Genomic DNA, 54,843 nt, shown 5'->3' on the forward strand with positions numbered 1-54,843 from the left:
GCCCCGTAGGCGTTCTTGGCCGCGCGGGCGGTGCGGCGCTCGCGCAGGCGGGCCTGCTTGTCGGCCCGGGCCGGGCCGTCCGGATCGAGCGAGCACTTGAAGGTGACCAGCGGATGCAGCACCGCGACGGTGCGGACGAGCCCGGCCGCCTCCAGGTCGCCGACGACGGAGGCCGCCGGCTTGTAGGCCGGCGCCGCCTCCTCCCAGAGCAGCCGCTCGTCGCCGCAGACGACCACGCCGCCGAACGGGTTGCGGGCCAGGTCCTCCCGGCGCAGGCGGCCCTTGAGCTTGGCCTTCGCCTCGTGCCGCCCGAGCTTGCGCCCGGCGCCGTGGGCGAGCGACCAGAGCGCGTCGGCCCGGTCGGGGGCCGGCTCGACGAGGACGCTCACGTCGCCCCGCGAGCCCGGCACGACCACGGGCCCGCGATCGGCCGGGGCCGCGCCCTTGCGGTGGAGGTGGCAGCGGCAGCCGCCCGCCTCCACCGGCGTGACGCCGTTGTGGCAGAGATCGAGCAGGCATCGCCCCTCGGCCCCCAGCGCCGTGAGCGCCCGGTGGGCGACGAGGTCGCGGTTGGCCCGGGCCCAGGCCACGGCCGCGTCGTGGGCGGCGAGGTAGGCGTCGCCCTCCGGCGTGTCGGCCCGGAGCGGGGAGGCTCCGTGCCGCTCGGTGTGGGCGCGCAGGATCGATTCGCCCAATCCCCGGCTGCCGGTATGGACCAGCAGGGCGAGGCGGGCCGGTCGAGCCCGATCCGCGCCGCCGCGCCGGGATCGCGGATCTCGGCGACCGCCTGCACCTCCAGGAAGTGGTTGCCGTGCCCGACCGTGCCGAGGGAGGCGTCGTAGGCCGTCGGAGACACGCCGCGCTCGCGGAGCCAGCCGGCGACGTCGCCGTCCCACGGCGCGTCGAGCCCGTCGAGCCGCGCCGCAATCCGCTCCGGATCGGCCCGGCGCAAGGACAGGTCGGTCTGCCACAGGGCCATGCCGCAGCCGATATCGGAGCCGACCAGGACCGGCCGGATCAGGCCCTCCGACAGGAAGGCCGCCCCGACCGGGCCGTTCTTGCCGGGGTGGAGGTCCGGCATGCCGACGGTCTCGCGCATGCCGGGGAGTGCGCCGGTCTTCGTCGAGCTGGCGCAGGGCCTCGCCCTCGATCCAGGTCGAGGCGGAGGCAACCACGCGAACGCCGGGGGCGCGCGTGGCGATCATCGAATTGCCCATGAGGGAATGTGAATTCCGGGGTCGCCGGAGCGACCTGAAGACGAGCTTCAGCGAGCGGACAGGCCGCCTCGCCGCGTCAGAACGCCGGTCCGCCGCACGCGCAGCTTTCCTTGCGTCTTTGCCCCGTCAGAGGACGGGGCGGGCATGGATCGATTCCATGGCTCGCCCTCCTGCCGGGTCCAATCCCGGTCCACGTTGCGCAACTACCGCAACGGAAGCAGTCTGGCAATCCGTGAGTCGAGTGCCTTCAATAGCCCCGCCCCGCATCGACCGTGTCCGGCGGCGTCCTTCCCTGCCGCACCGCTTCGGCCGCGGCGAGCAGGGTGCGGGCGACGGCCTGAGGGCTCGCCTCGCAGGCCTCGTGCGGGGTGATGCGGATCGCCGGGTGGTCCCAGAACGGGTGCTCGGGCGGCAACGGCTCGGCGGCGAACACGTCGAGAGCCGCACCCGCGAGGTGGCCGGAATCGAGCGCCGCCAGAAGGTCGGCCTCGACCAGATGCTCGCCGCGGCCGACCTGGATCAGGGTGCCGCCGGGCTTGAGGCGCGAGAGGAGCGCGGCGTCGAGGATGCCGCGCGTCTCCGGCGTCAGCGGCAGCAGGTTCACCAGGACCTCGCTCGCGCCGAGCATGGCGGCCAGCCCGTCCGTCCCGTGATGGTGGGTGACCCCGGGATCGGCCGGTTGCGGCGTGCGGCTCCAGGCCCGCACCGGAAAGCCGAGGGTGGCGAGGTCGGCCGCGACCCGCCGTCCGATCTTTCCGTAGCCGAGGAGGCCGACCGGCACCGCGCTCGCGTCCCGTGGGTAGAGGCGCCGCCAGACCCGGTCGCGCTGGTTCTCGGCGTAAGCGGCGAAGCGGCGCTGGTGGCCGATGACGTGCCAGAGCACGAAGCCCGACATCGCCCGCGCCTGGTCGGGATCGACCACCCGCACCACCGGCAGGCCGGGCGGGCGCCCGGGGCAGGCGAGCAGGTTGTCGACGCCCGCCGCGATCGAGCACAGGGCCGCGAGGTTGGGATAGCGCGCCAGCGCGTCGGCGGGCGGGCGCCAGCCCAGCGCCAGGCGCACCCGCTCCGGGTTCTCCGCCGGATGGTCGAGGATCTCGACCCGGTCGGCGATCTGGCTGAGCGCCGCGCCGAACAATCCGCGCAGGTCGGTGGTGCTGCTCAGGAGCACGCAGGGAAGGCGGTCCATCGTCGGGGCCTGTATCCTCGATGCGGAAAGTCGATCCGGCACTTGGATCAATCATCTGCGGTGTCATCCCGGGGCTCGCCAAAGGCGAGAGCCTGTGATCCATGACCGCTGACGAGGCAACACTAAGCTGAACGCGGTCCGCGTTCTTCTCCAAAGTCGGCGTTTATGGATCCCGGGTTCCGCTGCGCGGCCCCGGGATGACGATGGAGGGGGTCAGACCCGTCGCGGTCTCGCAGCAGCCCTTCACGCCGCCTGCCGCAGCCGGCCCGGCACCGCGTCGAGAAGCGCGCGGGTATAGGGATGCTCGGGGTTGGCGAAGAGCGCGCTCGCGGTCTTGAGCTCGACGATCTCGCCCTGGCGCATCACCGCGATCCGGTCGCAGATCTGCGCCGCCACCCTGAGATCATGGGTGATGAACAGCATCGACAGGCCGAGGCGGGCTTTCAGGTCTTCCAGCAGCGCCAGCACCTGCGCCTGGACCGAGACGTCGAGGGCCGAGACCGCCTCGTCGGCCACCAGCACCTCGGGTTCGAGGGCGAGCGCCCGGGCGATGCCGATGCGCTGGCGCTGGCCTCCGGAGAATTCGTGGGGAAACCGCTCCAGCGCCTTCTCGTCGAGGCCGACGAGCGAGAGGAGGCGGCGCGCCCGCTCCATCGCTTCCGCTGGCGCCACCCCGTGCGCCACCGGCCCGTCGGCGATGATCTTACCCACGCTGCGGCGCGGGTTGAGCGAGGCGAAGGGGTCCTGGAACACCATCTGAATCCGGCTGCGGGCCTGGCGCAGGGCCTCGCCCTCGAGCCCGGTCAGGTCGGTCTCGCCGAGGCGCACGCGTCCGGCATCGGGCTCGATCAGCCGCATGACCAGGCGGGCGACCGAGGATTTGCCCGAGCCCGATTCCCCGACGAGGCCGAGCGTCTCGCCGCGATGGAGCGTGAAGGCGACGTCCCGGGCCGCCGCCGTGCGCCGCGGCGCCCGCCACAGCCCGCCGCCGGTGACGTAGGTCTTCTGCAGGCCCACCACCTCGACCGCCTTCGGGCCCGAGAGGGGAGGGCGGGTCGGCGGGTCCATGGTCGGCACGGCGGCGAGCAGGGTGCGGGTATAGGCCGCCTGGGGCCGGCCGAGCACGGCGCTCGCCGGGCCTTCCTCCACCACGCGCCCGTGGCGGAGCACCAGCACACGGTCGGCGATCTCCGCCACCACGCCGAAATCGTGGGTGATGAACAGGACCGCCATGTTGCGGCGGCGCTGGAGGTCGCGGATCAGCTTCAGGATCTGGGCCTGGGTCGTGACGTCGAGGGCGGTCGTCGGCTCGTCGGCCACCAGCACGGCCGGTTCCAGCGCCAGCGCCATCGCGATCATCGCCCGCTGGCGCTGCCCGCCCGAGAGCTGGTGCGGGTAGGAGCGGACGATCTGCTCGGGGTTGGGCAGCCCGACCTCGCCGGCCAGCGCCACCGCGCGGGCGCGGCGCTCCTTGGGGGTCAGCTGGCCATGGGCCTCGAACATCTCGGCCATCTGGTCGCCGATCCGCATCAGCGGGTTGAGCGCCGTCATCGGCTCCTGGAAGATCATCGCGATCCGCCGGCCGCGGGTGTCGCGCCAGCCCGCCTCGTCCTGGCCTAACAGGTCGGTGTCGCCGAGGCGGATGCTGCCCGAGACCGGCCGCACCGCCTTCGGCAGCAGGCCCATCAGCGCGTGGGCGCACATCGACTTGCCGGAGCCCGACTCGCCGACGAGGCACAGGATCTCGCCGGCCACGAGATCGAAGGACACGCCGTCGACGGCGTTCGCCCGGTCGCCGCCCTCCGGCAGGGCGAGGCTCAAGGAGCGGACCGCGACGGCGGCCCGCTTCGTGTCGGCATCCATCTCAGCGCTCCCGGGACAGGCGCGGGTTGAGGGCGTCGTTCAGCCCCTCGCCGATCAGGTTGAGGGCCAGCACGGTGAACAGGATGAGGAGGCCCGGGAAGGCGGTGATCCACCAGGCCTGCCGGATCACCGTGCGGCCGGCCCCGACCATGTAGCCCCAGGACATCCGGTTCGGATCGCCGAGGCCGAGGAAGGAGAGGGAGGATTCGAGCAGGATCGCGGTGGCGACCATCAGCGAGGCCAGGACCACGATCGGCGACAGGGTGTTGGGGAGAACCTCCCGGCGCAGGATGGTGAAGGTGGTCTGCCCCGTCACGATCGCCGCCTGGACGTATTCGCGCGAGCGCAAGGAGAGCACCTCGCCCCGCACCAGCCGGGTCACCGGCGGCCAGCTCACCAGCGCGATGGCGAGGATCATCGAGGAGAGCGAGGGCTGCAGGATCGCCACCAGCACGATGGCGAGCGCGAAGCTCGGCACGGTCTGAAACAGCTCGGTGAAGCGCATCAGGGCATCGTCGACCCGGCCGCCGAGATAGCCGGCGAGCGCGCCGAGCGGCACGCCGATCAGGAGGGCGGCGAGCGTCGAGACCAGGCCGACGATGAGCGACACCCCGGCCCCGTGCATCAGCCCGGCGGCGATGTCGCGCCCGAGCGCGTCGGTGCCGAGCGGCACCCGCTCCAGGGTGAAGGGCGGCACGAAGGGTCTTTGCACCATGCGCCAGGGCGAGGTCGGGTAGAGGATCGGGGCGAGCAGGGCCGCGGCGACGACGCAGGTGAGGATCACCAGCCCGATCACCGCGCCCGGATGGCGCAGGAAGGCGGCGAGCGGGCCGCGGCGGCGCGACCGGACGGGGGCGGCCAGGGGCACGGCGTTGTCCATCACGCCACCTCGATGCGGGGATCGACCGCGCGGTAGACCACGTCGGTGACGAGGTTGAAGACCAGCACCATCGCGGAGGAGACCACGAAGACGCCGAGCAGGAGATTGTAGTCGCGCTGGAGCAGGGCCTCGTACATCAGGCGCCCGATCCCCGGCCAGGCGAACACCGTCTCGGTGAGCACCGCGCCGCCGACCAGGGTGCCGGCCTGGAGGCCGGCCAGCGTCACCACCGGCAGGAGGGCGTTGCGCAGGATGTGCCGGCGCTGGATCACCCGTTCCGTCAGGCCCTTGGCCCGCGCCGTCTTCACGAAGTCGAGCCGCGAGACTTCGAGCATCGAGGAGCGGGTCATCCGCACGTAGACCGCCATGAAGAACAGCCCGAGGGTCATGGCCGGAAGCACCAGGTGGCGGGCGATGTCGAGGGCGCGGGCGAGCCCGGTATGGCCCGCCCCCACGGTCTCGAAGCCGAAGCTCGGCAGCCATTCGAGCCGGACCGAGAACAGCAGGATCGCCATCAGCGAGACCCAGAACAGGGGCGTGGCGTAGAACAAAAGGGCGAGGCCGGTGATCGCCGTATCGGCCGGCGTCCCGGCCCGGCGCGCCGCCAGCGAGCCGAGCAGCACGCCGAGCGAGAGCGAGATCGCGAAGGCGCTGCCGGTGAGGAGCAACGTCGCCGGCAGCCGCTCGCCGATCAGCGTCGCCACCGGCATCTGCTGGCGCACCGAATAGCCGAGATCGAGCCCGGCGATGCTGCGAAGATACGCGGCGAGCTGGCTCGGCAGCGGCTGGTCGAGGGCGAACTTTTCTCGGAGCTGGGCGATGAAGGCCTCGTCGCCCGCCCCCGCCTCGCCGGCCATCACCAGGGCCGGGTCGCCGGGGGCGAGGCGGATCAGGAAGAAGTTCAGGACCACGATGGCGAGGAGCACCACGATGCCCTTCGCGATCCGCCGCGCGACGAAGCCCAGCATGCCGTCAGCCCTCAGCGCTCGATCCAGGCATCGCGGAAGCCGTCATTGACCCCGATGCCGGTGGTGACGAGGTCGTGGACCTTGCAGCGGGTGATGGTGGGGAATTGCAGTTCCAGCAGCCAGGCCACCGGCGCGTCCTCGACCAGCGTCCTCTGCACCGCCTCGTAGATCGGCCGGCGCTTGTCGTCGCCCACCGCCGACGCGCCTTGCGCGAAGGCCTCGTCGACGCTCGGGTTGGAATAGCCCTCGACGTTGTTGAACGGCGAGCCCTTGGCGATCTGCGACGAGACGTAGTTGCGCCCGACCCCCAAGGCGGGGTCGCCGTATTGGTAGAGGTAGGTGAAGGCGATGTCGTAGTCCCACTCGGAGGTCTTCTGGTTCCAGCCGGCGACGTCGGTCGCCACCAGCTCGACCTTGATGCCGACATCCTCGAGATTCTGCTTCACGGCCTCGGCCCAGCGCTGCCAGGTCTCGCCGTAAGGCAGCGGCAGGAGGCGCACGGTCTCGCCCTTGTAGCCGGATTCCTTCAGCAGCGCCTTGGCCTTGGCCGGATCGTAGGAATACTTCCCGGCCTTCGGGTCGTGGTAGCGCACCGTGGAGGAGAACGGGCCCGTGGCCGGCTTGCCCAGCCCGTTCCAGACCACGTCGCGGGCGAAATCCCGGTCGAGCGCGTAGGAGACCGCCTGGCGGAAGGCCTTGTTGGCCATCGGGCCCTTGCGGTTGTTGAGCCAGAGCCAGGAATGCGGGCTGAAGAACTCCCAGCCCTTGGTGGTCGAGCAGGCGCCCTTGAGCGCCGAGAGGCGCTGCACGTCGAAATTCTCGACGGAGCCGCCGGGCAGGATGTCGACCTTGCCGGTCTCGAACGCCACCGCCCGGGCGGCGGCGTCCGGGATCACGTGCCAGTAGATCTCGTCGAGATAGGGTTTTCCGGCGATGTGGTAGTTCGGGTTCTTCACCAGCCGGATGTAGGAGCCCTTCTTCCACTCCTTGAACATATAGGGGCCGGTGCCGATCGGCGTGTTGTTGGCCGGGTTGGTCTTGTAGTCGGTGCCGGCATAGATGTGCTTCGGGATCATCGGCAGCGAGCCGACCTCGAAGATGCCGAGGAACGGCCCGAACGGCTCGGAGAGCGTGAACACCACGGTGTAGGGATCCGGCGCCGTCACGCTCGCCACCCGGGCGAGGTTGCCGCGGGCACGGGCATGGGTCTGGCGCAGCAGCTCGACCGAGAAGACCGCGTCCTCGGCGGTGAACGGCTTGCCGTCGTGCCAGGTGGCGTTCTTCACGAGCTTGAAGGTGTAGGTCTTGCCGTCGTCGCTCATGCTCCAGCTCTCGGCGAGGCCGGGCAGGGCTTTGAGGGCGGAATCGTAGCGCAGCAGGCCCTCGTAGATATTGCCGGCCACCATCTGGGTCGGGCCGTTCTGCACCATCGCCAGCATCAGGCCGGGCGGCTCCGGCTGGATCACCGCATTGGCGGTGCCGCCGGGCTTCGGTGACTGGGCCAGGGCCGTGCCGGCCAGCGCCAGGGAGAGCACGGTGCCGGCCATGAGCGTCTTGAGCATCTTGTGTCCCTCTTGGTCCCCGTCGCGGCGTTGAAGATGCGCGCTCTTCCCCTCTCCCGAGTGGGAGAGGGGTCGGGGGATCGAAGATCCCGCGTGAGGGTGGCTCGGTTTGCGCAATGACCCTGAACCGTCGAGCTGCGCAGCTCACCGCTTGGCGGTTTATTCGGCGCCCGAGCCACCCTGCGCGATCTTCGATCGCCCCTCCCCCTCTCCCACACCTTGCAGCGATACCGGGCAAGCCCGGCATCGCCTGGAGAGGGAATCCCGCGCGCTACTCGGCAGCGGGCGTCTGTCGTCGCGCTACTCTTTGTAATCCGGGTCGCTGCGCTCCAGCATGCGCTTGAAGGCAGCCCACTCGGTGTCGGGCACCGCGCCCGCCTCCATCTTGTCGTAGAACGAGGCGTATTGGCCGGCGGTCTTCGCGGCCACCGCCACTGACGGGCGGATCAGCGGGGCGCCTGCGGCTTGCAGCGCGAGCTGCGCCCGGCACGAGCGCTCCAGGTTGTGCATCAGCTTGAACGCTTCCGCCACCGACCGGCCGCAGGTCAGCATGCCGTGGTTGCGCAGCACCATCACCGGCTTGTCGCCGAGATCGGCCACCAGGCGCTGGCGCTCGTCGAGGTCGAGGGCGATGCCCTCATAGTCGTGGTAGGCGAGGCGGCCGGCGAATTGCATCGACCACTGGTTGAGCGGCAGCAGCCCCTCTTCCTGGCAGGAGACGGCGACGCCCGCCACCGTGTGGGTGTGGAGCACGCAGGAAGCGTCCTCCCGGGCGGCGTGGACCGCGCTGTGGATGGTGAAGCCCGCCGGGTTGATGCCGAGCCCGCAGGGATCGTCGAGCACCCGCCCATCGAGGTCGACGGTGACGAGGTTGCCGGCCTTCACCTCCTCGAAGCGCAACCCGTAGGGATTGATCAGGAAGCGGTGCTCCGGCCCCGGCAGGCGGGCCGAGATGTGAGTGTAGATGCTGTCGTCGAGGCCGAGGCGGTGGATCAGCCGATACGCCGCCGCCAGGTCGACGCGGACGCGCTGCACGCTCTCCTCGGCGGACGAATGAGCAGATGATGCCATCGGACCTCCTCGCGGGCAGTGTCGGCCCGAGCCGAATATGCCGCACATCTTCGCGTGAGCAGGCCGTCCCGCGAAGACAACTCTCCGCCGGCAGCCGATCCAGGGCCGGATGTTCGGATCATCATCCGGTGCCAGGGTAGACTGGCCCGACCCGGCCCGGCGATCAAGCTGAAAGTGTCGACAATCGACGCCTAAGCATTGCACACTGCGACCACGGAGGTGCGATGCGCGCGATATCCCCACCCGTCGGATTGCCGGTGCTGGCCGAGAGCGATCTCGTGCGCCAGGTCGCGCGCCGGCTCACCGACGCGATCGTGCAGGGGCGGCTGCCTCCCGGCGCCAAGGTGGCGGAGGCGGCCGTTGCCCGCGAGCTCGGCATCAGCCGGGCGCCGGTGCGGGAGGCGGCGCGGCTCCTCGAGAGCCAGGGCCTGCTCAAGGCCTCGCCGCGGCGCGGCTTCTTCGTGCGCGAGCTCTCGGCCAAGGACGTGGACGAGCTCTACGACCTGCGCCTCTGCGTCGAGCGCCACGCCGCGGTCGAGGCGGCACGCCGCCTGACGCCGGCGATGCGGGAGGGCTTGCGCCGCCAGCTCGACGTGATGCGGGAGCTGGCCCGGCGCGACGACCCGGCGATGATCGTCGAGGCCGATTACCAGTTCCATCGGCTGATCTGCGAAGCCGCCGGCAATGCCCGCCTGCTGCGCCTGTTCGACGGGCTGGCCTCGGAATTGCGGATCGTGATCGGGCTGATCGGCCGGCTCTACGACGATTCGCAAGAGATCGCCCGCACCCACGAGCCGGTGCTCGCCGCCATCGAGGCCGGCCACCCGGAGCGGATCGTCGCCCATGTCGACCACCATATCGGCGTCGCCCGCCGGGAGGTCGTCCGACTGGTGCAGAGCCTCACCCTCACCCCCTGACGTCGGAGTTCCCATGAAGGCCGTCCATTCCGAGGACCATCGCAGCCACGATCCGAAGTTCTTCCTGGTGCGCGGCCAGGTGAAGCCCGCCGCCGACCAGCCGGAGCGGGCCGACCGTCTGCTCGCCGGCCTCAAGGCCGGGAACCACGCGGTGGTGGCGCCGCAAGCCCACGGTGCCGGCGCCCGGGCCCGCGTGCACAGCCCCGATTACCTCGCCTTCCTGGCCGAAGCCTGGGAGGCCTGGGAGGCCCTGCCCGACCACGGGCCCGAGATGATCGCCAACATCCACCCGGTGCGCGAGGCGGCCACCTACCCGACCCATATCGTCGGGCGGCTCGGCTGGCATACCGTGGACACCGCCTGCCCGATCGGCCCGGGCACCTATGCGGCAGCCTCCGCCGCGACCGACGTCGCGGCGAGCGCGGCGCAACTCGTCCTCGACGGCGAGGACGCGGCCTATGCGCTCTGCCGCCCGCCCGGCCACCACGCCTATCGCGACCGGGCCGGGGGCCATTGCTACTTCAACAACAGCGCGGTCGCGGCCGCCCACTTGCGCCAGAGGCATGCGCGCGTGGCGGTGCTCGACGTTGACGTGCATCACGGCAACGGCACGCAGGGGATCTTCTACCGCGACCCGTCCGTCCTCACCGTCTCGCTCCACGCCGACCCGCGCGGCTTCTACCCCTTCGTCTGGGGCTATGCCCACGAGCGCGGGGAAGGGGAGGGGATCGGCGCCAACCTGAACCTGCCGCTGCCGCTCGGCACCGGCGACGACGATTACCTGGCGGTGCTGGAGGGCGTGGCCACCCGCACGGTTCGGGCCTTCGCCCCGACCGCCCTGGTGGTGGCCCTCGGCCTCGACGCCTCGGAGCACGATCCGCTCGCCGGCCTCGCCATCACCACGGACGGCTTCCGCCGCATCGGCGCGGCCTTGGCCCGCCTGAATCTCCCGACCGTGCTGGTGCAGGAGGGCGGGTACCTCTCGGACCTGCTGGGCGAGAACCTGACGGCCGTCCTCGCCGGCTTCGAATCCGCCCGCTAGGAGGGGGTTTCCGATGGCCTTCGCCTGCACGATTCCCGCGGTCCCGACCGTCCAGGTCGACGACGACACGGTCCGCATCACCCGCTGGGATTTCCCGCCCGGCGCCGTCACCGGCTGGCACGAGCACGGCTGGCCCTATTTCGTGGTGATGATCACCGAAGGCACCCTGCGCATCCACGACGGCACGAATGTCACCGAGGTGCCGCTCGCCCACGGCCAGTCCTATCGCCGCCCGGCCGGCATCCGCCACGACGTCCAGAACGGTTCCGACCACCCGATCGCCTTCGTGGAAATCGAGGTGAAGCGGCCGGAGGGGCTGGCGGGCTGACCCGCAAAAGGAAGCGGCCGGAGCGTGAGCCCCGGCCGCCAATCTTAACGAAGGCTCTGCGTGCCGATCAGCGCAGGAGCTGCAGGATGCCCTGCTGGGCCTGGTTGGCGAGCGACAGGGCCGAGATCGCCAGCGAGTTGCGGGTCGACAGGGCCTGCGAGTTCGCCGCTTCCTCGTTCAGGTCGGCGCTGGTCAGGTCGGCGGCGCCGCTGCCCAGGATGTTGATCAGGTTCTTCGAGAAGTCCTGGCGGTTCTGGACCACAGTCAGGTTCGCACCGAAGGTCGACGACTGGGCCCGCAGCTGGCTGGTCGCCGTGGTGATGCTGCTGAGCGCGGCGTTGATCTCGTCGTCCGTCTGGAAGCCGCCGGTCACCTTGCTGAGGCCGAGACCATCCGCATCGAGGTCGGCACCGGTGACGTCGATGCTGGACGAGCCCGTCTCGTTGAAGGTGATGTGGAGGGTGTTCTCCTTCGGGTCGCTCGTGTTGCGGTAGATCAGGTTGATGCCGTTGAAGCTGGTGTCCTTGGCCTGCTGGGTGATCTGGCTCAAGAGCTCGTTGAACTGCTTCGCCAGAGTCTGGCGGGTGGTGTTCGTCGAGCCGGTGGCGTCCTTGCCGGTCGAGCTGATCGCCACCGCGGTGTTGGTCGCCGTGCCGTTGACGGTCGAGGTCTGCGCACCGAAGCCGATGTTGACGTTGTTGCCGGGCGTCGTTCCCTGGGCGGGCGTCACGGTGATCTGCTGTGACGCCCCGATCTTCGTCGAGCTGAGCACCAGCTTGTTGTTGGCGTCCAGGCTGGCCGTGACGTTGCCGGCCAAGCCCGTATCCGCCGCGATCTGAGCGTTGATCGCATCCACGATGTTGGCCCTGGTGGCGGTGGCAGCGGTACCGCCGACAGCTGCAATCTGAGTCGCATCCACCGCGATCGTCTTGGCTGGACCAGAGCCGAGCTGGATCGTGAACGACGCGTTGGCGGGGGCCGTGAAAGAGGTGCTGGCGGCGAGGGCGGTCGAGCCGGTGATGATCGCCTTCGCCGAGCCGTCCGTGGCATCGGAGCCGACGGAGGACAGGCCGGTGGCCGCCGTGCCGGTGCCGGCCGTGGAGACACCGCCGGCCGCGCCCGTCGTCGCGCCGAACCCGACATCGACCTGCGTGCTGCCCGAGGGCGGGGCCGCGATGTTCACGATCACGGCGCTGCCGGGACCCACATCCTGCGACGTGAATTCGACCTTGCCGCCGTTGATGGCAGCCGTCACCGCCGAACCTGCAGCCTTCAGCTGCACATTGTAGGCGTCGGCCAGGTCGGCGCTGCTCGGAGCAGTACCGACGGCGGTGCCGTCAGACTTGAGGCTGGTCGAAGTAACTGCCAGCGAAGTCGTCGTGAATCCATCGCTGACAGAGAGGAACGAACCTGCAGTGGCAGTGAAGGCCAGCGTAGGCACGTTGTTTGCCGCCGTGAACTTCGCGCCGGTCGCAGTGCCTGCCTTTCCGAAGCCGAGATCGAGCGTGGAGCTGGCCGACCCTGCCACGGAGAGCTGCTGGGTTGCGCCCGTGCTGGTCGTGGTGAAGCTAAGACGACCGTCGCTGCCGACCGAGGCGGCGACCTTGCCCTTCAGCGCGGACGAGTTGGAGATCTGGCTGTTGATCGCCGTGACCAGCTGGGACGCAGAGATCTTTGTTGCATCCGCGCCGTTGTTGCCCAGGGTTGCGCCGTCGAGACGGATGGTGGTCTTGGTCTTGCCGCCGTCGAGCGAGATGTCCAGAGAGCCGTCCTTGCCGAGGGTCGAGAAGTCCTGCGTGCCGTCCGTGGTTCCAGCGAGAGTCCCGTAGCTCTTGCTGCTGCTCACGGCGGCGGCGGTGGCGGGGAGACCATTGGAGGTGGTGCCCTTGTCCGAGAGCGCCTGGTTCGCAGCCGACTTGGCGGAGTCGACGAGCTTCTGGATCGAGGTGATACCCTGGCTGGCCGCCTTGATGGCTTGGACGCCGTTCGACAGACCGTCGAGCAGGTTGCCGAGGTCGCCCGCGCGCGAGGTCAGGTTCTGCGCGGTGAAGAAGTTGATCGGGTTGTCGAGGGCCGAGTTGACCTTCTTGCCGGTCGACAGGCGGGTCTGCGTCGTGGAGAGCAGGCTGGCCGTGTCCTGGAGCGACAGGAGGTTCTGCCGGGTCGCGGCCGACAGGGTGATGCTGGACGACATGGGGACGATCCTTATTGATCGGCGAGAGCCATCTTTTTGATGACGCCCCAGCTTGGCTCGGCGAGCGTTGCGCACATCTTAATGTGATCCGGAGTGCTGGGCGGCTTCGTGCCGTATGGTTAATCTCTCATGAAAGCGCGGGGCGGGGGGATGATTGCCGGCGCAGACGATGAAAGCTTAAGGAACCGAGCATAGGCCTTTCTCCCATGACCGTGGGCCCGCGGGTGAAGGCGGACATCGCGATCGATGAGGCGAGCGGCGGACGATCCGCACCACCCGAAAGCCCCCGAAGACTCGCTCCCGAGACCCGCCATGCCCCTGCGCATCAACCTCAAGCCGAACGAACGCCTGATCATCAACGGCGCGGCGATCCGCAACGGCGACCGCGCCACCAGCCTCCTGATCGAGAACACGTGCCGGTTCCTGCGCGAGAGCGAGATCATCACCGAGAGCGAGGCCGACACCGCCTGCAAGCAGCTCTGCGTGACGCTCCAGCTGATCTACCTCGCCGACCATCCGCAGGAGGCCGACGACCTCCTGGTGCGCCAGTCGAACGCGCTCCTCCAGGCGATGCCGACCAGCGCGCCCTACCTCGTGGCGATCCAGGACGAGCTTGCCGCCAAGCAGTACCACCGCGCCCTGAAGGTCGGCCGCGAGCTCGTCGCCTACGAGCGCGCCCTGCTCAAGCGTCCCGAGGCCCCGGCCGACGCGACGTCACCCTCCTGACAACGCTTCGCAACGTATCCGCCCCGGCCCGGCCGCAATGGGCGGCGATGACGCGGGCATGAGCGACCGCATCGGCATCGACTGGAGCACACCCGCGCAGCTCGTCGTCTGGCCGGGCGACGAGACCGGCGAGCGCCCGACCGTGACGCTCCGCGAGGCGGTGGCGGAGGCGGGCCGGATCGCGACCGGGGTGGTCTGGATCGTGCTCGCCGACGGGCGCATCCTGCGGCCGGGCCAGATCGCCGAACTGCGGGCGGCGCTGCCGCCGGGCTGACCGCGCCGGGCCGACGGCCAGCGACGGATCGCCTCCCAACCTCTTCCAGCACCCGCGCGTTGCCCCGTTCTGACAACCGGAGGGGTGATGCTGATCTTCGAATGGATCGCGGGCGTGCTCGTCGTCGCGGTCCTGCTCGCCGCGGTGGCGCGTCGCCTCGGGGCGCCGTTCCCGGCCTTCCTCGCCATCGGCGGGGTGGTGCTCGCCTTCGTGCCGCAGGTGCCGCGTGTCGACCTCGATCCGGACCTGGCGCTGGCCCTGTTCCTCGCCCCGGTCCTGCTCGACGCCGCCTACGACACCAGCCTGCGCGACCTCAAGCGCAACTGGCTGCCGGTCGCGGGCCTCGTCGTCGGCGCGGTCGGCGTGACCACGGCGGCGGTCGCCCTGGTGGCGCGCTGGCTCGTGCCCGACATGCCGCTCGCCGCCTGCATCGTGCTCGGCGCCATCGTGGCGCCGCCGGACGCGGTGGCGGCGCTCTCGGTGCTGGCCCATGTCCGGCTGCCCCACCGCCTCGTCACCATCCTCAAGGGCGAGAGCCTGTTCAACGACGCCTCGTCCCTGCTGATCTACCGCCTCGCGCTGGGGGCGGTGGCGACGGGATCGTTCTCGGCCGCCGAGGTCGCCCCGACCTTCCTGATCGGCGTCGTCGGCGGGCTCGTCGCCGGGCCGGTCCTGGCCTGGCTCTATGTCCGGCTGATGCGCCGGGTCACCGATCCGCCGAGCGCCGTGGTGCTGCAATTCGTCGCCACCTTCGGCCTCTGGCTCGCCGCCGAGCGGGTCGAGGTCTCGGGCGTGCTCACGGTGGTGAGCTTCGGCCTCACCGTGTCGCGGCTCTCGCCCCAGACCATGCCGGCCCACCTGCGCGTCACCTCCAACACCGTCTGGGAGACGGCGGTGTTCGTGCTCAACGTGCTCGCCTTCGTGCTGATCGGCCTGCAGATCGGCCCGATCCTCGAAGGCCTGAGCCCGGCCGAGCGCAGCCACACCGCGGTCGTCGCCGCGGCGGTGTTCGGCACCACGATCCTGGTGCGGCTCGCCTGGGTGCTCGGCGCCCGGGCGGTCGCCCGGCTCTGGCACCGCCTCGCCGGGCCGATCGGGCCCGCGCCGATCGGGCTGCGCTCCGGCACGACGGTGGCGTGGTGCGGCATGCGCGGCGTCGTCACCATCGCGCTGGCGCTGGCGCTTCCCGGCGATTTCCCGCACCGCGACCTCGTGGTGCTGACGGCGTTCTGCGTCGTGCTCGGCACCCTGGTGATCCAGGGCCTCTCCTTGCGCCCGCTGCTGGCCTGGTTCTCCCTGGGCGACGACGATCCGGTCGGGATCGAGGTCGGCCGGGCCCGGGCCGCGGCCTACCGGGCGGCCCGCGACAGCCTGGCCGAGGAGCGCTCGCCCCATGCCGAGGCCCTGCGGCGGGAATTCGATGCGGGCATCCGCGAGGCCGAGGCCCATGACGAGGGCCTCGCCCCGGCGAGCCTGCCCGCCGACGCCCTGCGGAGGCGCGCCGTCGAGGCCGCTCGCGCCACCATCCTGTCCTTGCGCGAGCGCGACGAGATCGGCGACGACGCCTACCTGCGCCTCGAGGAGGAGCTGGACTGGGCCGAGCTCAGCGCCACGCCGCGGGAGGAGGTGGTGCCGTGATGGTCCCGGCGCGGTGCCGGGCCGCGCCGGATGCACGGCAAAAACGATGGTCAGACCCGAACGGTTGATTGTATCCCGTGCGGGCTTGAGACGAAAAACCTGCGCCTGGGCGAGCGACGTCCCGCGCGGGAACGAAGACACGCACGAGCGAGACGCCATGCACGCCACCCGAATGCCCTCGTCCCGGCCGCCATCCTGGATGTCGCGGTTCTTCACGAGCGGGCCCGTCACCTGCATCGAGGACCTGCGGGTGCTCGCCGAGCGGCGGGTGCCGCGGATGTTCTACGACTACGCCGATTCCGGCTCGTACACCGAGGGCACCTACCGGGCGAACGAGGACGATTTCTCGCAGATCAAGCTGCGCCAGCGGGTCGCCGTCGACATGACGAACCGCACGCTCGCCAGCACCATGGTGGGCCTGCCGGTGAGCATGCCGGTGGCGCTCGCGCCGACCGGCCTGACCGGCATGCAGCACGCCGACGGCGAGATCCTGGCGGCCCGCGCCGCCGCGAAGGCCGGCGTGCCCTTCACCCTCTCGACCATGAGCATCTGCTCGATCGAGGACGTGGCCGAGAACACCGACGCGCCGTTCTGGTTCCAGCTCTACGTGATGCGCGACCGGGACTTCATCGACCGGCTGATCGACCGCGCCAAGGCGGCGCAATGCTCGGCGCTCGTGCTCACCCTCGACCTCCAGATCCTGGGCCAGCGCCACAAGGACGTGAAGAACGGCCTCTCGACCCCGCCCCGGATGACGATTCCCAACATCATCAACCTGGCGACGAAGCCGCGCTGGTGCCTCAACATGCTGCGCACGCAGCGGCGCACCTTCCGCAACATCGTCGGGCACGCGCAAGGGGTCGGCGATCTGCGCTCGCTCTCCTCCTGGACCGCCGAGCAGTTCGACCCCCGCCTCAACTGGGACGACGTCAAGCGCATCCGCGACCGCTGGGGCGGCAAGCTCATCCTGAAGGGCATCCTCGACCCCGAGGACGCGGAACTGGCCGCGCAGAGCGGCGCCGAGGCCCTGATCGTCTCCAATCACGGCGGCCGTCAGCTCGACGGCGCGATCTCGTCGATCGCGGCGCTCCCGTCCATCGTCGAGACGGTGGGCGACCGGATCGAGGTCTTGATGGATGGCGGCATCCGCTCGGGGCAGGACGTCATCAAGGCGCTCGCGCTCGGCGCCCACGGCGTCTTCATCGGCCGCGCCTTCCTGTACGGGCTCGGGGCCGGCGGCGAGGCGGGCGTGACCCAGTGCCTGGACATCATCCGCAAGGAGCTCGACGTCACGATGGCGATGTGCGGCCTGCGCGACGTGCGCCAGGTCGACGAGCGGATCCTGGCCGGCAAGCCGGCCCTGGCCAATCGGCCGTTCTGACGGCAGGCGCCGCCCGGCCTGGAGGCCGGGCGGCGCGCGATCCCTTACATGCGGTGCATGCGGCGGTGCATCATGTGATGACGATGCATCATGTGCCGCCGGTGCATCATGTGGCGGCGATGCATCATGTGCCGGTGCATCCGGTGATGGCGCATCATCCGGCGCTCGCCGCGGGTCATCTGCACGGTCTCCACCATGGGAGCCGCCTGGATGCCGGCCGGGCTCGCCGGGGCAGCGGAGGCCGCGCCGATGCCGAAGGTGAGGCAACCGAGAACGGCCGCCGCCGCGAGGCCCAGAGTCGTCTTCTTCATCGTTGGTGTCTCCTCTGCGCGACCCCCGCCCGGTGGCGGAGGCCGGCCCGCCGGAGCGGCGGGCTCCCCGCTCAAGCGCGGGACACGGGAAAGATTCATCCAACGGCGAAGGTTCCGGCAGAAGGATCGTTTTTCGCAGGCGCGATGCTTAAAAATATGTGGCCGTCCCCGTATCCCGGCAGCCCGCCGCGCGTTCCCCTTGCATCGACGGCGAGGGGGGACGCGTCACGTCATGCAAGAGGGCATCCGGATCCAGGCCGCCGCTGACGGCACCTTCACGCTCTACAGCGATTCCCGGGTGATCCTGCGCGGCCTTACCCGCGAACGCGCCTACCGCCTCGCCGGCCGGCTCGGCGAGTTCGTGCGGTACTGAGCCGCCCCCTCAATCCAGCGCCACGACCCTGCGCGCGACGGTGACGCCCGGAAGGATGACCTCGTCCGGCGACCGTTCGCAGGTATTCGGGTCGCCATAGGCCGAGGCCAGCGGCAGCCAGCCGAGGAAGAAGCCTGCTCCGCCGCAGATCGTCGCCCCGCCGTCCCCGCCGCGAAGCGTGTTGGGCGCTGCCGTGACTTCCTGGAGATACGGGTTCTCGGCGATCCGCAGGCCGAAGGCGTTGGGCCGGCGATGCGCATCGAAATCCGGCAGGGGATCGATCGGGTAGGCCTCGCCCGGGACCTCGTCGCCCCACCGGAACAGCGTGCCGGTCCCGCCCGCGCACAGGTATTCCCACTCGTCGGGAGTGGGCAGGCGCCAGCCGTCGTGCCCGAGGCGGTGCAGGAGGTCGTCCTGGTCCAGTTCCTCGGCGCGTTCCGCGCGGATCGTGCCGTCCGGACCGAACGCCACCCGCACGGTCCCCGGCCCGAATCCGAACTCGACGACCTGCTCGTCGCGGCGGGAGGCCACGATGGCACGCACCTCCGGATCGTCGCCATCGACCGGAACCCAGCCGACTTCCCAGGCGGTCGTCTCCACGAGGAGCGCAGGCAGCACCACGTCGCGCGGCGGCGCGAGCACCTCCGCGAGATGCTCGGCGAGCGGCGGCAGGCCCCATTCCGCCGCGCAATCCTCCCAGGCGGCGGCCGTCCTCGGCGTCGGCTGCCAGCCGGCACCGCCCGCGAAGCCGAGGCGCGCCGTCCCGCCCGGTACCAGGACGAACCGGCGGTCAGGTGCCTCCGAGCGGTAGGTCGCGACCTCGTGCGCCTGCCCGCCGAGATCGAAGCGCTCGAGACCCGCATAGGCGAGCCCGTCCGGCAGGCGGGGCAGCAGCGCCCGGGCGCACGTCTCCCGTTCGGCCGGCTGCGCCCGGTCCCATTCCGCGAGTACGCGATGGATCATGTCCCGTTCCCCCCTGCGGCGGGCGCACAGGGCCATGGACCTCACGCATGCGCAACGAATCCAGGGTTGCGGCCTGCGCCGCTCAACCCCGCACGGTCTCGGCCACCGCCAGCAGCTCCGCTGCCCGATGCGCGCAGGTGTGCCGCGCCCGGATCGTCCTCGAGCCCTGCTCCGCCAGGGAGGAGCGCAGACCCGGATCCTGCGCGAGGTCGCGCAGGTGGCGCTCCATCGCCGCCCCGTCCGGCGCTACCAGGAAGTCGCGCCCCGGGGTGAACAGGCCCTCGCTGTCGCGCCAGGGCGCCGAGACCAGGGGGATGCCGCAGGCGAGGGCCTCGAAGACCCGGATCGTCGGGATCCCGGGCAGGGCCTCGACGTAGAAGCGCCGCGGCACGTGCACGGTGGCGAGGTGGCGGGAAAACACGTCCGGGGCACGGGCATTCGGCAGCCAGCCGCGGTAGCGGGCGCCGAAGCGCCGCAGGGTGGCCAGCGCGTCGTCCGGGTAGCGCACGCCCCAGATGTCGAGGGGAAGGCCGGCCCGCTGCGCCGGTTCGAACAGGAAGCGCTCCAGCTCCGCGCTGCGCTCGCCGTCGCCCCAATTGCCGATCCAGACCAGCCCCTCGCGAGGGGCCTCGACCTCCGGAGGGCGGAACAGGCGGGTGTCGGCGGCCTCGTGCCAGACGAAGACGCGGTTCCCCCAGCCCCAGCCGCGATAGACCTCCGCCAGGGTCTCGCCGAAGGCCAGCACGCCGTCATAGGCGGAGAGGTCGTAGGCCCGCATCGCGTCGGGCTCGCTCACCGCCCGGTGATGGGTATCGTGGAAGAGCAGCGTGAAGCGGCCGCCCTTGCGCCGCGCCGCGCCGATGCGGGCGACGAGGGCGGGCTCGTTCCACTCGTGGACCAGCACGAGATCGGCGCCGTCGAGGGCCGCATCCAGGTCGAAGCCCGGCGGGTCGATCGTGGCGGCGAGCTCGGGGTAGGGCGCGAGGGAGGAGGCGAGGCCGGCGGCACCGTGGTCGCGAACGAGGTTCTCGACGCTCCAGGCTCCCTCCGGCTCGTGGGCCGCGACAGCGTGGCCGAGGGACTGCAACTCGCGCAGCACGCCGCGCAGGAAATGCGCGTTGCCGTGGTTCCAGCACGAGCGCAGGGAATGGGTGAAGGCGACGATCCTCACGCCGGCACCCCGGCCCGCAGGGGCGGGGCCTCCAGCACCGTCCGGTAGGCGTCGAGCACGCCCGCCGTCATCGCCTCGACCGTGTAGGCCTCGGCCCGTGTCCGCGCCTCGGCGCCGAGCCGCGCCCGGATCGCGGGGTCGGCCGCCACCATCTCGATGGCGCAGGCGAAGCCCGCGTCGTCGTCGGGCGCGATGAAGATCGCGGCCTCGTCCCACAGCTCGCGGAAGGTCGGGATGTCGGAGAGCACCAGGGCGCAGCCGGCGCTCGCGGCTTCCAGGACGCTGAGGCCGAAGGGCTCGTAGCGGGCGGCGGAGGCGTAGATCGGCGCCCCGGCGAGCCAGCGCGCCACGTCCTGGTCGCTGAGGCGGCCCAGCGGGCGCAGGGCCTCGGGGGAGAACTGCGCCGCGTTCGGACCCTTCAGGGGGCCGGCGGCGAGGAAGGGCAGGCGCAGGCGCGAGGCGGCCCGGTCGAGGGTGCGGACGTTCTTGCCCTCGTCCCAGAGTCGTCCGGCGGTGAAGGCGAAGGGCGAGGCGGCGGCTCCCACCGGGGTGCGGTGGCCCCGGGACGCGGCGCTGCGCCGGCCGTTGGGCACCACGCGCGGCGGCGCGATGCCGTAGGTCGCGGCGGTCGCCTCCGCGAAGGCGCGGGGGGGGCTGAGCAGCGCGTCGACCCGCCGGTAGCCCTCGGCGACGAGGTTCGCCCGCCAGGCGAGGTCCGGCGGCAACGGGCCGGGGCGCATCGCCGCCCACCAGGTCGCCACGCAGGAATGGGCGACCGCCACCACCGGCGCGCAGAAATCGGTGATCGCCGCCAGCGCCGGGCTGTTGAGGTGGATCAGGTCCGCCCCCGCCCGCTCGGCCTCGCGGGCGACGATCCGCGCGGCGGCCTCGACCTCGGCGGGAGTGAGGGCGGTCCAGTCGAGGCTGGCGCCGAGGGGACAGAGGTCGAGGCCGCGGATGGCGCGGGCGGCGCGGAACTGGTCCTGGCTCGGCTCGGGCCCGAGCACCGCGAGGGTGATGCCGACGCCCCGGCGGGTCAGGTCCTCGGCGAGGTCGAGCCCGTATTGCCAGACGCCGCCGACCGCATCGATGGTCATGAACAGGGTGAGGACCGGGGCGCCGCGATGCGGGGCGGGGCGTCCGGCCGGGACCGTCAGGCTGGGCAGCATGCCGCCTCCAGTTCGCGCAGCGGGGCCGGCCGCTCCTCCTGGATGTCGCTGAAGCGGTCGAACTGGTTCAGGTAGTGCGCGTGCGCGCGTTCCCAAGCCTCGCCGTCCGGCTCGCCCCAGAGGCGGCGGTAATCGGGCGAGGACGGGTAGGGATAGAGCGGCACGGGATCGTTGGCCCAGACGCCGGCGGCACGCAGCCGGTCGCGCCAGGCCGCGACCAGGTCGGGATCGTCCCCCGCCACTTTGATGAGGTTCGCCTGCACGAACGGGACCGAGCGGCGGGCATGGATCAGGCGCTCGGCGAGGTCGTCGGTCGAGGCGCGGCAGTTCTTGTCGAGGAGCGCGCGGCCGGCCTCGGTCAGGCTCTCGACCCCGGCCTCGATCGAGACGCAGCCCGCAGCACCCAGGAGGTCGAGCATGTCGGGCTTCCACAGGTCGATCCGCGTCTGCACCCCGAACTCCACCCGGCGCTCGGCCAGGGCCTCCAGCAGGGGTTTCTGCGGCAGGAAGATCTCGTCGATGAAGTAGAGGTAGGTCGCCCCTTGCGCGATCAACCGGTCGACCTCCTCCAGGATGAGCGGCAGCGCGCGCCGCCGGTACTTGTCCCGGAAGTCGATCTTGGCGCAAAAGGTGCAGGAATAAGGGCAGCCGCGCGAGGCCTCGACCTCGGCGCCCGGTCCCTCCGGCGCCCGGTCGTAGCGGTGATGGTGGTGGGTGTGGCGCGCCACCCAGGCGTCGGGCCAGGACAGGGCCGGCAGGTCGGTGAAGGTGGTCGCCGCGGGGCCACCGGTGACCACCGTCCCGGACCCGTCGCGGAAGGCCAGGGCCGGCACGGATCCGGGCCGTGCGAGGCCGCCCCCGGCCAGCTGCGCCACCACCTCCTCGCACTCGCCCCGCACCACGAGGTCGCAGGCGAGCTTGGCGAGGGTCGTCTCCGGCGTGACCGAGCCGTGCGGGCCCACCGCCACGGTGCGGCCGCCGCGGGTCCCCAGCGCGTCCAGGAAGGCGCGGGGCACCCGCAATTCGGGCTGGGCGCAGCGCCAGAACAGGTAGGTCGGGGCGGTGGTCACCACCGTGAAAGTGGGGGCGAAGTCCGCCACCCGGTCGGCCAGGCCCGCGAGCGAGAGCCCGTCCAGGGCCCCGTCCAGCATCAGCACCGCGTGGCCCGCCCGCTCCAGCAGCGCCTTGCAGGCCCCGAGCTCCAGGGGCAGGTGCGGGGAACGGCATCCGAAGTAGATGCTGTTCTCGAAGCTCCAGGTCGGGTTGACGAGGGCGATTCTCACAACGGGCGTCCTACGGCGGGAGCGGGCATCGCGGATACTGGGGGCGACTACTGGGGGCGACTATCGGTGATCTGGCGGGTCCGCTCCGGACGACAAGGGCTTTCTGCCCGGGCGCGGTTAAGCGAGTGATACCAGAGGGCTGATCGCCATGCCCTCGGCGCATGGCGCGACCGTTGCCATGCCGGGGCCGCAGGCGGCGGAACGGAACCGAACCGCCTCGCGCGCGTGTGTCAGGCCGGAACCGACCGGGTCTCCAGGGACAGTCCCCGGCTCCCGGCGAGCCATTCCGCCAGGCGGTCGAGGCCCCGGCGCCAGGGGAGGGGAGGCGGGAGCCCGAGATCGGCGGCGACGCGGCGGGTGTCCGAGACGTAGTAGCGCTGGTCGCCCGCGCGCCAATCCTCGAAGCTCAGGGCCAGGGGATGGCCGACGATCGTCTCGATCGCCGCGAGCACCTGGCGCAGCGACACCGCATTGGCCGGTCCGCCGCCGAGATTGTAGGCCCGGCCCTTCACCTGCGCGATTCGCGCCAGGGCCGCCCGGTAGGCCGCGACCGCGTCGCCGACATCGAGCACGTCGCGCACCTGGCAGCCGTCGCCGTAGACGGTGATCGGCCGGCCCTCCAGCGCCCGGATCAGGAAATGGGCGACCCAGCCCTGGTCCTCGGTGCCCATCTGGCGCGGGCCGTAGATGCAGCTCATCCGCAGCACGCAGGTCGGCACCCCGAAGCTGCGGGCGTAGTCGAGCACGTACTGGTCCGCCCCGCCCTTCGAGCAGCCATAGGGGGTGTGGAAGTCGAGGGGGCGCTCCTCGCCGACGCCGTGGGCGAGGAGCGCCGGGTCCTCCGGCGCGTAGGCGTCGCCCACCCGCCGGAAGGTCAGGTCGGCGAGGTCGCCGTAGACCTTGTTGGTCGAGGCGAAGACCAGGGGCGGCGGGTCGGGGCGCCGGCGCAGCGCCTCGAGCAGGGTGAGCGTCCCGCCGAGATTGACGGCGAAATCCGCCACCGGGTCCGTCAGGCTCGTCGTCACGGCGACCTGGGCGGCGAGGTGGACCACCGCCGAGGCGTCCGAGGCCGACGCCGCGAGGCTCGCGGCGTCACGCACGTCCGCCGTCACGGCGGAGATGCGCTCCGGATGGCGGTCCTTCAGCCAGGCGAGGTTGGCCTCGACGCCGGGGCGCAGCAGGGCGTCGTAGACGAGCACGTCCCGCCCCTCCGCCGCCAGGCTGTCCGCGAGGTTCGCGCCGATGAAGCCGGCGCCGCCGGTGATCAGGACCGGGCGCCGGCCGGCCGTCAGGGAGGCCTTCGACAGGGGAGCCGTCATCACGCCACCAGCCCGCGCCGGTCGAGCTCGCGGCGCGCCTCCTCGACCCGGTCCCGGGCCTCCTCCTGCTCCGCCACCCAGGCGGCGAGTTCCTTGAGTCCGTCGGCGAAGTCGCGGGCCGGGCGGTAGCCGAGCTCGTCGCGCGCCTTGGTGATGTCCGGGATGCAGTGGCGGATGTCGCCGGCCCGGGCCTTGCCGGCGATCTCCGGCGTCAGGTCCGGCCGGCCCATCGCCCGAGCCAGGAGCGCGGCGACCTCCCGCACCGAGCGGTCCTCGCCCGAGCCGATATTGTAGACCTGGCCGGCGGCCCGGGGGCGATCGAGCGCGAGCAGGAAGGCCTGGGCCACGTCGTCGACCTGGACGAAGTCGCGCCGCTGGTGCCCGTCCTCGAAGATCACCGGGGGGGCGCCGTTATGCAGGCGCGAGGCGAAGATCGCGAGGACGCCCGTATAGGGGTTGGAGAGCGCCTGGCCCGGCCCGTAGGCGTTCCAGAGGCGAAGTGCCACGCCCTCCATGCCGTAGGCCGGCGCCAGCATCAGGGTCAGGCGCTCCTGGGCGTACTTGGTGAGCGCGTAGACGGAGGCGAGGGCCGGGCGCTTCCATTCCGGCGTCGGCACCGGCACCAGGGGACGGCCCTCCTCGTCGAGGGGGTCCCAGGGCGCGTCGGGGCCCGAGCGGGGCTGGCGCAGGACCTCCTCGCGCACCCGCCCGTCGGCGCCGCGATACAGCCCCTCGCCGTAGACGCTCATCGAGGAGGCGACCACGACCCGCCGCACCGGTTGCTCGATCAGGGCCTGGAACAGGATGGCGGTGCCGTGGTCGTTGACCGCGACGTAGCGGTCGACGTCGTACATGCTCTGGCCGACCCCGACCTCGGCGGCGAGGTGGATCACCGCGTCGACCCCGGCCACCGCCCCGGCCACCGCGCGCCCGTCGCGGATGTCGCCGATGCGCAGCTCGACCGCGTCCGGCAGGCCCTCCGGCCGGGCCCGGCCGCCCGTCTCCCCTGCACCATGGACCTGCTCGATCAGGCAATCCAGCACGCGCACCCGGTCGCCCCGGGCGACGAGGGCCCGCGCCACGGCCCGGCCGATGAAGCCGGCCCCGCCGGTGATCAGGATGGTCTGCGGCACCCGTCGCGCTCCTTGAGCTGGCCGACCGTCGCCGGCCGATACATCCAGGCTGTATCTATGGGAGCGGAGCCCCGCGAACAGGTGTCATCGTTCTGGCGTCATTCAGCCCGATTGACCCAAGAGATCGATCCAAGCGATGCCAGTGGGATAGCCCAGTCCTGGTGCCCGGCGCCGCGTCCCGCTTCGGCCCCATCCACCGAGTTCACGCGACCCCATGTCCCTCGTCCCCCCGTCGCACGATGCGGTGCCGGCTGCGCCCGGCGCGGACCTCACCCAGCGGCAAGAGATCCGCAGAGAGGCCGCCGCGTTACGCCGGCGCCGGCTGGCCCTCGTCCTGCCGACGGTGGCGACGGCCCTCGCCATCGCGGCGGCGGCCTGCGCCAGCGCCGGCGTACCGGACGGCCCGCTCGAAGCCGCGGTGCTGGCGCTGTTCTGCCTGGCGATGGCCTGGCAGGCCTACATCGCCTGGCAGTACCTCTACGGCGCGGTCGCCGCCGGCCTGGGCGCCCGGGTGATGTCGCGGGTGGAGCGGCAGGCCGCCGCGATGGCGCCGGTGGCGAGCGGCCGCAGCCGCACCGCGGCCGTGGTGGCGATCCACGCCGAGGACGCGGCCGCGGTCTTCGCGGCGATCCGGGTCATGGCCCGCTCGCTCGCCCGCACCGGCGGCGACGGGCGCGACCTCGACATCTTCGTCCTCAGCGATACCCGCGACCCGGAGATCGCCGCTGCCGAGGAGCGCGAATTCGCCCGGATCCGGGCGTGGCGCGAGACCGCCGGGCCCGGCCTGCCGGCCGTGCGCTACCGTCGCCGCCAGGACAACGCGGGCCGCAAGGCCGGCAATATCGGCGAGTTCTGCGACACTTACGGCCACGACTACGATTTCATGATCGTGCTCGACGCCGACAGCCTGATGACCGGCACCGCCATGCGCCGCCTGGTGCGGCTGATGGAGGAGAACCCGCGCGTCGGCCTGATCCAGACCGTCAGCTACGCCGCCGGGCGCGACACGCTGTTCGCCCGCATCCAGCAATTCGCCGTGCGGCTCTACGCCCCGCTCTCGATCCGGGCGCTGGAGACCTGGCAGGGACCGGACGGGGGCTATTGGGGCCACAACGCCATCCTGCGGATCGAGGCCTTCGCGGCCAATGCCGAACTGCCGGTGCTGCCCGGCCGGCCCCCGCTGGGCGGCGAGATCCTGTGCCACGACACGGTCGAGGGGGCGTTCCTGCGCCGGGCCGGCTGGGAGCTGCGCCTCCTGCCGGATGAGCCCGGCACCTGGGAGGAGATGCCCACCAACCTCACCGACCTGCTCGGCCGCGAGCGGCGCTGGTGCCAGGGCAACCTGCAGCATCTCGGCATCCTCCGCCTGCCGGGCCTCACGGCCGGCAGCCGCTGGCATCTCGGCGCCGGCATCCTGTCCTACCTCGCCTCGCCGGTCTGGGTCGCCTTCTTGGGGCTGGGCACCTGGCAGGCGATCCGCAGCGGCGATCTCGGCCTCCTCGCCTACGGCCTCGCCGGCGAGGGGCCGGCGGCGGCGATCCTGGCATCCTTGAGCCTCGCCGTGCTGTCGCTGCCGAAGCTCCTGAGCCTCGGCCACGTCCTCCTCTCGGCCCAACGCCGCGCCGCCTTCGGTGGCACGAGACGCCTGCTGGTCAGCGCCGCCCTCGAACAGGCCCTGTGGGTGCTGCTCTGGCCGGTCATGACCCTGTTCAATGCCGGCGCGGTGGCGACGACCTTCGCCGGACGGGTGGTGCGCTGGGACACGCAAGCTCGCGACGACCGCCGGGTGCCGTGGTCCGAGGCCTGCCGGCTCCAGGCCGACTCGCTCGTCGCCGGCGGCCTGCTGGCGGCGGCTCTGGCCTACGCCGCCGACCCGCTGCTCGCCCTCTGGATGGCACCCATGGTCCTCGCCCTGCTGGCGAGCCCGGCGCTCAGCGTGCTGACCAGCCGGGCCGATCTCGGCCAGGCGGCGCGCCGGCGCGGCCTCTTCCTCACCGTCGACGACACCGCCCAGGCCCGCGAGCTGCGAGACCTCGCGGCCGCCCGCGCCGCGCCGCCCGTGCCCGCACGACCGCACCCGGTCCGCGGCGAGGCCCCGGTCTGGCTCGCGACGGCCACGGACGACGCCAAGGCGTCGCCGCCGCGGGAGATCTGAGAAGCCGAAACGTCTCTCCCGCTCTCGCGTTGCGGCAGTTGCGTTCGCTGCGATTATTGCGAATAATGCGACCGCTTCGATTCGAGAGGAGAGGCCTTCATGACAGTGCCGGCCTATGCCGAGCCTTTGGGCCGTCGTCTTCCCTCGGAGGACGAGCGTGCGGCGGCAAACCAGCTCCGCACGATCCTCGCGGCGCACGCCGCCGACCGGGCGAAGCTACGCATTCTCGACGAGGCCAGATCGCCGGTCGAGGTGACGCTGACGCCCGCCCTGTCGAATCTGCTGATCGACCTCTTGCGGCATGTCGGCAGCGGCCACGCGGTGACGTTGGTGCCTGTGGGCCAGATGCTGTCCACCCAGCAGGCGGCCGACCTGCTGAACGTCTCGCGGCCATTCCTCATTTCCCTGCTCGACCGGCAGGAGATCCCCCATACCCTGGTCGGGCGGCACCGCCGGATCAAGGCCGAGCACCTGTTCGATTACAAGCGGGCGCGGGATACGAAGCGAGGTGAGGCGTTGTCTGCCCTCGCGGAGATGGACGGAGAGCATCTCTGAGCCATGTTCGCCAGCCGCTTCACCGCATTCATCGACGCCTGCGCGCTTGCCGGCGCCTTGAAGCGGAATCTGCTGCTGACCTTGGCCGAAGCCGAGTTCTTCCGCGTCCGATGGTCCGAACCTGTCCTGATGGAGACGGAGCGCGCCATCGCGGAGATCCTGTCCTGCAAGGGCGTAGCCGATGCCGCCGCACATGGAGCCCGTGCACGGGCCGCCATGGAGACCGCATTCGCGGAAGCTGCCGTCACAGGCTTCGAGGATTTCCTGATCCACGGCGCGGGCTTGCCGGACAAGAGCGACGCCCATGTACTGGCGGCGGCGGTCAAGACGCGCGCCTCGGTCATCGTGACGGATAACCTGAAGGATTTTCCCGCGGAGATCCTGCTGCCCCTGGACCTGGAGGCCCGCTCCACCGACGCCTTTCTCGCCGACACGATCGCTCTCGATACCGGCAGGGCCGCAGCCGCTATTCGTACCATGCGGCTGCGACTCAAGCGGCCCGAGAAGCACGCCGAAGCGCTTCTCGTCGACATGGACGCCGCTGGCCTCGTCGAGACCGTCGATGTTCTCCGTCCCTACGCCGCCGTCCTGTAGCCGGCCTCACCACCCCGATCTCACCACCCCGATCTCACCTGGCCGGCTTGCCCAGCACCTTGAGCGGGTCGGTGCGCTGGCTCGGCGGGGGCTCGGCGGTGAGGCTGTCGGCGCGCTCCTCCGGCTGGCCGCGGGTGCTGCCGGTGGTGGTGGGGCTGCCCTGGCCGGCGGTGGCGCGGTTGGCGGGGCTCGTCACCGGGACGGTGCCGCTGGCGAGTTCGAGGCAGGTCAGCATCTCGACGTAGCTCGGGAAGCCGCCGGCGCGCGATTGCTGGGAGCACTGACTCTTGGCCGAGCCTGAGAACTGGCTCCAACGCTTGCGCAACTCGTCGCCGGCCGAGCGCTCGGACCGCAGGCAGCCGTCGGAGCCGGCCTCCTGGCTGACCGAGGCGCGGCCGGGGGAGTTGCAGGTCGCCTCGATGTCGAGCCGCGGCGGACCATCCGCCGCGACGAGGACGAGCTGCGCGCCGAGGAGCGCGAAGGGCAAGGCGGCGGGCATGGCGGGTCTCCCGTGAACCGGCGAGGCAGAAAAGCTTCGCCGGTTCAACGCGCCAGGGCCGCAGGAAGCTCCCTCGCCCCGATTTCTCAGCCTTGCCGCAGGGCCTGATCCAGGTCGGCGTAGAGGTCGTCCGCATCCTCGATGCCGACCGAGAGGCGCAGCAGGTCCGGCGGGCAGGGGGTGCTCGGTCCCTCGATCGAGGCGCGGTGCTCGATCAGGCTCTCGACGCCGCCCAGCGACGTGGCGCGCTTCCACAAGCCCACCCGGGCCGCCGCCCTGATCGCCGCCGCCTCGCCCGCTGCCACCCGGATCGACAGCATGGTGCCGAAGCCGCCGGTCATCTGGCGCGCCGCCACCGCGTGGCCGGGATGTTTGGGAAGGCCCGGATACAGCACCTGGGCCACGGCCGGATGGGCGGTGAGCCGACGGGCGAGGTCGGCGGCATTCGCCATCTGGGCGGCGATGCGCACGTGCAGGGTGCGCATCCCGCGCATCAAGAGGTAGGCCTCGAACGGGCCCAGGATCGCGCCGTTGCCGGAGCGGATGCGCTGGATGCGGGCCCAGAAGTCGTCGGCCTTGGCGCCGGCGAGCGCCCCGGCGATCACGTCGGAATGGCCGTTGAGCACCTTGGTGGCGGCGTGCATCACCACGTCGGCGCCCAGGCTCAGGGGCCGGGTCACCACCGGCGAGCTCGCGGTCGAGTCGACGGCGAGGCGCGCGCCCGCCGCATGGGCGATCTCGGCGGCGCCCGCGATGTCGGTGACGGTCCAGAGCGGGTTCGAGGGGGTCTCGAGCCAGACGAGCTTGGTCTCTCCGGGCCGCACCGCGCCCTTCAGGGCGTCGAGGTCGTCGGTGGCGACGAAATCGACCTTGAGGCCCCAGCGGGTCGCCTCCTCGGAGAGCCAGCGGCGCAGGGCCCAGTACATCACGGTCGGCGCCACGATGTGGTCGCCCGGATCGAGGGCGCCGAACACCGCCGTGGCGGCGGCCATGCCGGAGGAGAACAGCAGCGCCCCGGCCTCGGCCTCCTCCAGCATCGCGATCACGCCTTCCGCCTCGCGGACGGTGGCGTTGTCGGGCCGGCCGTAGACGTAGCCGGACGAGTACTGGTTGTCGGGGTCGCGGAGATAGGTGGTGGCGACGTGGATCGGCGGCACCACGGCCTTCGTGACCGGATCGACGTGGCCCAGCGCCTGCGCGGCGAGGCTCTTCTTCGACCATTGGCGCGGGGCGCTGCTCATGCCGGACTCCAGGATGCGACGGGGATTTTTGCTCCCCCGCCGCCCTTGCAGAACCGGTGCCGGCGCGCAACCTCCATCCCGGTATAGCACCCGAGCCCGTGATGCCTCCGACCGCAACGCTGACCGATCCCGCCCGGCCCCTCCTCTCCCCCGTGCCGCGCCTCCTCGCGGCGATCGCGCCCGTGGCGGCGGTCGCGGTCGTGGGGAGTCTCGCGACGACGCCGAACATCCCGACCTGGTATGCGGGCCTGGCGAAGCCCGGCTTCACGCCGCCGAACTGGCTGTTTCCGGTCGCCTGGACGATCCTCTACACGCTGATCGCCTTCGCCGGCTGGCGGGTCCTCGGCACCGCCCCGGCGACGGGTGGGTTGCGGCGCACCCGCACGCTCGCTTTGTGGGCCTTCTTCGTTCAGCTCGCCCTCAACGGCGCCTGGACGCCGGTCTTCTTCGCCCGGCACGACCTGGGCGGCGGGCTGGTCGTGGTGGTCGCCCTGTTGATCATGATCCTGTGGACGATCCGGCTCTTCGCCTCGCTCGACCGGATCGCCGCCCTCGTCCTCGTTCCTTACGCCGCGTGGGTCGCCTACGCGACGGCGCTCAACGCGGCGATCTGGTGGATGAACTGACGATCCGTCAGGGCACCAGCACGATCGCCCCCGTCACCGCCCGCGCCTCCGCCGCCTCGTGCGCCTCCACCACCTTCTCCAGGGGGAAGCGCGCCCCGATCTCGACCGCGACGTGGCCCCGCGCGATCGCGTCGAACAGGTCGGCGGCGTTGGCCCGGAAGGTGGCCGGGTCGGCATTGTGCGGGAAGACCGAGGGGCGGGTGAGGAACAGGCAGCCCTTCTTGTTCAGGAGTTCCGGGTCGATCGCCGGGGACGGCCCCGAGGCGGCGCCGTAGGAGACGACGAGCCCGAACGGGGCGGCGCAGTCGAGGGACTTCAGCAGGGTGTCCTTCCCGACCGCGTCGTAGACGACCCGGGCCTTGGCGCCGCCGGTGGCGTCCAGGAAGGCCTTGGGCCAGTCGGGATCGTTCAGGTCGATGACGGCGGCGCAGCCGGCGGCGAGCGCCGCATCGCGCTTCTGCGGCGAGCCGGTGGTGCCGACGACCTTGGCGCCGAGTGCGGTCGCCCAGCGGGTCAGGATCTGGCCGACGCCGCCGGCGGCGGAATGGACCAGCAGCAGGTCGCCCGCCTGCACCGCATGGGTCTTGCGCAGGAGGTACTGCGCCGTCATGCCCTTGAACAGCAGGGACGCGGCAGCCTCGTCGCTGACGCCCTCGGGCAGCCGCACGAGCTTGCCCGCGGGCACGATGCGCCGGTCCGCATAGGCGCCGACACCGGCATTCATGGTGGCCGCCCGGTCGCCGGGCTTCAGGTCCGTCACGTCCGGCCCCACCGCCTCGACGATCCCCGCCGCCTCGAAGCCGAGCCCGGTCGGCAGGTCGAGCGGGTAGGCGCCCCGGCGCTGGTAGACGTCGATGAAGTTGAAGCCGATGGCGGTCTGGCGCAAGCACACCTCGCCCGCGCCGGGCGCGGCCAGGTCCCCGCTCGACAAGGTCATGACCTGCGGTGGGCCGAACTCGGTGATCACCACGCGGCGATGGGTCGACATGACGGACTTCTCCTCTGGTCTGCCCCGCTCGTGCGACCGGTATGGACCCGCCGGGCGGCGTGATAAATCCGGCCTCGCATTCGAGGTTTGAAACGAACGGTTTGCAATCGATGGATCGTCTGTCGGGCATGGAGGCCTTCGCCAAGGCCGTCGAGACGGGATCCTTCTCGGCCGCGGGCGAGGCGCTCGGGCTCTCGCCGCAGGCGGTCGGCAAGCAGGTGCGCCTGCTGGAGGAGCATCTCGGCCTCCGGCTGATCCACCGCACGACGCGCCGGCAGAGCCTGACCGAGGCGGGGCGCACGCTCTACGAGCGCGTGCGCATCATCCTGGCGGAGGTCGAGGCGGTGGAGGCGGTCGCGGCGAGCAGCCAGGCGGTGCCGCGCAGCCGGATCCGCGTCAATGCCCCGGTTACCTTCGGTGCCTACGACCTCGCCCGGGTGCTGCCTGCCTATCTCGCGGCCCACCGGCAGGTCGATGTCGAGCTGACTCTCTCGGACCGGAAGGTCGACCTGATCGAGGAAGGCTACGAGGTGGTCTTCCGCGTCGGCCCGCCGGCCGAGGGCGGCCTGATCGCCCGGCCGTTGCGCCCGATGGATTTCTCCCTCTGCGCCGCGCCGTCCTACCTGGCGGCCAGGGGCGCGCCGCGCGTGCCCGCCGACCTCGCGCAGCACGAATGCCTGGGCTTCGCCTACATGGCGACGGGAGACCAGTGGCGTTTCGTCGGGCCGGAGGGGCGAGAGGGGAGGCAGGTGGCGGTCGAGGTGTCGTACCGGCTCCTGGTCAACAATGGCCAGGCCCTGCTCACGGCGGCCGTCTCCGGCCTCGGCCTGCTGCTGCAGCCGACCGCCCTGGTCCGGGATGCCGTCGCGGCGGGCCATCTCGTGACGGTGCTGCCCGCCTACCGGCCCGTCTCCCGCCCGATGCACCTGCTCTACGCGCCCGACCGGCGCATCACCCCGAAGCTGCGCTCCTTCGTCGATTTCGCGCTCGCCCATTTCGCCTGACCGGTGGCCGGGCGCCGACGCGCCTTCTCAGCGCGCCGGCACCGCCCCGGCGGCGCGCAGGGTGCGGGAGACGGTGGCGCGCATGTCGGCGAGGGTGAAGGGCTTGGTCAGCACGTCGGCCACGATGGCGTCGAGGCCCCGCGCGCGCTCCCGCTGATCGGCGAAGCCGGTCATCAGCAGGATCGTCAGGTCGGGGTAGTCGCGCTTGGCGGCGAGAGAGAGAGCGATGCCGTCCATCAGCGGCATGCGGATGTCGGTCAGCATCAGGTCGAAGGCGTTCTCGGCGAGCCGGTCGAGACCGTCGCTGCCGTCGACAGCCGTCACGACCGTGTGGCCGTCCATCTCCAGCCCGCGCTTCAGGAAGCCGCGGATGGGTTCCTCGTCGTCGACCAGCAGGATGCGCGCCATGTCCTCTCGTCTCTCCGGGCCGAAACGCCGCGCGGATGCGACGAGTGTGATCGGGCGCGCAGCATCGGGTCAAGCCCTTGCGGCAGATCAGGTTCCGGTTTCGTGTCGCTTTCCGGGGCGAAGCCCGACCGCGTTGCAATCGTGCATCGCTCCGGATGCTCGGGCCTCGTCCCGTGAGTCTTACGCCTTGTCGAACAGGTCCGGCCCGCCGTCGCCGTAATCGACGAGGCCGACATAGGGCAGCTGACGGAAGGCGTGGGCCACGTCCATGCCGTAGCCGACCACGAACACGTCCGGGCAGGTGAAGCCGACGTAGTCGGCGTCGATCGTCACCGCGCGCTTGCCGGGCTTCTCCAGCAGCACGGTGCTGAGCACCCGCCGCGCGCCGCGCGCCATCAGGAGGTCCTTGGCGTAGACGAGGGTGCGGCCGGATTCGAGGATGTCGTCGATGAGCAGCACGTCGCGCCCGCGCACCTCGCTCTCGACGTCGCGCAGGATCGCGACCTGGCCGGAGGAGACCGTGGCGGCGCGGTAGCTCGACAGGTGGATGAACTCGACCTGCGGCGCGAGGCCCGCCCGGTGCAGGGCCCGGATCAGGTCGGCGGCGAACATGAAGCTGCCCTTGAGCACCGCCACCACCAGGAGGTTCTCCAGGGGCTGGCTCGCGATGGCGCGGGCGATCTCCTCGTTGCGCTGCGCGATGGCGGATTCGTCGAAGAGGACGCGGACGCGGGGCAGGGGCGGGTTCATCGGTCTTTCGGGTTCGCCTGAAGGTTCATCGGAGCTCGCAGGCTGACGGCAGAATCCCCGCTGTCAACCGCGGCAAAGCGGACCAGCACCTGCTGCCCCTTGGTCGGGGCGCTGGCAAGCTCGGCCCGGAAGCGGGCCGATTCCTCGGGCTCCAGCCGGTCCCGCGGCGGCTCGGCGGTCCAGCGATAGACGACGTGGCCGTGCTCGTCGCGCACTTCGAGGCTGAGCGGAGGCACCGGCACGACGTGTTTCGAGGCGCTCACGACGTCGCCCTCGACCACGAGGCGACCGCTGCCGGAGGCGTCCGGCACCTGGTAGGCGGCGATGTCGCGGAAGGCGAGGCCGCGCAGGTTCACCGGAAGGCCGATCGCCGCGTAGAGCCGGGCGGTCTGGGGCAGGGCGCGCACGACGGCCTGCCGCCCGGCCGGCAGGAGGGCGACCAGGACCGCCCCGCAGGCCGCGACCGCGAGGGCCGCCACGGCGAGGCGCCGGCGCCCGGAGCCTCCGGCGGCGCCCGTCGTCGCGGCGGGGGGCGCGGCACGGCGGGGCGCGGCATTCCCGGCGGCCGAGAACACCGCCTCGCCGGGAGGCGAGAGTTCGGGGGCCGGTTCCGCCGCGGGGGCGGGCACGAACCAGGGCTCGCGGCAGGCGGCGCAGCGCACGGTCCGCCCGGCGGGGCCGATCTTCTCGGGATCGAGCGTATATTCGCTTGCGCAGGCAGGGCAGACGATCAGCATGGCGAATCAGTCGGGCGCGGCACCGGAGCCGGACGACAACTCCTCCCGCCACAGCCTTAATGCGTGGTAAAGCGGCCGGGGAAAGGGCCGGCCGCGAGGGCGGCCCGGCCGCGGGAGAGAGCCCGCCCATGGAGACCGGATGGACGCGAGAACGGACCGGGGGACCGGAAACAGCCTGCTCGGCGGCATGGACGAGCCGGTGGTCCGGTTCGAGAATGTCGGGATGCGCTACGGGGTCGGTCCCGAGGTCCTGAGCGACATCAGCTTCACCATCGCGCCGCACTCGTTCCAGTTCCTCACCGGCCCCTCGGGCGCCGGCAAGACGACGCTGCTCCGCCTCATCCTGCTCTCGGTGCGGCCGAGCCGGGGCCTGGTCTCGGTCTTCGGCGAGGAGGTGAGCGGCATCTCGAGCGACGCCCTGACGAGCTTGCGCCGCCGCATGGGCGTGGTGTTCCAGGATTTCCGCCTGCTCGACCATCTGACCACCTACGAGAACGTCGCCCTGCCGTTGCGCGTCCAGGGCCGGGCCGAGACGAGCTACCGGGCCGAGGTGGTGGAACTCCTGCGCTGGGTGGGCCTCGGCGAGCGCATGCACGTCCTGCCCCCGCTCCTCTCGGGCGGCGAGAAGCAGCGCGCGGCGATCGCCCGGGCGCTGATCGCCCGGCCCGAATTGCTGCTCGCCGACGAGCCGACCGGCAACGTCGATCCCCAACTCGGCCGGCGCCTGCTGCGCCTGTTCGTCGAGCTCAACCGCCTCGGCACGTCGGTGCTGATCGCCACCCACGATTTCGCCCTGATGGACCTCGTCGATGCGCGCCGGTTCGTGCTCGGCAACAACCGCCTGCGGATCGAGGGATGACCCGCGGGGAGACGCACCATGTCTGAAGGAGCCACCCTGGAGCGGCCGCCGCGGCGCGAGGCGCCGGCCTCCGACCTGCCGCCCACCTTGCGCCGCAACGCCCCGCTGGTGCCGACCGACACCAGCGCCGGCCGGGCGCTCGCCGCGGTGATCGCGATCCTGACCTTCCTCGCCGCCCTCTGCGCCGGGGGTGCGGAGATCGTCGCCTCCAGCGCGGCGCAGTGGCAGGGCTCGGTGGCGCAGGAGGTCACGATCCAGATCCGCCCGGGGCCGGGCCGCGACACCGACGCGGACGTCGCCAAGGCGGCGGCTTTGGCCTCCGCCACCCCCGGCATCGCCGCGACGCGGCCCTTCACCAAGGCGGAATCGGAGCGCCTGCTCGAGCCCTGGCTCGGCAGCGGCCTCGACCTCGGCGACCTGCCGGTGCCGCGCCTCATCACGGTGCGGCTGGGCTCCGGGACCCCCGATCTCGGCGCCTTGCGCCAGCGCCTCGCCGAGGCGCTGCCCGGGGTCGCGAGCCTCGACGACCACGCGCTCTGGCTCTCGCGCCTCTCGACCATGGCCAACACCGTGGTGGGCGTCGGCGTCGCCGTGGTGGGGCTGGTGCTGCTCGCCACCGGGCTCGCCGTCACCTTCGCGACCCGGGGCGCCATGGCGGGCAACCGCGAGGTGGTGGAGGTGCTGCACTTCGTCGGGGCCGATGCCGACTTCATCGCCCGGGAGTTCCAGCGCCGCTTCTTCCGCCTCGGCCTGCGCGGCGGCGCGGTCGGGGCCGTCGCGGCGCTCGCGGTGATCGGGGCCGGCGGGGCGCTCGCCCGGCTGTGGCGCGCCGGCCCGGCCGGCGACGAGATCGAGGCGCTGTTCGGCGGCTTCGCCATCGGCTGGCGCGGCTATGCCAGCGTACTGCTGATCGGGGTCATCGCCTCGATCGTCACCGCGGTGGTCTCGCGCCTCACCGTGCGCCGCTTCCTCGACTGACGCCAGCCTGACGCTAGGTTCCTGCGCTACACCCGGTCCTTGCCCGCTCTTCACAGGGCGGGGGACCGGCTGGTGAACGATTCGCCGCCTGCGGTGGTTGCCTCTCGGCCGCCGCAATCGGCACTATGCTCGACACGGGTGAGATGACCTCACGGATGCAGCGCGGAATGACAACGCGAACCGGCGACGTGGTGGGCTGGTCCTGGTCGGGCGGCGCGCCCGAGGGACGGCCTCCGACCAGGTCTCCGGATCCCGAAGTCCCGGAGCATCAGTCTCCGGAGCCCGAATCCCGGGTGTCCTGGAGCCTGCGCCGCCGCCTCGCCCTGGGCCTCGCCGGGGCGGGCCTCGCCGCCGGTCTCGCCCTGGGCCTCGGCTTCCTGGCCTTCGTGGGCGGCCTCGCCCGTGCGGAGCGGATGCCGCTCGGCCCCTCCGACGGGATCGTGGCGCTCACCGGCGGCGCCCAGCGCATCGAGGATGCGATGGACCTGCTCGCCGGCGGCTACGGCCGGCGCCTGCTGATCACCGGAGTCAACGAGCGCACCAGCCGCGACGAGATCGCCCGGCTCAACCCGGGCCAGCAGCACCTGATCGCCTGCTGCGTCGATCTCGACTACCGGGCGCGCAACACCATCGGCAACGCCATCGAGATCCGGCGCTGGATGCGCGAGAACGGCTTCCGGAGCGTCGCGGTGGTCACCTCGAACTACCACATGCCGCGCACCCTGGTGGAACTCGACCATGCCCTGGCGGACGGCCACCGGGTGGTCCCGCACCCGGTCGTCTCGGACGTGATCGATCCCGATCAGTGGTGGCGCCACCCGGCCTCGGCGCGTCTGCTCGCCTCGGAATACGCGAAGTTCCTGGTCGCCTGGGTCCGCACGCGGTTCGAGACCGACCCCGAGCATTCGAGCGCGGCGGTGCTGGTCAGCCGCGGCCACCCGGTGAAGGTCGTGGCCGAGCCGCTGGTGCGGTGACGCGAGGCTGCCGCCGCCAACCCGTCCCCGGCTCACCGCCCCTTGCAGCGGTTCCGCAGCAGCTCCGAAAACTCCTTCTCCGAGCCCTGGACCTGCGCCAGGCGCTCGGTGCGCTCCGCGCCCGAGAGGCAGCGGCCGTAGACGGTGGCGGAGCGGCGCATCGTGTCGACGTGCTGGCGCCAGCCGCGGCAGCGGTCGGCCTCGCTGTCGCCGATGGTCTCCAGGCGCTCGATCGCCGTCCGCTGCGAGGATTGCGCGACCAGGAGGTCGCGGGCGCAGGTGCCGTCGACGGCGTGCGCGCCACCGGTGGCGGCGAGGAGCATCGCCGCCGCGAGGAGGGACGTCCGCATGGTCACGCGGCCTGGGCGGGGGATTGGGTCAGGAGGGCGTAGAGCGCGTCGGCGTCGCGGGCGGCGCGGATGCGGTCGATGATGCCGGGCTCGCGCAGCACCCGGGCGACCCGGGCCAAGGCCTTGAGATGATCGGCCCCGGCGCCCTCGGGAGCCAGGAGCAGGAAGGCGATGTCGACCGGCTGGCCGTCAAGGGCCTCGAAATCGACCGGGCGCTCGAGGCGGGCCATCAGGCCGAACAGCGTGTCGAGCCCCGGCAGCTTGCCGTGCGGGATCGCCACGCCCTCGCCGATCCCGGTCGATCCGAGGCGCTCGCGCTGCAGCAGCGTCTCGAAGATCTCGCGCTCGTCCAGGCCCGGCAGGTGGCGGGCCGCCTGGGCGGCCAGCTCCTGCAGAACCTGCTTTTTCCCCTGCGCGCGCAGCGCCGGGAGGACTGCCTCCGGCTTCAGGAATTCCAGCAATGGCATCGAGACCGCTGCCTCATCGGCGGGGAGCGCGAAGGCGCCCCGCTCTTGTTCCAGGACCGGAGGCCCTCCGGGAGAGGGGTTCAAGCCCGCTCACGGAGTGCCGCGTTCCGGCGGATCGATCCAGCCGATCGCGCCGTCGCCACGACGATATACGACGTTGACCCGCTCGGTTCCAGCATGAACGAAGACGAGGACGGGGACACCGGTGAGATCGAGCTCCACCACCGCCTCGCTCACCGTGCGCCGGTGCAGGGTGCGGGTGCTCTCGGCGATGATCGGCGGGTGCTCGCCGGTATCCTCCTCGGGCGCCTCCATGACCGAGTAGGCCGCTTCCATCACGGCCGTGCCGGGCAGGGCGCCATCGATCGCGATGTCCTTGGCGTGGCCGTTCGGATGGGCCTTGAGGCGGTGCTTGTAGCGGCGCAGGCGCTTCTCGATCCGCTCCGCGGTCTGGTCGAAGCTCGCATGGGCGTCGTGGGCGGAGCCCGAGGCTTCGAGGGTGATGCCCGAGGGCAAGTGCAGCACGCAGTCGGTGCGATAGGCGCCGCCGTCCCGCGCGACCGTCACGTGGCCGTGGTAGGCACCGTCGAAGTACTTGGCGAGAGCCGCGGAAATCCGCTCCTCCGCCCGGGTTCTCAGGGCTTCCCCGAGATCCACGCCACGACCCGACACGCGCAACGCTGCCATCAGCTCCCTCCGGTCTCGTCGTTCGCGACCCTTGGTGTCCGGGGACGTCTCCGGCGCAAGGGCCAGCGCTCAAGAGCTAGGAACGTCCGGACGCGAAGTCAACGAAGCCGGCTCAGTTGGGGCAGGGGCCTTTCGGAGCATGCCCGCCCGAGACCGGTCGCGCCATGGGCCGGCCGCGCTCAGCGCGCCGGCATCGCGGCGCGCTCGCGCCGGCGCTCGATCGAGGAGGGGATGCGCAGGGATTCCCGGTATTTCGCCACGGTGCGGCGGGCGATGTCGACGCCCTCGCCGCGCAGGCGCTGCACCAGGGCGTCGTCCGACAGCACGTCGTCGGCTTCCGCGTCGATGAGCTGCTTGATGCGGTGGCGCACGGCTTCCGAGGAATGGGCCGCCGCGCCGGCCGCCCCGGGAATCGCCGCGGTGAAGAAATACTTCATCTCGAAGGTGCCGCGGCTGGTGCCGATCGACTTGTTCGAGGTCACGCGCGAGACGGTGGATTCGTGCATGCCGATCGCGTCGGCGACGGTCTTCAGGTTGAGCGGCCGCAGGCAGGCGACGCCGTTGACGAAGAACCCGTCCTGCTGGCGCACGATCTCGCTCGCCACCTTCAGGATGGTGCGGGCGCGCTGCTCCAGGCTGCGGGTGAGCCAGTTGGCGGTCTGGAGGCATTCCGACAGGAAGGCCTTGTCGGTCTCGGTCGTCGCCCCGCGCGAGACGGTGGCGTAGTAGCTCTGGTTGACCAGCACCCGAGGCAGGGCCTCGCTGTTCAGCTCGACGAGCCAGGAGCCGTCGGGTGCCGGGCGCACGAACACGTCCGGCACCAGCACCTCGACCGGGCCGGCGCCGAAGGCGCGGCCGGGCTTGGGATCGAGGCGGCGCAGCTCGGAGAGCATGTCCGCCAGATCCTCGTCGTCGACCCCGCACAGGCGCCGCAAACCCGCGAAGTCGCGCTTGGCGACGAGGTCGAGGCGCGAGACCAGCGCCTGCATCGCCGGATCGAACCGGTCCTGCTCGCGCAGCTGGATCGCCAGGCACTCGGCGAGATCGCGGGCGCCGACGCCCGAGGGGTCGAAGGCCTGGACCAGGCCCAGCACCCGCTCGACCACCGGCAGGCCGACGCCGAGGCGCTCGGCGAGGGCGGCCAGGTCCTCGCGCAGGTAGCCGGCCTCGTCGATGGCATCGACCAGGAAGCCGCCGACCAGCCGCTCGACGGGATCGCGCGTGGCGAGGTCGAGCTGGGCCGAGAGGTGCTCGTGCAGCGAGGATTCGCTGGTGAGCGTCGCCTCGAAATCCGGCGCCTCGCCGTCGAAGCTGCCGCCGGTGCCGCTCCAGGGGGCGGGGGTGAGCGACAGCCCCTCGCCCTCCGCCGCCGGGGCCTCGCGCCCCACGGGACCGTCGTCGGGGAACACGTTGTCGAGGCGGGTGCCGAGGTCGCCCTCGATCTCGCTGCGGCTCGGATTCAGGTCGTGGGCGAGCCAGGGCTCGGCCGCCTCGCCGTCGAACCCGTCGCTCTCGCCCCCGCCGGGCTCGGCCGCCTCGCCGCGGGACTCGCCCGCCTCCGGAGCCTCGACGTCGGCCCGCTCCAGGAGCGGGTTGCGCTCCAGCTCGGCATCGACATAGGCGGCGAGGTCGAGATGGGAGAGCTGCAGTAGCTTGATCGCCTGCAGGAGTTGCGGCGTCATCACCAGGGCCTGGCCCTGACGCATCTCGAGCCGTTGCAGCAATCCCATCAGCCAGCCCCGCCATGCGACGCCCCGGTTCCGGCCAGGGTCGGCACAAGTCTTGCTTCAGACATCCGGAAGCAGCTTTAAACCGAAGCGTGACACGCGTCAAAGCGATCGTGCGGGCTCGGCGCGGTCCGGCCCGAGCGTGGCGCAGGGCGGGGTGGTGCGCCAGTGGAAAAAGGCTCGCCGTAGCCGGGACGCAAGGGGAGGGGGAGCGGCCGGCATGACGGCTCAGGAGAAGATCGTCCCAGGGGCAGAACACCTCCTGGTCGCTCCCGTCTGCGATTGTCCAATCCCTCTCCCGCAGGTTGTCGGGTGCGAACCGACATCCCTTCCGCGACCTCAGGATGAGGTCGAGGGAAGGACGATCAGAGCGGAGACCATCGGGCTTTCGGTGCAGCCCGCACCGTTTACAAGCGAAAGTCCTCGCCCAGATACAGTCGCCGCACGTCCTCGTTGGCCACGATCTCGTCGGGCGTCCCCTCGGTGAGGATTCGGCCCGAATGCACGATGTAGGCCCGGTCGATCAGGCCGAGCGTCTCGCGCACGTTGTGGTCGGTGATGAGCACGCCGATGCCGCGGCCCTTGAGGTGCATCACCAGTTCCTGGATGTCGCCGACCGCGATCGGGTCGATGCCCGCGAAGGGCTCGTCGAGCAGCATGAAGGACGGTGAGGAGGCGAGCGCCCGGGCGATCTCGCAGCGCCGCCGCTCGCCGCCCGAGAGCGCGATCGAGGGCGACTTGCGCAGGCGGGTGATGTTGAACTCCTCGAGGAGCGAATCGAGCTTGCGCTCGCGGGTCTTGCGGTCGGGCTCGACCACCTCGAGCACCGCCCGGATGTTGTCCTCGACGTTGAGGCCGCGGAAGATCGAGGCCTCCTGCGGCAGGTAGCCGATGCCGAGCCGGGCGCGCTGGTACATCGGCAGCCGGGTGATCTCGTGCCCGTCGAGGCTGATCGTGCCGCGATCGGCCGAGACGAGGCCGGTGATCATGTAGAAGATCGTGGTCTTGCCGGCGCCGTTGGGGCCGAGCAGGCCGACCGCCTCGCCGTTGCGCACGGTCAGGCCGGCATCGTGCACCACCGTGCGGGCGCCGTAGCTCTTCTTGAGGCCGGCGACCGCCAGGATGCCGGGTCCGCCGAACCCGTCGGCGGCGCCGTCCCGCTCCGCCGCCTCGGCTCCGCGCCCGCGGCCGAACAGGCGCCCGAGGCGCGAGACGGCCCGGGGGGCGGGCATGGCACGAATCGGGATTCCTTGGGCTCGCAGGGACAGGGCGGAGGGAAAGGTCACGGGCTCTCTCGCGAAGGATGCCGGTGAAGGAGGCCGGCTGTTCGGCGCCCCGCCGCGTCGGCCTGATCCGCCCCAGGCGGCCGCGCGGCGGATGAACGGCGCCGGTTTAGCCGAAGCCGACCCCCGGCCGCAACGCGAACAGGCCTCGCATCGTGTTCTGGAACACACAGCCATAATGCGCTTACAAAGTCGTTCACCCGACTCCTCCCGCCCGGACGGCCCGATGCTCTCGCTCCTCGACCTCTGCGCCCGAATAGATGCCGGCCGGCTGACGCCCGAGGGGGCGGTCGGCCTCGCGCGCGAGGCGATCGCGGCCCGCGAGCCGGAGGTCGGCGCCCTGGTCTGCGTCGATCCCGCCCCGGCGATCCCGGCCGAGGGTCCGCTCGCGGGGATCGCGGTCGGGGTCAAGGACATCATCGACACCGCCGACCTGCCGACCCGGATGGGCTCTCCCATCTACGAGGGCTGGCGCCCGCGTGCCGACGCCCCGGTGGTGGCGCGGCTGAAGCGCCTCGGCGCGGTGCCGCTCGCCAAGACCACCACCACGCCCTTCGCCTTCCTCGACCCCACCGCGACCCGCAACCCGCACAATCCCGGCCACACCCCCGGCGGCTCCTCCGCCGGCTCGGCCGCCGCGGTGGCGGCCGGGATGCTGCCGCTGGCGCTCGGCACCCAGACGGGAGGCTCGATCATCCGCCCGGCGGCGTTCTGCGGCGTCGTCGGGGTCAAGCCGTCGTTCCGGCTGCTGCCGACGGTGGGGGTGAAGTGCTATTCCTGGGCCCTCGACACGCTCGGCCTGTTCGCGGCCGGCGTGGCGGACGCCGCCCACGCGCTGGCGCTGCTCGCCGACCGGCCGGCCATCGCGCGCACCGGCGAGTCCGGCGCGCCCCGCATCGGGATCCTGCGCCAGGAATTCTGCGCCGCCCCCGAGCCGGAGGCGGAGGCCGCCCTCGCCTGCGCGGCGCAGGCCGCCGAGCGGGCCGGCGCGGCGATCCGCGACCTCACCCTGCCGGCCTCCTTCGGCGAGGCCTTCGCGGCCCACGGCACGCTCCAGGATTACGAGGCGCGCCAGGCGCTCGCCTGGGAATACGCCACCCACCGCGATGCCCTGCCGCCGCGCCTGCGCGCCGCCCTCGACGCGGCGCAAGGTATCGAGACCGCGGCCTACGACGAGGCGCGCCGCACCGCCCACCATGCCCGCCGCGGCCTGAAGGACGTCTTCTCCGAGGACGGCGTCGACGTGCTCCTGACCTATGCGGCGCCTGGCGCGGCGCCGGCCGGCCTCGACCAGACCGGCGATTCGCGCTTCAACCGGCTCTGGACCCTGATGGGCGTGCCCTGCGTCACCCTGCCGGTCTCGCGCAACCCGGCCGGCCTCCCGGTCGGCGTGCAGGTGATCGCCCGGTTCGGCGACGACGGCCGGGCGCTGGCCGTGGCGGCGATGATCGAGCGGGCGTTGCGGGGATAGGGGATCAGGCGGCCGCCGACACCCCTCCACCCAGCCCCTCGATGTCCGGCAGCGCCTCGACCGGGCAGGGCCGGCCGAACAGGTAGCCCTGCAGCTCGTCGCAACCCGCCTCGCGCAGGATCGCGGCCTGCGCCTCGGTCTCGACACCCTCGGCCAGCACGATCATGCCGAGCGCCTTGCCGAGGCCGATCGTGGCGCGGACGATGGCGCCGCTGCCGTCCTGCTGCCCGAGATCCTGCACGAAGCACCGGTCGATCTTGATCTTGTCGAAGGGGAAGCGGCGCAGGTAGCTCAAGCTGGAATAGCCGGTGCCGAAATCGTCCATCGCGGTGCCGACCCCGAGGGCGCGCAACCGGTGCAGGATCGCCAGCGTGGCGTCGTCGTCCTGGAGCAGCACCGATTCGGTGATCTCGAGTTCGAGCCGCGCGGGCGGCAGGCCGCTCGCCTCGAGCGCGGCCGCCACCTCCTCGACGAGGCCGTCGCCGACGAACTGCGCCGGGGAGAGGTTCACCGCCACCTTGACGTCCGCCGGCCAGCCGGCGGCATCGGTGCAGGCCCGGGCGAGCGCCCAGGCGCCGAGGTCGCGGATCTGCCCGGTCGCCTCGGCGATCGGGATGAACTCGCCCGGGCTGATAGAGCCGTCGCGCGGGTGGCGCCAGCGCAGCAGCGCCTCGCGGGCGCGCAAGCCCGACCCGTCGGCGGCGACGATCGGCTGGTAGTGGAGGTCGAACTGTCCCTCGGCCAGGGCGATGCGCAGGTCGGCGCCGAGCTGGCGGCGGCGCTGGAGGTCGGCATCCATCGCCGGGTCGAAGAACTGCCAGCCGTTCCGCCCCGAGGATTTCGCCTGGTAGAGCGCGACGTCGGCCCGGCGCTGCAACTCGGCGGTGGTCATGCCGGATTCCTCCGTCATCGCGACGCCGATCGAGGTGCCGATGCCGACCTCGTGGCCCTGGACGTCGAAGGGCTGCCGCAAGAGCCGCACGATCCGCTCGGCGAGTGCCGCCACGCCGGCCGGGTGGGAGGGGGCGCAGCGGATCACCGCGAACTCGTCGCCGCCGAGACGCCCGACGAGCGCGGTGGTGCCGACCGCCTCCCGCAGGCGCCGCGCCACGAGCCGCAGCAGCTCGTCGCCGACCGGGTGGCCGTAGGTGTCGTTGACGTCCTTGAAGCCGTCGAGGTCGAGGCAGAGCACGCTCACCGCCTCGTCGGCGCCGCGCTCCGCCAGCGCCGCGTCGAGGCGCTCCTGCAGCTGTGCGCGGTTCGGCAGCCCCGTCAGGGCGTCATGGCCGGCCATGTGGGCGATGCGCGCCTCGTTGCGGCGTCGCTCGCTCACGTCCTCGTGCGTGCAGATCCAGCCGCCCCCCGGCACGGGCACGTGCACGACCGCGATGGCGCGGCCGTCGGACAGGTCGCAGGTGAAGCCCGCCGGACCGCCGGCGGCGATGCGGCGGCGAACCGCCGCCACCAGGGCCGCCCGCGTCCGGTCCGCCGCCAGGTGGTCGAGGAGCGCGGCGAGCGGCGTGCCCGGCCGGCGCAGGCCGTCCGGTACGGCGTGCAGCTGCGCGTAGCGGGTGTTCATCACGATCAGCCGGTCGTCGCGGTCGAACAGGCACAGGCCCTGGGTCATGTGGTCGAGGGCGATGCCGAACTTCGCCCGCTGGACGCCGAGCGCCCGCTCGCCCCGCTCCCGCGCCTCGGCTGCGGAGCGGGCGGCCTCGGCCTCGGCGAGGCGCTCCTGCGAGCGCGTCCGACGCAGGCCGAGCAGCACCAGCCCGGCGAGGCCGAAGTCGAGCAGCAGGGCGGCCGTGCCGATGATCCACGCCTGCTGGCGCCAGCTGGCGAGGCTCGCCTCCGCGGTGCGGTTGACGCTGAGGGTCAGCGGGTAGCGAGCCAGCGCCCGGGCGCCGGAGATCCGGTCGATCCCGTCGACCGGGCTGACGGCGCGCATCACGCCGCCGGCCGGGTTCGCACCGGTGATCCGCAGGGCTGCCGTATTCGCGAAGGTCCGCCCGACGCTGTCGTCGCGCCGGGGGTGGCGGACGAGCAGCATGCCGTCGTTCCGGAGGATCGCGACCGCGTAGTCGCGGCCCGGAGCGATCGCCGCGTAGAGCCGCTCGAAGTAGCCGAGTTCGACGGCGCCGAGCACCAGGCCGAGGAACCTCCCGTCCGGCGCCCGGACCTTGCGGGCGATGTAGATCGTCCAGGCTCCGTCGCCGCGGTTCTGCACCGGATTGCTGACGGCACGTTCGAGGGCTGGATCGGCCGCCATGACCTTGAAATACTCCCGGTCGGCGATGTTGACCGCCGGGATCGGCCAGTAGCGGCTGAAGTTCAGGAGCTTGCCGTGCCGGTCGATCACCGTGACGGCGTTCACCTGCGGCAGGGCGGCGATGCGCGTCTTCAGCGCCTCGTGCAGCGAGTGCTGGCCGGCCAGCGCGGCATAGTCCTCGTCGCTGGCGAGGCCGGCGGCCCGGAACTCGCCGATCACGCTGTCCTGGACCAGCTCGATCGATTGCAGCGCCCGGTCGGCCTGGTCGGCGAGCACCGTGGCGAGACCGGAGAGGTTGCGCTCCGTCTCGGTGATCGCGTGCTCGTGAAGGTTGCGCACCAGCAGCCCCGCGGACACCGCGATCAACGCCGCCAGCATTCCGGCGGACGCGATCACGATCCGGAAGGAGCGGCCGTGCGAGGCGCCGGCCGGCGGAGAGTCGATCGTCGGGCCCACGGCTCTCGTCTGCTCGATGCGGCGAACGATCCGCTATGCGCCTGCGAGCTTTAAGAAGCGGTGAAGACCGTGCGGCGGAGCCTCCGGGCCGGCAACGGGATATCGGCGAGGAGGGGACGACGTCGATTCCGCCGGCGGCGCACATAGCTTGTACTGACCCTGAGGAACCCTGTCCGCTCTGCGGGCTCCCGATCGATCAATACGGTTCGACGACGTGGACGGGCGGGCTCCTCACAGCCCTCCGTCCTGCAGCCGGTACCACGCCACCACCGCCGAGGCGTAGAGCCGGTGCAGGCCGTGCAGCGGCAGCGGCGTGATCGGCGTCGGGGCGATCGGCAGCGCGTCGGCCTCGTCCCGGGCGATGAAGGCGGCGATCGCCTGGCCCATGCGGGTCTGGAGGCCGACGCCGCGGCCCTGGCAGCCGATATCGATGAGGAGGCCGGGTTCCGGCGCGTGCAGGTGGGGCAGGTAGTCCCGGGTGACCGCGACCCGGCCGCACCAGCGATGGTCGAAGCCGATGCCGGCGAGTTGCGGAAACAGCTTCGGGACGATCCGCTCCAGATGCGCCCAGTCGCTCTGGCCCTTCGGCTCGCGGAACGGCCCGCGCCCGCCGAGCAGCAGCCGGCCGGTATGGTCGAGGCGGAAATAGAGGAGGAGCTTGCGCGTGTCGGAGGAGACCTGGCCCTCCGGCAGCACCGTGCGGCGCAGGTTGTCGGAGAGCGGGGTCGTGGCGACCTGAAACGAGTTCGCCGCGATGATGGTCTTGCGCAAGGACGGCCACAGGTCGCCCGAATAGCCGTTGGTGCACAAAACCACCCGCCCGGTGGCCAGGCTCGGGCCGGCGGCCGTCCTGACCGTCCAGGTCTCGCCCTGCCGCGACAGGCCGGTCACGGGCGTGTCGGTGTGGATCCGCGCGCCGGCCGCCAGCGCCGCCTTCGCGAGGCCGCGGGCATAGGAGAGCGGCTGGACCGCGCCGCCGCGCCCGTCGAGCCAGCCCCCCAGGTAGCGCTCGGAGCCGATCAGCCGGCCGGCCTCGGCCTTGTCGAGGAGGCGCGCGGGCGCGCCGCGGCGCGCCCATTGCTCCGCCCGCCGCTCGGCCTGGGCCAGGCCCTCCTCGGTATGGGCGCCCTGGATCCAGCCGGTGCGGGTGTGGGGCACGTCCATCCGGTGCTTGGCGATGAGGTCGAACACCGCGTCGGCGGTGCCGGCCCCGAACGCCGCGAGGCGCTCGCCGCGCTCCGGGCCGAACATCTGCACCAGTTCGTCCGGATCGTGCTTGAGCCCCGGGATCACCTGGCCGCCGTTGCGGCCCGAGCCGCCGAAGCCGATCTCGCGGGCTTCCAGCACCACGGGTTTCAGCCCGGCCTCGGCGAGGTGGAGCGCCGTCGACAGGCCGCAGAAGCCGCCGCCGATCACCACCACCTCGGCCCGGCCGGATTCCGTCAGCGGTGCCGTCGCGGGCGGGGGCACGGCGGTGGTCGCCCAGAGGGCCGGCCCGAGGGGGAAGGGGTCTGTCATCGCGAAACGCTCGTCACAGCGGGTTCAGCACCCGCTTCAGGAAATCCTGGGTGCGGGGCTGCTGCGGGCGGCCCAGCACCTCGCGGGCCGGGCCTTCCTCAACGATCACGCCGCCGTCGAGGAACAGCACCCGGTCGGCGACCTCGCGGGCGAAGCTCATCTCGTGGGTCACGACCATCATGGTCATGCCCTCCTCGGCGAGCCCGCGCATCGTGCCCAGCACCTCGCCGACGAGCTCCGGGTCGAGGGCCGAGGTCGGCTCGTCGAACAGGATCGCGTCGGGCCGCATGGCGAGCGCCCGGGCGATGGCGACCCGCTGCTGCTGGCCGCCGGAGAGCCGCGGCGGATGCGCCTCCTCCTTGCCGGCGAGGCCGACCCGGGCGAGGAGCGCCCGGCCGCGCTCCGTCGCCTCCTTGCGGTCCTCGCCCTTCACGTAGATCGGCCCCTCGATGACGTTCTCGAGCGCCGTGCGATGCGGGAACAGGTTGAAGCGCTGGAACACCATCGAGACCTGGACCCGGACGGCGCGGATCGAGCGGTCGGCCCGGTCGACCCGGCGGCCATTCACGGTGATCGTGCCGCCGTCGTAGGATTCGAGCCCGTTGATGCAGCGCAGCACCGTCGACTTGCCCGAGCCCGACGGCCCGATCACGCAGACCACCTCGCCCTTCCTCACCTGCGCGGTGATGCCCTTGAGGACGGGCAGCGCCCCGTAGGACTTGCGGACGTCGTCGAGCACGATCATCGCCGGCCGGCCTGCTTCTCGAAGTGGCGCACGATCAGGATCAAGGGCAGGCTCAAGGTCAGGTACATCAGTGCCACCAGGGTGAAGACGCTGGTGTTCTTGAAGGTCGCCGAGGCGATGAGCTTGCCCTGGAGCGCCAGCTCGGCGACCGTGATGGTCGAGGCCTGCGACGAATCCTTCAGCATCATGATCATCACGTTGCCGAAGGGCGGCAGCGCGGTGCGGAAGGCCTGCGGCAGCAGCACCCGCCGCATGGTCAGGCCCCAGCCCATGCCGATGGTCTGCGCCGCCTCGACCTGGCCCTTGTCGATCGCCTCGATGGCGGCGCGGAAGTTCTCCGCCTGGTAGGCCGAGTAGGCGAGGCCGAGGCCGAGCACGCCGGCCTGCACCGCCGTGAGCGACAGCCCGAAATCCGGCAGCACGAAATAGATGTAGAACAGCTGCACGATGATCGGGATGCCCCGGATCACGTTGATGAAGGTGGCGGCGAAGAACGACAGGGCGCGCACGCCCGAGACCCGCATCATCGCCCAGACGAGGCCGAGCGCGGTCGAGACCACGAGCGAGCCCGCCGTGATCAGGATCGTCAGCCACACGCCCTGGAGCAGGATCGGAACGAACTCGCGGGCGTCAGACAGGAAGCTGTCCATGGGACGGCGTCACCCGATCAGGAGGGGTTCACCGAGGGCTGCAGGCCCCACTTCTCCAGGATCTTGGCCAGTTCGCCGTTCTCCTTGATCTTGGCGAGGCCCGCATTGATCTTCGCCAGGAGGGCGGTGTCGTCCTTGCGCACGCCGATGCCGACCGAGCCGACGACCACCGGCTTGTACGACGCGACGAGGTGGGCGTTGGGGAAATTGCCGCTCTTGAGGTTGTAGGCAATGATCGGCGCGTCGGCGAAGATCGCCTTGACCCGGCCGGCATTGACGTCCCGCAGCATGTCCGGGAACGTGTCGTAGACCTTCACGTCGGCGAACTGGCCCGATTTCTTGAGCGCGTCGACGAAGGCGGTGCCGACCTGGGCACCCACCGTCTCGCCCTTGAGGTCGGAGAAGGCGGTGTAGGCCTTGGTGTCGGCCTTCGGCACCACCATCCCCTCGCCATAGGCGTAGACCGGCGCGGAGAACGCGATCACCTCCTGGCGCGGGGCCGTGATGAACATCGCGGCCGAGATCGCGTCGATCTTCTTGGCCGTCAGCGCCGCGATCAGGCTCGAGAACTGGAGCGGCTCGATCTGCACCGAAAAGCCGGCCTGCTTGCCGATGGCGGTGATCACGTCCACCATCACGCCCTGGATGGCGTTGGTCTTGGTGTCGAGGAAGGTGAAGGGGACGCCGGTCGGCGTCGAGCCGACCCGGACCGTCTCCTGCGCCAGGGCGGGGCGGGCCAGGGCGGAACTCGCGAGCAGCACCAGGGCCGCGCTCGCGGCCCGAATCAGACGCCTCATCATCCTGCTCCCCCTGCCGGCTTTGTGCGGCTGGCCACCGCGCCGCTTAAATTTCATTGACATGAACATCTGGCCATAATTCGTTGCATCATGCAATCGAATTTCATGCACATGAAACAGGCGGCGGATCGACGACGAAACGGGCAGTCGGCCGAGCGCCCGGCTGCCGAGCCCTTGGCTGCCGAGCCCTTGGCGGCCGACCTCGCGGTCGGGCAGCGGCTGCGCACGCTCCGGCAGGAGCGCGGCCTATCGCTGAAGGCGGTGGCGGCATCGACGGGGCTGTCGATCGGCTATCTCAGCCAAGTGGAGCGCGGATTGTCGTCGCCGTCCCTGCGGGTCCTGACCCAGGTCGCCGACCTGCTCGGGGTCGGCCTCGGCGCCCTTTTCGGCGGGAATGCGGGCACCCCGGACGACGGCATCGTCACGAGGGCCGGCGAGCGGGCGGCGCTCACCCTCTGGCGCGCCGGCATCTCCAAGCAGCTCCTCACCCAGGGAGACGGGGCGCTCAGCCTGTTCCTGATGCAGCTCGCGCCCGGCGCCGGCACCGGCGACGAGCCCCTGATCCATGACGGCGAGGAGGCCGGGCTGGTGATGGAGGGGGCTCTCGTCCTGACGGTGGAGGGCACGACGGCGGAGCTCGGGCCCGGCGACAGCTTCCGCTTCGCCAGCCGGCGCCCGCACCGCTACCGCAACCCGTCTCCCGACCGGATCGCCGTGGTCCTGTGGGTCAATGCCGTGCCACAGAGGTAGGGCGCAAACGGGAATGTCGACTCGACCGCGCATCCGCCGCGCCGATTTAGGATTGCGTGAAGCAAGCTCCGGCAGAGTACCCCCCGACCGGGCCGGAGAGGCATGATGAGCGGATGCGGGCAGTGCAGGAGCAGCGAGCCGCTGCCCTTCACCTTCACGATGGCGTTCCACCCGATCGTGGACCTCGGAAAGGGGAGCGTCTGGGGCTACGAGGCCCTGGTGCGGGGCACCGAGGGGCAGGGCGCGGGATACATCCTCGGCCAGGTCGACGACGACAACCGCTACCGCTTCGACCAGGCCTGCCGCACCAAGGCGATCGAGCTTGCAGGCGAGCTGTTTCCGGCCGACGACGTGCGGCTGTCGATCAACTTCCTGCCGAACGCGGTCTACGATCCGGCGGCCTGCATCCGGGCGACCCTCGCGGCCGCGCGGCGGATCGGCTTCGCGCACCAGCGGATCATGTTCGAGTTCACCGAGAACGAGCGCATGGCCGACGTCGCCCATGTCCAGCGCATCGTCGCCGATTACCGCCAGCGCGGCTTCCTCACCGCTCTCGACGATTTCGGCGCCGGCTATGCCGGCCTCGGCCTGTTGGCGCAATTCCAGCCCGACCTGATCAAGCTCGACATGGAGCTGATCCGCGGCATCGCCGACTCGCCCGCCCGGCAGGCGATCGTGTCCGGCGTGATCGCCATCGCCCGGTCGCTCGGCGTCGCGGTGATCGCCGAAGGGGTCGAGACGGCCGAGGAACTCGCGGTGCTGCGCGAAGCCGGCATCACCCTGTTCCAGGGCTACCTGTTCGCCCGGCCGGCGCTCGCGGCGTTGCCGGGGCTGAGCCTGCCGGAGATGCGGCAGGCGGCGTGAGCGCGCCGTCGGGGCCGCGCGTCCGGGCGCCTCGCTCTCGCGCGGGCTGCCGCCCCCCGGCCGCACGCGTCGGGGCCGTGACGGATTTCCGTGCCGGGGGAACGAGCGGGTTTCCCGGTCACCGTGCAGAACCCGGCTTCACGGCATCACCAAAGCCAAGGTAGGTCTCTCGCGCCGGGCCGCACATCCCGGAACGGCGGCTCCGGCGTGGAACGGACGGGTCCCCCCGCCGTTCCGGCCCCGTCCCCCGGCTGCCGACAGGAGGGTACTGGCGCCCCATGACCATCGAACCCGCGCGCGACGAGACCGAGACCCTGTTCCAGCCCGGCCGCACCTGCTGGTGCGTGGCGCGGGCCGAGCGGGTCGCGGTGATGATCGACTCCGCCGAGTATTTCGCCCGGCTGGAGGAGGCGCTGCGCCAGGCGCGATCCTCGATCCTGATCGTCGGCTGGGACTTCGACGGGCGCATCCGCCTGCGCCACGATGCGAGCCCGGAGGAGTCGCCGCCCCTCGGGCCGCTCCTGCGCGACCTCGCCGCGCGGCGGCCGGACCTCGCGGTGCGGGTGCTGGTCTGGAGCGTCGCGACGGTGCACGGGCCGGGCGCGACGCTGCCGCTCCTGTTCGGGGCCGAGTGGGAGGCGCATCCGCGCGTCGAGGTGCGCCTCGACACGCATCATCCGCTCTACGCCGCCCACCACCAGAAGCTCGTCTGCATCGACGACCGGATCGCCTTCGCGGGCGGCATCGACCTCACGGTCGGGCGCTGGGACACCGTCGCCCACAGGGCGGGCGATTCCCTGCGCACCAATCCCGACGGCGAGCTCTACCCGCCGGTGCACGACCTGCAGATGGCCGTGGACGGCGAGGCGGCCATACGGCTCGGGGAGCTCGCCCGCGAGCGCTGGCGCGCCGCCACCGGCGAGGTGCTGGCCCCGGTGAGCGGCGCCGGCCCGATCTGGCCGGCGGACCTGACGCCGCTTCTCACAGACGCCCCCGTCGCCATCGCCCGCACCATGCCGCTCCAGGGCGACGAGCCCTCGGTCGAGGAGGCGGCGGCGCTCACCGCCGCGGCCCTGGCGGCCGCGAAGGGGACGATCTACCTCGAGGCGCAGTACCTCACGGCCCGTTTCGTCGCCGACGCCCTCGCCGCCCATCTCGCTGCGGAGGCGGGGCCGGAGATCGTGGTGGTGCTGACGCGCCGCTCGCACAACTTCACCGAGCGCGTCGCCATGGGCACGCCGCGCGACCGGGTGCTGCGCACCTTGCGCGCCGCCGACCGGTTCGGGCGCCTGCTCGTCGCCTATCCGGTGGTGCCCGGACCCGACGGGGATTGCGAGATCGAGGTCCACGCCAAGCTCGTCCTGATCGACGACTGGTTCCTGCGCATCGGCTCCTCGAACCTCAACAACCGCTCCGTCGCCCTCGACACCGAGTGCGACCTCGCGGTCGAGGCCCGCACCCCCGAGGAGCGCGCCGCGCTCCTCTCCCTTCGCGATCGCCTGGTGGCCGAGCATCTCGGGATGGCGCCCGACGCGATGGCCGCGGCGATCACGCAGGACGGCCTGATCGCGGCGATCCGGCACCACATGGGCGGGCCGCGCAGCTTGCGGGTCTGCGAGGTGCCGGAGGAGGAGGGCCTGCTCGATCCGCTGGTCAGCTCCGAGCTGCTCGACCCGGAACGGCCGTTCGGGACGGCGTAGGGGGGCGGGCCGGCGCGGCCGATCCCTCCGCATCGCGCCACCGGAACACCGCCTCGGTCGCCGCGAAGGCGACGAGGCCGAGGGCCAGGGGGCCGAGGAAGTACAGGCACCGGAAGGCGATCAGCGGGCCGATCACGTCGGTCTTCGGCAGCAGGTGGACGACCACGCTCTCGATCACCCCGACGCCGCCGGGCACGTGGGTGATGAGCACCGCCGCGTTGGCGATGACGAAGACCGAGGCCACCGCCAGGTAGCCGACATCCGAGACCGCCGACAGCACCTGGTGCAGGCAGGCCGAGACCAGGGCGAAGTTCACCGCGCCCAAGGACACCTGCGCGGCCGCGAGCGGGAGCGGCGGCATCTCGATCGACCAGCGCCGGAAGGTCAGCGGCTTGCGCCACCAGGCGGCGAGGCCGAGATAGGCGGCCACGCCGCCCGCGCAGGCGAGGCCCGCCGCCAGCACCGCGCCCTGTCCGAGGCCGGTCACCTCCCCGGCGAGGCCGGGATGGACCAGCACCGCGACGGCGCCGAGCGCCATCAGGCCGACTCCGACCGTGACGCCGCAGAACAGCACCGCCTTGGCGACATCCGCCGTGCCGAGGCCCCAGCGGGTATAGAAGCGGTAGCGGATCGCCCCGCTGCTCAGGCCCGCCAGGCCGATGCTGTGGCCGAGCGACAGGCTGATGAAGGCCGCGAGCGCCACCCGCCGATAGGGCAGGGGCTTGCCGGCGGCGCGCAAGGCGAGCCAGTCGATCCCGGTGAGGCAGAGATAGCTCGCGGCGGCGAAGCCCCCGGCGGCGGCGAGCCGGGCGGCCGGCAGCGCCCGCACCGATTCGACGAGCTGGCCCAGGCTGTAGCCGGCGAGCGTGCGGTAGAGCAGGTAGCCCCCGAGCGCGACGCTGAGAACGGTGAGGATGATGGTCCAGATCCGCCGGCGCGAGGAGTGGTCTTCCCTGTCCTCGGCTCTGGCGTCGGTCTGTCCTGGGGCGTGCGTCACGCGGGTTCCTCTCGGGGCACGGAGATGCGGGGGGCGGGCGCCGGCGCGAGGTCGAGGTCGGCGACGAGGGCCAGGTGGTCGGAGGCGACCCGGGCGAGCCTGCCGCCCAGCCTGCGCACCTCCCGCACCGCGACGCCGCGGCTGACGAAGACGTGGTCGATGCGCAGAAGCGGCAGCCGGGCCGGGAAGGTCGGCCGCGCCCAGGCTCGATGCGGCGGGCCTTGCGCGTCCGGCAGCCGGGCGGCGAGGCGGCGATGAATGCCCGAGCCCGGCAGGGCGTTGAAGTCGCCGAGCAGCACCACCGGGTCGCGGCAGGCCGGATCGCCGAGGAAGCGTGGGCCGAGGAGGGCGTCGGTCTGCGCGGCCCGCTCGCGCCGGTCGAGGCCGAGATGCGTCGTGACGACCTGCACCTCCGTCTCGCCGGCGGTGATCGCGGCCCAGAGCGCGCCACGCGGCTCGAGCCCGGCCCGGCCCGGCAGGGCCTCCGCCCGCACCAGCCGGGAGGGGAGGGCGGTCAGGATCGCGTCGCCGTAGAGCTCCTCCATCACCCGCATCGCCGGGTGGAAGTGCGAGCGCATGCCGAGCTGTTCGGCGATCACCTTCGCCTGGTCGATCCCACCGCTGCGGGCGCGCCCGACATCGAGCTCCTGCAACGCCACCACGTCCGGCCGGCAGGCGGCGATCACCGCGGCGATGCGCTCCGGGGCGAGCCGGCCATCGGCGCCGAGGCAGCGGCGCACATTGTAGGTGAGGACGCGGAGCAACCGGAGGA

At 71.8% G+C, this 54,843-nt stretch carries 53 protein-coding genes and 1 pseudogene; 20 read left to right on the top strand and 34 right to left on the bottom strand.

Annotated features, from left to right (window positions below; translation table 11 throughout):
* The 8 genes and pseudogenes from VQ03_RS35055 to VQ03_RS15460 all read right to left on the bottom strand — a co-directional run.
* The coding region (locus VQ03_RS35055; RefSeq protein WP_280948495.1) for an RtcB family protein at positions 1-695 on the bottom strand (695 nt) is incomplete at its 3' end.
* A gap of 89 nt (positions 696-784) precedes the next feature.
* Positions 785-1,099 (bottom strand): annotated as a pseudogene (locus tag VQ03_RS35060) (RtcB family protein); the annotation flags it as partial.
* A gap of 365 nt (positions 1,100-1,464) precedes the next feature.
* A complete protein-coding gene (locus VQ03_RS15435; protein ID WP_048451779.1) occupies positions 1,465-2,406 on the bottom strand; it encodes a 2-hydroxyacid dehydrogenase in 942 nt (313 codons plus the stop codon).
* Between the two features lie 243 nt (positions 2,407-2,649).
* Positions 2,650-4,269 (bottom strand): ABC transporter ATP-binding protein, encoded by a 1,620-nt coding sequence (locus VQ03_RS15440; protein ID WP_048451780.1) that lies wholly within the window; start codon positions 4,267-4,269, stop codon positions 2,650-2,652.
* Between the two features lies 1 nt (position 4,270).
* Positions 4,271-5,149 carry an ABC transporter permease gene (locus VQ03_RS15445; protein ID WP_048451781.1) on the bottom strand — a complete coding sequence of 293 codons (879 nt, stop codon included), beginning with the start codon at positions 5,147-5,149 and terminating at the stop codon, positions 4,271-4,273.
* Complete coding sequence (locus VQ03_RS15450; protein ID WP_048451782.1) at positions 5,149-6,117, bottom strand: ABC transporter permease; 969 nt, start codon at positions 6,115-6,117, stop codon at positions 5,149-5,151. Before VQ03_RS15450 ends, VQ03_RS15445 begins: the two co-directional genes overlap by 1 nt.
* 11 nt (positions 6,118-6,128) lie before the next feature.
* Positions 6,129-7,679, bottom strand: a complete 1,551-nt coding sequence (locus VQ03_RS15455) for an ABC transporter substrate-binding protein (RefSeq protein ID WP_048451783.1) — start codon at positions 7,677-7,679, stop codon at positions 6,129-6,131.
* Between the two features lie 300 nt (positions 7,680-7,979).
* A complete protein-coding gene (locus VQ03_RS15460; RefSeq protein WP_048451784.1) occupies positions 7,980-8,750 on the bottom strand; it encodes a class II aldolase/adducin family protein in 771 nt (256 codons plus the stop codon).
* Between the two features lie 224 nt (positions 8,751-8,974).
* On the opposite strand from VQ03_RS15460, the gene VQ03_RS15465 reads away from it, so the two are divergent.
* From VQ03_RS15465 to VQ03_RS15475, 3 genes are read left to right on the top strand one after another with little or no spacing between them, the layout of a single operon-like run.
* A complete protein-coding gene (locus VQ03_RS15465) occupies positions 8,975-9,667 on the top strand; it encodes a GntR family transcriptional regulator (RefSeq protein WP_048451785.1) in 693 nt (230 codons plus the stop codon).
* Positions 9,668-9,680: 13 nt separating this feature from the next.
* Positions 9,681-10,709 (top strand): histone deacetylase family protein, encoded by a 1,029-nt coding sequence (locus VQ03_RS15470; protein ID WP_048451786.1) that lies wholly within the window; start codon positions 9,681-9,683, stop codon positions 10,707-10,709.
* 13 nt (positions 10,710-10,722) lie between these two features.
* Complete coding sequence (locus VQ03_RS15475) at positions 10,723-11,037, top strand: cupin domain-containing protein (protein ID WP_048451787.1); 315 nt, start codon at positions 10,723-10,725, stop codon at positions 11,035-11,037.
* Between the two features lie 67 nt (positions 11,038-11,104).
* Here VQ03_RS15475 and VQ03_RS15480 read toward each other — a convergent pair whose 3' ends face one another.
* Positions 11,105-13,231: a flagellin N-terminal helical domain-containing protein gene (locus VQ03_RS15480; RefSeq protein WP_048451788.1), complete on the bottom strand. Its 2,127-nt coding sequence runs from the start codon at positions 13,229-13,231 to the stop codon at positions 11,105-11,107.
* A 312-nt stretch (positions 13,232-13,543) separates the two neighbouring features.
* Between VQ03_RS15480 and VQ03_RS15485 the strand changes: the two genes are divergently transcribed.
* The 4 genes from VQ03_RS15485 (at position 13,544) to VQ03_RS15500 (ending at position 17,250) form a co-directional block, all read left to right on the top strand.
* Positions 13,544-13,957 carry a flagellar biosynthesis repressor FlbT gene (locus VQ03_RS15485; protein WP_048451789.1) on the top strand — a complete coding sequence of 138 codons (414 nt, stop codon included), beginning with the start codon at positions 13,544-13,546 and terminating at the stop codon, positions 13,955-13,957.
* A 58-nt stretch (positions 13,958-14,015) separates the two neighbouring features.
* Complete coding sequence (locus tag VQ03_RS15490) at positions 14,016-14,231, top strand: hypothetical protein (protein ID WP_048451790.1); 216 nt, start codon at positions 14,016-14,018, stop codon at positions 14,229-14,231.
* Positions 14,232-14,318: 87 nt separating this feature from the next.
* Positions 14,319-15,869, top strand: a complete 1,551-nt coding sequence (locus tag VQ03_RS15495) for a Na+/H+ antiporter (protein WP_048451791.1) — start codon at positions 14,319-14,321, stop codon at positions 15,867-15,869.
* A 199-nt stretch (positions 15,870-16,068) separates the two neighbouring features.
* On the top strand, positions 16,069-17,250 hold the full coding sequence (locus tag VQ03_RS15500; RefSeq protein ID WP_048451792.1) for an alpha-hydroxy acid oxidase: 1,182 nt from the start codon (positions 16,069-16,071) through the stop codon (positions 17,248-17,250).
* A 44-nt stretch (positions 17,251-17,294) separates the two neighbouring features.
* Here VQ03_RS15500 and VQ03_RS15505 read toward each other — a convergent pair whose 3' ends face one another.
* On the bottom strand, positions 17,295-17,561 hold the full coding sequence (locus VQ03_RS15505) for a hypothetical protein (protein WP_048451793.1): 267 nt from the start codon (positions 17,559-17,561) through the stop codon (positions 17,295-17,297).
* A gap of 232 nt (positions 17,562-17,793) precedes the next feature.
* Here VQ03_RS15505 and VQ03_RS33810 point away from each other — a divergent pair, with 232 nt between their 5' ends.
* Entirely contained in the window at positions 17,794-17,934 is a 141-nt protein-coding gene (locus VQ03_RS33810; RefSeq protein WP_167376103.1) for a hypothetical protein, read from the top strand.
* A gap of 9 nt (positions 17,935-17,943) precedes the next feature.
* On the opposite strand, the gene VQ03_RS15510 is transcribed toward VQ03_RS33810, so the two are convergent.
* The 6 genes from VQ03_RS15510 to VQ03_RS15535 form a co-directional block, all read right to left on the bottom strand.
* Positions 17,944-18,897 (bottom strand): formylglycine-generating enzyme family protein, encoded by a 954-nt coding sequence (locus tag VQ03_RS15510; protein WP_053078602.1) that lies wholly within the window; start codon positions 18,895-18,897, stop codon positions 17,944-17,946.
* An 82-nt stretch (positions 18,898-18,979) separates the two neighbouring features.
* Positions 18,980-20,068, bottom strand: coding sequence for a CgeB family protein (locus VQ03_RS15515; RefSeq protein WP_048451794.1), 1,089 nt, complete (start codon positions 20,066-20,068; stop codon positions 18,980-18,982).
* Entirely contained in the window at positions 20,065-21,237 is a 1,173-nt protein-coding gene (locus VQ03_RS15520) for a glycosyltransferase family 4 protein (protein ID WP_048451795.1), read from the bottom strand. Before VQ03_RS15520 ends, VQ03_RS15515 begins: the two co-directional genes overlap by 4 nt.
* On the bottom strand, positions 21,222-22,520 hold the full coding sequence (locus tag VQ03_RS15525; protein WP_048451796.1) for a TIGR04295 family B12-binding domain-containing radical SAM protein: 1,299 nt from the start codon (positions 22,518-22,520) through the stop codon (positions 21,222-21,224). The genes VQ03_RS15520 and VQ03_RS15525 overlap by 16 nt, the downstream gene beginning before the upstream one ends.
* A gap of 230 nt (positions 22,521-22,750) precedes the next feature.
* Positions 22,751-23,839: an NAD-dependent epimerase/dehydratase family protein gene (locus tag VQ03_RS15530; RefSeq protein ID WP_048451828.1), complete on the bottom strand. Its 1,089-nt coding sequence runs from the start codon at positions 23,837-23,839 to the stop codon at positions 22,751-22,753.
* Positions 23,839-24,972, bottom strand: coding sequence for an NAD-dependent epimerase/dehydratase family protein (locus VQ03_RS15535; protein ID WP_048451797.1), 1,134 nt, complete (start codon positions 24,970-24,972; stop codon positions 23,839-23,841). Before VQ03_RS15535 ends, VQ03_RS15530 begins: the two co-directional genes overlap by 1 nt.
* A gap of 214 nt (positions 24,973-25,186) precedes the next feature.
* Between VQ03_RS15535 and mdoH the strand changes: the two genes are divergently transcribed.
* The 3 genes from mdoH (at position 25,187) to VQ03_RS15550 (ending at position 28,276) form a co-directional block, all read left to right on the top strand.
* The gene (gene mdoH / locus VQ03_RS15540) at positions 25,187-27,127 is read left to right on the top strand and encodes a glucans biosynthesis glucosyltransferase MdoH (RefSeq protein WP_083468030.1); all 1,941 of its coding nucleotides are present in this window, start codon (positions 25,187-25,189) and stop codon (positions 27,125-27,127) included.
* Positions 27,128-27,226: 99 nt separating this feature from the next.
* Positions 27,227-27,682 carry a helix-turn-helix domain-containing protein gene (locus VQ03_RS15545; RefSeq protein WP_048451798.1) on the top strand — a complete coding sequence of 152 codons (456 nt, stop codon included), beginning with the start codon at positions 27,227-27,229 and terminating at the stop codon, positions 27,680-27,682.
* A 3-nt stretch (positions 27,683-27,685) separates the two neighbouring features.
* Entirely contained in the window at positions 27,686-28,276 is a 591-nt protein-coding gene (locus tag VQ03_RS15550) for a PIN domain-containing protein (protein ID WP_048451799.1), read from the top strand.
* A gap of 34 nt (positions 28,277-28,310) precedes the next feature.
* Here VQ03_RS15550 and VQ03_RS15555 read toward each other — a convergent pair whose 3' ends face one another.
* Together VQ03_RS15555 and VQ03_RS15560 are read right to left on the bottom strand one after the other, a co-directional pair.
* Entirely contained in the window at positions 28,311-28,775 is a 465-nt protein-coding gene (locus VQ03_RS15555; RefSeq protein ID WP_048451800.1) for a hypothetical protein, read from the bottom strand.
* An 86-nt stretch (positions 28,776-28,861) separates the two neighbouring features.
* The gene (locus VQ03_RS15560) at positions 28,862-30,016 is read right to left on the bottom strand and encodes a trans-sulfuration enzyme family protein (protein ID WP_048451801.1); all 1,155 of its coding nucleotides are present in this window, start codon (positions 30,014-30,016) and stop codon (positions 28,862-28,864) included.
* A gap of 101 nt (positions 30,017-30,117) precedes the next feature.
* Between VQ03_RS15560 and VQ03_RS15565 the strand changes: the two genes are divergently transcribed.
* The gene (locus VQ03_RS15565) at positions 30,118-30,642 is read left to right on the top strand and encodes a TspO/MBR family protein (protein WP_048451802.1); all 525 of its coding nucleotides are present in this window, start codon (positions 30,118-30,120) and stop codon (positions 30,640-30,642) included.
* 7 nt (positions 30,643-30,649) lie between these two features.
* On the opposite strand, the gene VQ03_RS15570 is transcribed toward VQ03_RS15565, so the two are convergent.
* On the bottom strand, positions 30,650-31,630 hold the full coding sequence (locus tag VQ03_RS15570; protein ID WP_048451803.1) for a quinone oxidoreductase family protein: 981 nt from the start codon (positions 31,628-31,630) through the stop codon (positions 30,650-30,652).
* Positions 31,631-31,740: 110 nt separating this feature from the next.
* On the opposite strand from VQ03_RS15570, the gene VQ03_RS15575 reads away from it, so the two are divergent.
* Positions 31,741-32,634: a LysR family transcriptional regulator gene (locus tag VQ03_RS15575; protein ID WP_048451804.1), complete on the top strand. Its 894-nt coding sequence runs from the start codon at positions 31,741-31,743 to the stop codon at positions 32,632-32,634.
* A 27-nt stretch (positions 32,635-32,661) separates the two neighbouring features.
* On the opposite strand, the gene VQ03_RS15580 is transcribed toward VQ03_RS15575, so the two are convergent.
* The 3 genes from VQ03_RS15580 to VQ03_RS15590 all read right to left on the bottom strand — a co-directional run bounded on the left by VQ03_RS15580 (position 32,662) and on the right by VQ03_RS15590 (position 34,529).
* Positions 32,662-33,042: a response regulator gene (locus VQ03_RS15580; protein ID WP_048451805.1), complete on the bottom strand. Its 381-nt coding sequence runs from the start codon at positions 33,040-33,042 to the stop codon at positions 32,662-32,664.
* A 180-nt stretch (positions 33,043-33,222) separates the two neighbouring features.
* Positions 33,223-33,792 (bottom strand): hypoxanthine phosphoribosyltransferase, encoded by a 570-nt coding sequence (hpt, locus tag VQ03_RS15585; RefSeq protein ID WP_048451806.1) that lies wholly within the window; start codon positions 33,790-33,792, stop codon positions 33,223-33,225.
* On the bottom strand, positions 33,789-34,529 hold the full coding sequence (locus VQ03_RS15590) for a zinc-ribbon domain-containing protein (protein WP_048451807.1): 741 nt from the start codon (positions 34,527-34,529) through the stop codon (positions 33,789-33,791). The genes hpt and VQ03_RS15590 overlap by 4 nt, the downstream gene beginning before the upstream one ends.
* Positions 34,530-34,668: 139 nt before the next feature.
* Here VQ03_RS15590 and ftsE point away from each other — a divergent pair, with 139 nt between their 5' ends.
* The 3 genes from ftsE (at position 34,669) to VQ03_RS15605 (ending at position 37,340) form a co-directional block, all read left to right on the top strand.
* The gene (ftsE, locus tag VQ03_RS15595) at positions 34,669-35,388 is read left to right on the top strand and encodes a cell division ATP-binding protein FtsE (protein ID WP_048451808.1); all 720 of its coding nucleotides are present in this window, start codon (positions 34,669-34,671) and stop codon (positions 35,386-35,388) included.
* 18 nt (positions 35,389-35,406) lie between these two features.
* Positions 35,407-36,366 carry a cell division protein FtsX gene (locus tag VQ03_RS15600; protein ID WP_048451809.1) on the top strand — a complete coding sequence of 320 codons (960 nt, stop codon included), beginning with the start codon at positions 35,407-35,409 and terminating at the stop codon, positions 36,364-36,366.
* Positions 36,367-36,533: 167 nt separating this feature from the next.
* Complete coding sequence (locus VQ03_RS15605; protein WP_083468031.1) at positions 36,534-37,340, top strand: YdcF family protein; 807 nt, start codon at positions 36,534-36,536, stop codon at positions 37,338-37,340.
* Positions 37,341-37,372: 32 nt separating this feature from the next.
* On the opposite strand, the gene VQ03_RS15610 is transcribed toward VQ03_RS15605, so the two are convergent.
* The 5 genes from VQ03_RS15610 to lptB all read right to left on the bottom strand — a co-directional run bounded on the left by VQ03_RS15610 (position 37,373) and on the right by lptB (position 41,803).
* Positions 37,373-37,690, bottom strand: a complete 318-nt coding sequence (locus tag VQ03_RS15610; RefSeq protein ID WP_048451811.1) for a hypothetical protein — start codon at positions 37,688-37,690, stop codon at positions 37,373-37,375.
* 2 nt (positions 37,691-37,692) lie between these two features.
* Positions 37,693-38,157 (bottom strand): PTS IIA-like nitrogen regulatory protein PtsN, encoded by a 465-nt coding sequence (gene ptsN, locus VQ03_RS15615; protein ID WP_048451812.1) that lies wholly within the window; start codon positions 38,155-38,157, stop codon positions 37,693-37,695.
* 90 nt (positions 38,158-38,247) lie between these two features.
* Positions 38,248-38,844 carry a ribosome hibernation-promoting factor, HPF/YfiA family gene (hpf, locus tag VQ03_RS15620; protein ID WP_048451813.1) on the bottom strand — a complete coding sequence of 199 codons (597 nt, stop codon included), beginning with the start codon at positions 38,842-38,844 and terminating at the stop codon, positions 38,248-38,250.
* 179 nt (positions 38,845-39,023) lie between these two features.
* Positions 39,024-40,574 carry an RNA polymerase factor sigma-54 gene (gene rpoN, locus VQ03_RS15625; protein ID WP_048451814.1) on the bottom strand — a complete coding sequence of 517 codons (1,551 nt, stop codon included), beginning with the start codon at positions 40,572-40,574 and terminating at the stop codon, positions 39,024-39,026.
* A gap of 404 nt (positions 40,575-40,978) precedes the next feature.
* The gene (gene lptB, locus VQ03_RS15630) at positions 40,979-41,803 is read right to left on the bottom strand and encodes an LPS export ABC transporter ATP-binding protein (RefSeq protein WP_167376104.1); all 825 of its coding nucleotides are present in this window, start codon (positions 41,801-41,803) and stop codon (positions 40,979-40,981) included.
* Positions 41,804-42,080: 277 nt separating this feature from the next.
* Here lptB and VQ03_RS15635 point away from each other — a divergent pair, with 277 nt between their 5' ends.
* Complete coding sequence (locus VQ03_RS15635; protein ID WP_048451816.1) at positions 42,081-43,325, top strand: amidase; 1,245 nt, start codon at positions 42,081-42,083, stop codon at positions 43,323-43,325.
* Positions 43,326-43,329: 4 nt separating this feature from the next.
* On the opposite strand, the gene VQ03_RS15640 is transcribed toward VQ03_RS15635, so the two are convergent.
* From VQ03_RS15640 to VQ03_RS15660, 5 genes are all read right to left on the bottom strand, one after another.
* Positions 43,330-46,050: a bifunctional diguanylate cyclase/phosphodiesterase gene (locus VQ03_RS15640; RefSeq protein WP_048451817.1), complete on the bottom strand. Its 2,721-nt coding sequence runs from the start codon at positions 46,048-46,050 to the stop codon at positions 43,330-43,332.
* 231 nt (positions 46,051-46,281) lie between these two features.
* A complete protein-coding gene (locus VQ03_RS15645; protein WP_048451818.1) occupies positions 46,282-47,568 on the bottom strand; it encodes an NAD(P)/FAD-dependent oxidoreductase in 1,287 nt (428 codons plus the stop codon).
* A 13-nt stretch (positions 47,569-47,581) separates the two neighbouring features.
* Positions 47,582-48,313 (bottom strand): amino acid ABC transporter ATP-binding protein, encoded by a 732-nt coding sequence (locus tag VQ03_RS15650; protein ID WP_048451819.1) that lies wholly within the window; start codon positions 48,311-48,313, stop codon positions 47,582-47,584.
* Entirely contained in the window at positions 48,310-48,963 is a 654-nt protein-coding gene (locus VQ03_RS15655; RefSeq protein WP_048451820.1) for an amino acid ABC transporter permease, read from the bottom strand. The genes VQ03_RS15650 and VQ03_RS15655 overlap by 4 nt, the downstream gene beginning before the upstream one ends.
* 17 nt (positions 48,964-48,980) lie before the next feature.
* Positions 48,981-49,760: an ABC transporter substrate-binding protein gene (locus VQ03_RS15660; RefSeq protein WP_048451830.1), complete on the bottom strand. Its 780-nt coding sequence runs from the start codon at positions 49,758-49,760 to the stop codon at positions 48,981-48,983.
* A 111-nt stretch (positions 49,761-49,871) separates the two neighbouring features.
* Between VQ03_RS15660 and VQ03_RS15665 the strand changes: the two genes are divergently transcribed.
* The 3 genes from VQ03_RS15665 (at position 49,872) to VQ03_RS15675 (ending at position 53,074) form a co-directional block, all read left to right on the top strand.
* Entirely contained in the window at positions 49,872-50,510 is a 639-nt protein-coding gene (locus tag VQ03_RS15665) for a cupin domain-containing protein (protein WP_048451831.1), read from the top strand.
* A 102-nt stretch (positions 50,511-50,612) separates the two neighbouring features.
* Positions 50,613-51,374 (top strand): EAL domain-containing protein, encoded by a 762-nt coding sequence (locus VQ03_RS15670; RefSeq protein ID WP_048451821.1) that lies wholly within the window; start codon positions 50,613-50,615, stop codon positions 51,372-51,374.
* 278 nt (positions 51,375-51,652) lie between these two features.
* Positions 51,653-53,074, top strand: a complete 1,422-nt coding sequence (locus VQ03_RS15675) for a phospholipase D-like domain-containing protein (protein WP_048451822.1) — start codon at positions 51,653-51,655, stop codon at positions 53,072-53,074.
* Here VQ03_RS15675 and VQ03_RS15680 read toward each other — a convergent pair.
* Positions 53,028-54,071: a lysylphosphatidylglycerol synthase transmembrane domain-containing protein gene (locus tag VQ03_RS15680; protein ID WP_083468032.1), complete on the bottom strand. Its 1,044-nt coding sequence runs from the start codon at positions 54,069-54,071 to the stop codon at positions 53,028-53,030. The genes VQ03_RS15675 and VQ03_RS15680 overlap by 47 nt on opposite strands.
* Positions 54,068-54,835 (bottom strand): endonuclease/exonuclease/phosphatase family protein, encoded by a 768-nt coding sequence (locus VQ03_RS15685; RefSeq protein WP_048451823.1) that lies wholly within the window; start codon positions 54,833-54,835, stop codon positions 54,068-54,070. Before VQ03_RS15685 ends, VQ03_RS15680 begins: the two co-directional genes overlap by 4 nt.
* Positions 54,836-54,843 lie beyond the last annotated feature (8 nt).

The sequence above is a fragment of the Methylobacterium tarhaniae genome, from assembly GCF_001043955.1.
Classification (GTDB): Bacteria; Pseudomonadota; Alphaproteobacteria; order Rhizobiales; family Beijerinckiaceae; genus Methylobacterium; species Methylobacterium tarhaniae.

Bases quoted from the DNA above. Each gene is read 5' to 3' on its own strand.
- VQ03_RS15435 (WP_048451779.1), bottom strand. From the start codon at position 2,406: ATGGACCGCCTTCCCTGCGTGCTCCTGAGCAGCACCACCGACCTGCGC.
- VQ03_RS15440 (WP_048451780.1), bottom strand. From the start codon at position 4,269: ATGGATGCCGACACGAAGCGGGCCGCCGTCGCGGTCCGCTCCTTGAGC.
- VQ03_RS15445 (WP_048451781.1), bottom strand. From the start codon at position 5,149: ATGGACAACGCCGTGCCCCTGGCCGCCCCCGTCCGGTCGCGCCGCCGC.
- VQ03_RS15450 (WP_048451782.1), bottom strand. From the start codon at position 6,117: ATGCTGGGCTTCGTCGCGCGGCGGATCGCGAAGGGCATCGTGGTGCTC.
- VQ03_RS15455 (WP_048451783.1), bottom strand. From the start codon at position 7,679: ATGCTCAAGACGCTCATGGCCGGCACCGTGCTCTCCCTGGCGCTGGCC.
- VQ03_RS15460 (WP_048451784.1), bottom strand. From the start codon at position 8,750: ATGGCATCATCTGCTCATTCGTCCGCCGAGGAGAGCGTGCAGCGCGTC.
- VQ03_RS15465 (WP_048451785.1), top strand. From the start codon at position 8,975: ATGCGCGCGATATCCCCACCCGTCGGATTGCCGGTGCTGGCCGAGAGC.
- VQ03_RS15470 (WP_048451786.1), top strand. From the start codon at position 9,681: ATGAAGGCCGTCCATTCCGAGGACCATCGCAGCCACGATCCGAAGTTC.
- VQ03_RS15475 (WP_048451787.1), top strand. From the start codon at position 10,723: ATGGCCTTCGCCTGCACGATTCCCGCGGTCCCGACCGTCCAGGTCGAC.
- VQ03_RS15480 (WP_048451788.1), bottom strand. From the start codon at position 13,231: ATGTCGTCCAGCATCACCCTGTCGGCCGCGACCCGGCAGAACCTCCTG.
- VQ03_RS15485 (WP_048451789.1), top strand. From the start codon at position 13,544: ATGCCCCTGCGCATCAACCTCAAGCCGAACGAACGCCTGATCATCAAC.
- VQ03_RS15490 (WP_048451790.1), top strand. From the start codon at position 14,016: ATGAGCGACCGCATCGGCATCGACTGGAGCACACCCGCGCAGCTCGTC.
- VQ03_RS15495 (WP_048451791.1), top strand. From the start codon at position 14,319: ATGCTGATCTTCGAATGGATCGCGGGCGTGCTCGTCGTCGCGGTCCTG.
- VQ03_RS15500 (WP_048451792.1), top strand. From the start codon at position 16,069: ATGTCGCGGTTCTTCACGAGCGGGCCCGTCACCTGCATCGAGGACCTG.
- VQ03_RS15505 (WP_048451793.1), bottom strand. From the start codon at position 17,561: ATGAAGAAGACGACTCTGGGCCTCGCGGCGGCGGCCGTTCTCGGTTGC.
- VQ03_RS33810 (WP_167376103.1), top strand. From the start codon at position 17,794: ATGCAAGAGGGCATCCGGATCCAGGCCGCCGCTGACGGCACCTTCACG.
- VQ03_RS15510 (WP_053078602.1), bottom strand. From the start codon at position 18,897: ATGATCCATCGCGTACTCGCGGAATGGGACCGGGCGCAGCCGGCCGAA.
- VQ03_RS15520 (WP_048451795.1), bottom strand. From the start codon at position 21,237: ATGCTGCCCAGCCTGACGGTCCCGGCCGGACGCCCCGCCCCGCATCGC.
- VQ03_RS15530 (WP_048451828.1), bottom strand. From the start codon at position 23,839: ATGACGGCTCCCCTGTCGAAGGCCTCCCTGACGGCCGGCCGGCGCCCG.
- mdoH (WP_083468030.1), top strand. From the start codon at position 25,187: ATGTCCCTCGTCCCCCCGTCGCACGATGCGGTGCCGGCTGCGCCCGGC.
- VQ03_RS15545 (WP_048451798.1), top strand. From the start codon at position 27,227: ATGACAGTGCCGGCCTATGCCGAGCCTTTGGGCCGTCGTCTTCCCTCG.
- VQ03_RS15550 (WP_048451799.1), top strand. From the start codon at position 27,686: ATGTTCGCCAGCCGCTTCACCGCATTCATCGACGCCTGCGCGCTTGCC.
- VQ03_RS15555 (WP_048451800.1), bottom strand. From the start codon at position 28,775: ATGCCCGCCGCCTTGCCCTTCGCGCTCCTCGGCGCGCAGCTCGTCCTC.
- VQ03_RS15560 (WP_048451801.1), bottom strand. From the start codon at position 30,016: ATGAGCAGCGCCCCGCGCCAATGGTCGAAGAAGAGCCTCGCCGCGCAG.
- VQ03_RS15565 (WP_048451802.1), top strand. From the start codon at position 30,118: ATGCCTCCGACCGCAACGCTGACCGATCCCGCCCGGCCCCTCCTCTCC.
- VQ03_RS15570 (WP_048451803.1), bottom strand. From the start codon at position 31,630: ATGTCGACCCATCGCCGCGTGGTGATCACCGAGTTCGGCCCACCGCAG.
- VQ03_RS15575 (WP_048451804.1), top strand. From the start codon at position 31,741: ATGGATCGTCTGTCGGGCATGGAGGCCTTCGCCAAGGCCGTCGAGACG.
- VQ03_RS15580 (WP_048451805.1), bottom strand. From the start codon at position 33,042: ATGGCGCGCATCCTGCTGGTCGACGACGAGGAACCCATCCGCGGCTTC.
- hpt (WP_048451806.1), bottom strand. From the start codon at position 33,792: ATGAACCCGCCCCTGCCCCGCGTCCGCGTCCTCTTCGACGAATCCGCC.
- VQ03_RS15590 (WP_048451807.1), bottom strand. From the start codon at position 34,529: ATGCTGATCGTCTGCCCTGCCTGCGCAAGCGAATATACGCTCGATCCC.
- ftsE (WP_048451808.1), top strand. From the start codon at position 34,669: ATGGACGCGAGAACGGACCGGGGGACCGGAAACAGCCTGCTCGGCGGC.
- VQ03_RS15600 (WP_048451809.1), top strand. From the start codon at position 35,407: ATGTCTGAAGGAGCCACCCTGGAGCGGCCGCCGCGGCGCGAGGCGCCG.
- VQ03_RS15605 (WP_083468031.1), top strand. From the start codon at position 36,534: ATGACAACGCGAACCGGCGACGTGGTGGGCTGGTCCTGGTCGGGCGGC.
- VQ03_RS15610 (WP_048451811.1), bottom strand. From the start codon at position 37,690: ATGCGGACGTCCCTCCTCGCGGCGGCGATGCTCCTCGCCGCCACCGGT.
- ptsN (WP_048451812.1), bottom strand. From the start codon at position 38,157: ATGCCATTGCTGGAATTCCTGAAGCCGGAGGCAGTCCTCCCGGCGCTG.
- hpf (WP_048451813.1), bottom strand. From the start codon at position 38,844: ATGGCAGCGTTGCGCGTGTCGGGTCGTGGCGTGGATCTCGGGGAAGCC.
- rpoN (WP_048451814.1), bottom strand. From the start codon at position 40,574: ATGGGATTGCTGCAACGGCTCGAGATGCGTCAGGGCCAGGCCCTGGTG.
- lptB (WP_167376104.1), bottom strand. From the start codon at position 41,803: ATGCCCGCCCCCCGGGCCGTCTCGCGCCTCGGGCGCCTGTTCGGCCGC.
- VQ03_RS15635 (WP_048451816.1), top strand. From the start codon at position 42,081: ATGCTCTCGCTCCTCGACCTCTGCGCCCGAATAGATGCCGGCCGGCTG.
- VQ03_RS15645 (WP_048451818.1), bottom strand. From the start codon at position 47,568: ATGACAGACCCCTTCCCCCTCGGGCCGGCCCTCTGGGCGACCACCGCC.
- VQ03_RS15650 (WP_048451819.1), bottom strand. From the start codon at position 48,313: ATGATCGTGCTCGACGACGTCCGCAAGTCCTACGGGGCGCTGCCCGTC.
- VQ03_RS15655 (WP_048451820.1), bottom strand. From the start codon at position 48,963: ATGGACAGCTTCCTGTCTGACGCCCGCGAGTTCGTTCCGATCCTGCTC.
- VQ03_RS15660 (WP_048451830.1), bottom strand. From the start codon at position 49,760: ATGAGGCGTCTGATTCGGGCCGCGAGCGCGGCCCTGGTGCTGCTCGCG.
- VQ03_RS15665 (WP_048451831.1), top strand. From the start codon at position 49,872: ATGAAACAGGCGGCGGATCGACGACGAAACGGGCAGTCGGCCGAGCGC.
- VQ03_RS15670 (WP_048451821.1), top strand. From the start codon at position 50,613: ATGATGAGCGGATGCGGGCAGTGCAGGAGCAGCGAGCCGCTGCCCTTC.
- VQ03_RS15675 (WP_048451822.1), top strand. From the start codon at position 51,653: ATGACCATCGAACCCGCGCGCGACGAGACCGAGACCCTGTTCCAGCCC.